The sequence below is a fragment of the Clostridium sp. AM22-11AC genome (assembly GCF_003473545.1).
In the GTDB taxonomy this organism is placed as follows: domain Bacteria; phylum Bacillota; class Clostridia; order Lachnospirales; family Lachnospiraceae; genus Enterocloster.
Genome location: NZ_QUCM01000007.1, coordinates 57241 through 113722, shown reverse-complemented (window position 1 = coordinate 113722; position 56482 = coordinate 57241). Strand labels below are relative to the sequence as shown.

The 56482-nt window shown below is 45.7% G+C and carries 70 protein-coding genes (2 of these 70 running past the window's edge); 67 read left to right on the top strand and 3 right to left on the bottom strand.

Going from position 1 to position 56482, the window contains the following annotated elements:
- The 7 genes from DW251_RS09365 to clpX all read left to right on the top strand — a co-directional run.
- Positions 1-404: the end of a glycosyltransferase family 2 protein gene (locus DW251_RS09365; RefSeq protein ID WP_021869457.1), read on the top strand. It extends 574 nt beyond the left edge of the window; only the last 404 of its 978 coding nucleotides appear in the window; the start codon falls outside the window, past its left edge; it ends in the stop codon at positions 402-404.
- Complete coding sequence (locus tag DW251_RS09360; protein ID WP_118300850.1) at positions 394-2619, top strand: glycosyltransferase family 2 protein; 2226 nt, start codon at positions 394-396, stop codon at positions 2617-2619. The genes DW251_RS09365 and DW251_RS09360 overlap by 11 nt, the downstream gene beginning before the upstream one ends.
- The gene (locus DW251_RS09355; RefSeq protein ID WP_118300848.1) at positions 2612-3598 is read left to right on the top strand and encodes a glycosyltransferase family 2 protein; all 987 of its coding nucleotides are present in this window, start codon (positions 2612-2614) and stop codon (positions 3596-3598) included. The genes DW251_RS09360 and DW251_RS09355 overlap by 8 nt, the downstream gene beginning before the upstream one ends.
- 128 nt (positions 3599-3726) lie before the next feature.
- Entirely contained in the window at positions 3727-5145 is a 1419-nt protein-coding gene (locus tag DW251_RS09350) for an undecaprenyl-phosphate glucose phosphotransferase (protein WP_118300846.1), read from the top strand.
- 47 nt (positions 5146-5192) lie between these two features.
- Positions 5193-6920 carry an LCP family protein gene (locus DW251_RS09345; protein ID WP_021869453.1) on the top strand — a complete coding sequence of 576 codons (1728 nt, stop codon included), beginning with the start codon at positions 5193-5195 and terminating at the stop codon, positions 6918-6920.
- 103 nt (positions 6921-7023) lie between these two features.
- Positions 7024-8409 (top strand): trypsin-like peptidase domain-containing protein, encoded by a 1386-nt coding sequence (locus tag DW251_RS09340; RefSeq protein WP_021869452.1) that lies wholly within the window; start codon positions 7024-7026, stop codon positions 8407-8409.
- A gap of 27 nt (positions 8410-8436) precedes the next feature.
- Positions 8437-9816, top strand: coding sequence for an ATP-dependent Clp protease ATP-binding subunit ClpX (clpX, locus tag DW251_RS09335; RefSeq protein WP_118300872.1), 1380 nt, complete (start codon positions 8437-8439; stop codon positions 9814-9816).
- A 23-nt stretch (positions 9817-9839) separates the two neighbouring features.
- Here the strand turns inward: clpX and DW251_RS09330 are convergent, their stop codons facing one another.
- Positions 9840-11627 carry a S8 family peptidase gene (locus tag DW251_RS09330; RefSeq protein ID WP_118300844.1) on the bottom strand — a complete coding sequence of 596 codons (1788 nt, stop codon included), beginning with the start codon at positions 11625-11627 and terminating at the stop codon, positions 9840-9842.
- A gap of 151 nt (positions 11628-11778) precedes the next feature.
- Here DW251_RS09330 and DW251_RS09325 point away from each other — a divergent pair, with 151 nt between their 5' ends.
- Complete coding sequence (locus DW251_RS09325; RefSeq protein ID WP_021869449.1) at positions 11779-12249, top strand: signal peptidase II; 471 nt, start codon at positions 11779-11781, stop codon at positions 12247-12249.
- On the opposite strand, the gene DW251_RS09320 is transcribed toward DW251_RS09325, so the two are convergent.
- On the bottom strand, positions 12239-12601 hold the full coding sequence (locus DW251_RS09320) for a TIGR04086 family membrane protein (protein WP_021869448.1): 363 nt from the start codon (positions 12599-12601) through the stop codon (positions 12239-12241). The genes DW251_RS09325 and DW251_RS09320 overlap by 11 nt on opposite strands.
- 131 nt (positions 12602-12732) lie before the next feature.
- Here DW251_RS09320 and scfA point away from each other — a divergent pair, with 131 nt between their 5' ends.
- The 6 genes from scfA (at position 12733) to DW251_RS09290 (ending at position 17858) form a co-directional block, all read left to right on the top strand.
- Positions 12733-12879, top strand: a complete 147-nt coding sequence (scfA, locus tag DW251_RS09315) for a six-cysteine ranthipeptide SCIFF (protein WP_021869447.1) — start codon at positions 12733-12735, stop codon at positions 12877-12879.
- Between the two features lie 124 nt (positions 12880-13003).
- Complete coding sequence (scfB, locus tag DW251_RS09310) at positions 13004-14404, top strand: thioether cross-link-forming SCIFF peptide maturase (RefSeq protein WP_118300870.1); 1401 nt, start codon at positions 13004-13006, stop codon at positions 14402-14404.
- Positions 14405-14407: 3 nt separating this feature from the next.
- Positions 14408-15538 (top strand): tRNA guanosine(34) transglycosylase Tgt, encoded by a 1131-nt coding sequence (tgt, locus tag DW251_RS09305; RefSeq protein WP_021869445.1) that lies wholly within the window; start codon positions 14408-14410, stop codon positions 15536-15538.
- Between the two features lie 73 nt (positions 15539-15611).
- The gene (gene yajC / locus DW251_RS09300) at positions 15612-15890 is read left to right on the top strand and encodes a preprotein translocase subunit YajC (RefSeq protein ID WP_021869444.1); all 279 of its coding nucleotides are present in this window, start codon (positions 15612-15614) and stop codon (positions 15888-15890) included.
- A gap of 118 nt (positions 15891-16008) precedes the next feature.
- The gene (locus tag DW251_RS09295; protein WP_021869443.1) at positions 16009-16626 is read left to right on the top strand and encodes an HAD family phosphatase; all 618 of its coding nucleotides are present in this window, start codon (positions 16009-16011) and stop codon (positions 16624-16626) included.
- Between the two features lie 332 nt (positions 16627-16958).
- The gene (locus tag DW251_RS09290) at positions 16959-17858 is read left to right on the top strand and encodes a S8 family peptidase (RefSeq protein ID WP_021869442.1); all 900 of its coding nucleotides are present in this window, start codon (positions 16959-16961) and stop codon (positions 17856-17858) included.
- Positions 17859-17897: 39 nt separating this feature from the next.
- On the opposite strand, the gene DW251_RS09285 is transcribed toward DW251_RS09290, so the two are convergent.
- Complete coding sequence (locus DW251_RS09285) at positions 17898-18758, bottom strand: class I SAM-dependent methyltransferase (RefSeq protein ID WP_021869441.1); 861 nt, start codon at positions 18756-18758, stop codon at positions 17898-17900.
- Between the two features lie 287 nt (positions 18759-19045).
- On the opposite strand from DW251_RS09285, the gene DW251_RS09280 reads away from it, so the two are divergent.
- The 53 genes from DW251_RS09280 to DW251_RS09025 form a co-directional block, all read left to right on the top strand.
- A complete protein-coding gene (locus DW251_RS09280) occupies positions 19046-20416 on the top strand; it encodes a cell wall-binding protein (protein WP_118300842.1) in 1371 nt (456 codons plus the stop codon).
- A gap of 471 nt (positions 20417-20887) precedes the next feature.
- Positions 20888-21205 (top strand): 30S ribosomal protein S10, encoded by a 318-nt coding sequence (gene rpsJ / locus DW251_RS09275; RefSeq protein ID WP_021869433.1) that lies wholly within the window; start codon positions 20888-20890, stop codon positions 21203-21205.
- A 178-nt stretch (positions 21206-21383) separates the two neighbouring features.
- Positions 21384-22019 (top strand): 50S ribosomal protein L3, encoded by a 636-nt coding sequence (gene rplC, locus DW251_RS09270; RefSeq protein WP_021869432.1) that lies wholly within the window; start codon positions 21384-21386, stop codon positions 22017-22019.
- Positions 22020-22047: 28 nt separating this feature from the next.
- Positions 22048-22668, top strand: a complete 621-nt coding sequence (rplD, locus tag DW251_RS09265; protein WP_021869431.1) for a 50S ribosomal protein L4 — start codon at positions 22048-22050, stop codon at positions 22666-22668.
- The gene (rplW, locus tag DW251_RS09260; RefSeq protein WP_021869430.1) at positions 22668-22967 is read left to right on the top strand and encodes a 50S ribosomal protein L23; all 300 of its coding nucleotides are present in this window, start codon (positions 22668-22670) and stop codon (positions 22965-22967) included. Before rplD ends, rplW begins: the two co-directional genes overlap by 1 nt.
- Before the next feature lie 95 nt (positions 22968-23062).
- Positions 23063-23908: a 50S ribosomal protein L2 gene (gene rplB / locus DW251_RS09255; protein ID WP_021869429.1), complete on the top strand. Its 846-nt coding sequence runs from the start codon at positions 23063-23065 to the stop codon at positions 23906-23908.
- Positions 23909-23927: 19 nt separating this feature from the next.
- Complete coding sequence (rpsS, locus tag DW251_RS09250; RefSeq protein WP_021869428.1) at positions 23928-24212, top strand: 30S ribosomal protein S19; 285 nt, start codon at positions 23928-23930, stop codon at positions 24210-24212.
- Positions 24213-24243: 31 nt separating this feature from the next.
- Positions 24244-24630, top strand: coding sequence for a 50S ribosomal protein L22 (gene rplV / locus DW251_RS09245; RefSeq protein WP_021869427.1), 387 nt, complete (start codon positions 24244-24246; stop codon positions 24628-24630).
- A gap of 13 nt (positions 24631-24643) precedes the next feature.
- A complete protein-coding gene (rpsC, locus tag DW251_RS09240) occupies positions 24644-25300 on the top strand; it encodes a 30S ribosomal protein S3 (RefSeq protein ID WP_021869426.1) in 657 nt (218 codons plus the stop codon).
- Positions 25300-25737: a 50S ribosomal protein L16 gene (gene rplP, locus DW251_RS09235; protein WP_021869425.1), complete on the top strand. Its 438-nt coding sequence runs from the start codon at positions 25300-25302 to the stop codon at positions 25735-25737. The genes rpsC and rplP overlap by 1 nt, the downstream gene beginning before the upstream one ends.
- Entirely contained in the window at positions 25727-25930 is a 204-nt protein-coding gene (gene rpmC, locus DW251_RS09230; protein WP_002566506.1) for a 50S ribosomal protein L29, read from the top strand. The genes rplP and rpmC overlap by 11 nt, the downstream gene beginning before the upstream one ends.
- Positions 25930-26202, top strand: a complete 273-nt coding sequence (gene rpsQ, locus DW251_RS09225; protein WP_021869424.1) for a 30S ribosomal protein S17 — start codon at positions 25930-25932, stop codon at positions 26200-26202. Before rpmC ends, rpsQ begins: the two co-directional genes overlap by 1 nt.
- A gap of 21 nt (positions 26203-26223) precedes the next feature.
- Positions 26224-26592, top strand: coding sequence for a 50S ribosomal protein L14 (gene rplN, locus DW251_RS09220; protein ID WP_118300840.1), 369 nt, complete (start codon positions 26224-26226; stop codon positions 26590-26592).
- Between the two features lie 14 nt (positions 26593-26606).
- Positions 26607-26912 (top strand): 50S ribosomal protein L24, encoded by a 306-nt coding sequence (rplX, locus tag DW251_RS09215; protein ID WP_118300838.1) that lies wholly within the window; start codon positions 26607-26609, stop codon positions 26910-26912.
- Between the two features lie 23 nt (positions 26913-26935).
- A complete protein-coding gene (gene rplE, locus DW251_RS09210) occupies positions 26936-27475 on the top strand; it encodes a 50S ribosomal protein L5 (RefSeq protein WP_118300836.1) in 540 nt (179 codons plus the stop codon).
- Positions 27476-27491: 16 nt separating this feature from the next.
- A complete protein-coding gene (locus tag DW251_RS09205; RefSeq protein ID WP_002566501.1) occupies positions 27492-27677 on the top strand; it encodes a type Z 30S ribosomal protein S14 in 186 nt (61 codons plus the stop codon).
- 90 nt (positions 27678-27767) lie between these two features.
- The gene (gene rpsH, locus DW251_RS09200) at positions 27768-28169 is read left to right on the top strand and encodes a 30S ribosomal protein S8 (protein ID WP_118300834.1); all 402 of its coding nucleotides are present in this window, start codon (positions 27768-27770) and stop codon (positions 28167-28169) included.
- Between the two features lie 255 nt (positions 28170-28424).
- Positions 28425-28967 carry a 50S ribosomal protein L6 gene (gene rplF, locus DW251_RS09195; RefSeq protein WP_021869278.1) on the top strand — a complete coding sequence of 181 codons (543 nt, stop codon included), beginning with the start codon at positions 28425-28427 and terminating at the stop codon, positions 28965-28967.
- 18 nt (positions 28968-28985) lie between these two features.
- Positions 28986-29354, top strand: a complete 369-nt coding sequence (gene rplR / locus DW251_RS09190; RefSeq protein WP_021869277.1) for a 50S ribosomal protein L18 — start codon at positions 28986-28988, stop codon at positions 29352-29354.
- A 17-nt stretch (positions 29355-29371) separates the two neighbouring features.
- Complete coding sequence (rpsE, locus tag DW251_RS09185; RefSeq protein WP_021869276.1) at positions 29372-29881, top strand: 30S ribosomal protein S5; 510 nt, start codon at positions 29372-29374, stop codon at positions 29879-29881.
- A gap of 15 nt (positions 29882-29896) precedes the next feature.
- Positions 29897-30079, top strand: coding sequence for a 50S ribosomal protein L30 (rpmD, locus tag DW251_RS09180; RefSeq protein WP_021869275.1), 183 nt, complete (start codon positions 29897-29899; stop codon positions 30077-30079).
- 26 nt (positions 30080-30105) lie between these two features.
- The gene (rplO, locus tag DW251_RS09175) at positions 30106-30546 is read left to right on the top strand and encodes a 50S ribosomal protein L15 (RefSeq protein ID WP_021869274.1); all 441 of its coding nucleotides are present in this window, start codon (positions 30106-30108) and stop codon (positions 30544-30546) included.
- Entirely contained in the window at positions 30546-31862 is a 1317-nt protein-coding gene (secY, locus tag DW251_RS09170) for a preprotein translocase subunit SecY (protein ID WP_021869273.1), read from the top strand. The genes rplO and secY overlap by 1 nt, the downstream gene beginning before the upstream one ends.
- A 94-nt stretch (positions 31863-31956) precedes the next feature.
- The gene (locus tag DW251_RS09165; protein WP_021869272.1) at positions 31957-32601 is read left to right on the top strand and encodes an adenylate kinase; all 645 of its coding nucleotides are present in this window, start codon (positions 31957-31959) and stop codon (positions 32599-32601) included.
- Positions 32602-32604: 3 nt separating this feature from the next.
- Positions 32605-33351 (top strand): type I methionyl aminopeptidase, encoded by a 747-nt coding sequence (map, locus tag DW251_RS09160; protein ID WP_118300832.1) that lies wholly within the window; start codon positions 32605-32607, stop codon positions 33349-33351.
- Positions 33352-33380: 29 nt separating this feature from the next.
- A complete protein-coding gene (gene infA, locus DW251_RS09155) occupies positions 33381-33599 on the top strand; it encodes a translation initiation factor IF-1 (RefSeq protein WP_021869270.1) in 219 nt (72 codons plus the stop codon).
- Positions 33600-33698: 99 nt separating this feature from the next.
- Positions 33699-33812, top strand: a complete 114-nt coding sequence (gene rpmJ, locus DW251_RS09150; RefSeq protein WP_003497809.1) for a 50S ribosomal protein L36 — start codon at positions 33699-33701, stop codon at positions 33810-33812.
- A 26-nt stretch (positions 33813-33838) separates the two neighbouring features.
- A complete protein-coding gene (rpsM, locus tag DW251_RS09145; protein ID WP_021869269.1) occupies positions 33839-34207 on the top strand; it encodes a 30S ribosomal protein S13 in 369 nt (122 codons plus the stop codon).
- Between the two features lie 87 nt (positions 34208-34294).
- Positions 34295-34699, top strand: coding sequence for a 30S ribosomal protein S11 (rpsK, locus tag DW251_RS09140; protein WP_002566488.1), 405 nt, complete (start codon positions 34295-34297; stop codon positions 34697-34699).
- Between the two features lie 25 nt (positions 34700-34724).
- Complete coding sequence (gene rpsD / locus DW251_RS09135; RefSeq protein ID WP_021869268.1) at positions 34725-35318, top strand: 30S ribosomal protein S4; 594 nt, start codon at positions 34725-34727, stop codon at positions 35316-35318.
- Between the two features lie 111 nt (positions 35319-35429).
- Positions 35430-36392, top strand: a complete 963-nt coding sequence (locus DW251_RS09130) for a DNA-directed RNA polymerase subunit alpha (protein ID WP_021869267.1) — start codon at positions 35430-35432, stop codon at positions 36390-36392.
- 168 nt (positions 36393-36560) lie between these two features.
- Positions 36561-37097: a L17 family ribosomal protein gene (locus tag DW251_RS09125; protein WP_021869266.1), complete on the top strand. Its 537-nt coding sequence runs from the start codon at positions 36561-36563 to the stop codon at positions 37095-37097.
- Positions 37098-37289: 192 nt separating this feature from the next.
- On the top strand, positions 37290-38558 hold the full coding sequence (locus DW251_RS09120) for an N-acetylmuramoyl-L-alanine amidase family protein (protein ID WP_021869265.1): 1269 nt from the start codon (positions 37290-37292) through the stop codon (positions 38556-38558).
- 164 nt (positions 38559-38722) lie between these two features.
- Positions 38723-39586 (top strand): energy-coupling factor transporter ATPase, encoded by an 864-nt coding sequence (locus DW251_RS18290; RefSeq protein WP_021869264.1) that lies wholly within the window; start codon positions 38723-38725, stop codon positions 39584-39586.
- Between the two features lie 9 nt (positions 39587-39595).
- Entirely contained in the window at positions 39596-40462 is an 867-nt protein-coding gene (locus tag DW251_RS18285) for an energy-coupling factor transporter ATPase (RefSeq protein WP_021869263.1), read from the top strand.
- A gap of 2 nt (positions 40463-40464) precedes the next feature.
- Positions 40465-41265 carry an energy-coupling factor transporter transmembrane component T gene (locus tag DW251_RS09105; protein ID WP_021869262.1) on the top strand — a complete coding sequence of 267 codons (801 nt, stop codon included), beginning with the start codon at positions 40465-40467 and terminating at the stop codon, positions 41263-41265.
- A gap of 85 nt (positions 41266-41350) precedes the next feature.
- The gene (gene truA, locus DW251_RS09100; protein ID WP_021869261.1) at positions 41351-42097 is read left to right on the top strand and encodes a tRNA pseudouridine(38-40) synthase TruA; all 747 of its coding nucleotides are present in this window, start codon (positions 41351-41353) and stop codon (positions 42095-42097) included.
- Between the two features lie 219 nt (positions 42098-42316).
- A complete protein-coding gene (gene rplM, locus DW251_RS09095) occupies positions 42317-42745 on the top strand; it encodes a 50S ribosomal protein L13 (protein WP_118300830.1) in 429 nt (142 codons plus the stop codon).
- A 24-nt stretch (positions 42746-42769) separates the two neighbouring features.
- Positions 42770-43162 carry a 30S ribosomal protein S9 gene (gene rpsI / locus DW251_RS09090; RefSeq protein WP_118300828.1) on the top strand — a complete coding sequence of 131 codons (393 nt, stop codon included), beginning with the start codon at positions 42770-42772 and terminating at the stop codon, positions 43160-43162.
- A 433-nt stretch (positions 43163-43595) separates the two neighbouring features.
- Positions 43596-44426 (top strand): phage antirepressor Ant, encoded by an 831-nt coding sequence (locus DW251_RS09085; protein WP_002576413.1) that lies wholly within the window; start codon positions 43596-43598, stop codon positions 44424-44426.
- Positions 44423-44590 carry a hypothetical protein gene (locus DW251_RS17935; protein WP_171032223.1) on the top strand — a complete coding sequence of 56 codons (168 nt, stop codon included), beginning with the start codon at positions 44423-44425 and terminating at the stop codon, positions 44588-44590. The genes DW251_RS09085 and DW251_RS17935 overlap by 4 nt, the downstream gene beginning before the upstream one ends.
- A complete protein-coding gene (locus DW251_RS09080) occupies positions 44571-45245 on the top strand; it encodes a helix-turn-helix domain-containing protein (protein WP_097772875.1) in 675 nt (224 codons plus the stop codon). The genes DW251_RS17935 and DW251_RS09080 overlap by 20 nt, the downstream gene beginning before the upstream one ends.
- Positions 45242-46087: an ATP-binding protein gene (locus DW251_RS09075; protein WP_005929990.1), complete on the top strand. Its 846-nt coding sequence runs from the start codon at positions 45242-45244 to the stop codon at positions 46085-46087. The genes DW251_RS09080 and DW251_RS09075 overlap by 4 nt, the downstream gene beginning before the upstream one ends.
- Positions 46088-46162: 75 nt before the next feature.
- Positions 46163-47071 (top strand): ParB/RepB/Spo0J family partition protein, encoded by a 909-nt coding sequence (locus DW251_RS09070; RefSeq protein ID WP_117963962.1) that lies wholly within the window; start codon positions 46163-46165, stop codon positions 47069-47071.
- A 13-nt stretch (positions 47072-47084) separates the two neighbouring features.
- Complete coding sequence (locus DW251_RS09065) at positions 47085-47591, top strand: hypothetical protein (RefSeq protein ID WP_005929984.1); 507 nt, start codon at positions 47085-47087, stop codon at positions 47589-47591.
- 10 nt (positions 47592-47601) lie between these two features.
- Complete coding sequence (locus DW251_RS09060; RefSeq protein WP_117963961.1) at positions 47602-48237, top strand: DUF3846 domain-containing protein; 636 nt, start codon at positions 47602-47604, stop codon at positions 48235-48237.
- A gap of 18 nt (positions 48238-48255) precedes the next feature.
- Complete coding sequence (locus tag DW251_RS09055) at positions 48256-48738, top strand: PcfB family protein (RefSeq protein ID WP_005929980.1); 483 nt, start codon at positions 48256-48258, stop codon at positions 48736-48738.
- The gene (locus DW251_RS09050; protein ID WP_005929977.1) at positions 48735-50492 is read left to right on the top strand and encodes a VirD4-like conjugal transfer protein, CD1115 family; all 1758 of its coding nucleotides are present in this window, start codon (positions 48735-48737) and stop codon (positions 50490-50492) included. The genes DW251_RS09055 and DW251_RS09050 overlap by 4 nt, the downstream gene beginning before the upstream one ends.
- A 208-nt stretch (positions 50493-50700) precedes the next feature.
- The gene (locus DW251_RS09045) at positions 50701-50916 is read left to right on the top strand and encodes a Maff2 family mobile element protein (RefSeq protein ID WP_002576404.1); all 216 of its coding nucleotides are present in this window, start codon (positions 50701-50703) and stop codon (positions 50914-50916) included.
- A 306-nt stretch (positions 50917-51222) separates the two neighbouring features.
- On the top strand, positions 51223-52089 hold the full coding sequence (locus DW251_RS09040) for a VirB6/TrbL-like conjugal transfer protein, CD1112 family (protein ID WP_117963960.1): 867 nt from the start codon (positions 51223-51225) through the stop codon (positions 52087-52089).
- Positions 52090-52106: 17 nt separating this feature from the next.
- A complete protein-coding gene (locus DW251_RS09035) occupies positions 52107-52499 on the top strand; it encodes a PrgI family protein (protein WP_002576402.1) in 393 nt (130 codons plus the stop codon).
- A 19-nt stretch (positions 52500-52518) separates the two neighbouring features.
- On the top strand, positions 52519-54906 hold the full coding sequence (locus tag DW251_RS09030; RefSeq protein ID WP_117963970.1) for a VirB4-like conjugal transfer ATPase, CD1110 family: 2388 nt from the start codon (positions 52519-52521) through the stop codon (positions 54904-54906).
- Positions 54907-54909: 3 nt separating this feature from the next.
- Positions 54910-56482 carry the 5' portion of a CD1108 family mobile element protein gene (locus DW251_RS09025; protein ID WP_117963958.1) on the top strand. It continues 197 nt past the right edge of the window, so the window shows 1573 of its 1770 coding nt (coding positions 1-1573); the start codon lies at positions 54910-54912; its stop codon lies off the right edge, out of view.

Genomic DNA, 56482 nt, shown 5'->3' with positions numbered 1-56482 from the left:
AGATCCCTTATGAGCAGCCAAAGCGCCGTGCAGGAAAGACACACAACAATTTCTACCGTCTGTATGACGCTGCCATGTTAAGCGTTACTTCTTATACAAAAGAGGGACTGCGCCTGGCAACGATCTTCGGCGGTGTCTGTGCAGCAGGAAGTATGATCATTGCCCTGATCTATCTGGTGATGAAGCTGATCTGGTGGGATCGTTTTCCTGCAGGTATGGCGCCTATGCTCATTGGAATGTTGTTTTTAGGCTCTGTACAGTTATTCTTTATCGGCTTTCTGGGAGAGTACATTATGAGTATCAATCAGCGCGTGATGAAGCGTCCTCTTGTGATCGAAGAAGAACGGCTGAACTTTGACCAGAAAGATGAAAATGCAAAGGACGGTAAGGCAAATGAAGTATAAAGTGGATGTGGTCCGTATCCGTGAAAATTCCATTACACTGAACGGATGGGCTCTGGGAAAGACCCCGGAGAGCAAGGTCACTTTCCGGGTAGAAGATGAACATCACCAGCCGGTGAAGTGCAAAATGGTTTCTACCAGAAGAGATGATGTAAGCCAGATCTATTTTAAGAAAGTGATCGATAAGGAATTTGGCTTTGATATCCAGTTTCCATATGAGAGAGGAAAAAGTTACTGGCTGCTGATCCGCTGTGATGGCAGACAGGCAAAGATCAAATATAATGAAGAACTGATCACCAAGAGAGCCAGTGTTGCCCACAAGCGCATGGAAAAGATCAAAGATCTGATGAACATGGAAACGGTCCATGTAGCTCTTGATTTCTGGAAGGAAAATGGTCTCCGTGCCCTTATTAAAAAATCCTGCCATAAGATCCAGGGACTGGATAATGATTACGATTATGGTGAGTGGTATGAGCTGACCAAGCCGACAGAGGAAGAACTGAAGGCCCAGAGGGAAACACATTTTGAAAAAGAACCTTTATTTTCCGTAGTCATACCGGTATACAAAACACCGGAGCGTTATCTGAAAGAGATGTTAGACTCCATCCTGGACCAGACTTATGGAAACTGGGAAGTATGTATTGCAGATGGAAGCCCCAGAGGCCAGGATGTGGAAAAGGTATTAAAGAAATATGCACAGAAAGACTCCCGGATCCGTTATGAGATCTTGGGGGGAAACAGGGGCATTTCCGGAAATACCAATGCAGCTCTTGCTATGGCAAAGGGGGAATATGTGATCCTGGCAGACCATGATGATACCATTCCGCCTCAGGCATTTTATGAGGTGGCAAAGGCTATCAATAAGCATCCGGACTGTGATGTGCTGTATTCAGATGAAGACAAGCTGGATATGGATGGGAAGGCTTTATTTGATCCTCATTTTAAGCCGGATTTTAACCCGGACCTGCTTACCAGTGTGAATTATATCTGCCATTTGTTCGTGGTGAAAAAAGAGTTATTAGACCAGGTAGGCGGCTTCCGCCAGGAATTTGACGGAGCCCAGGATTATGACTTTATCTTCCGCTGCACTGAGCAGGCAAAAGAGATCGTCCATATCCCACAGGTACTTTATCACTGGCGCTGCCATCAGGACTCTACTGCCAGCAATCCGGAAAGCAAGATGTATGCTTTTGAGGCTGGTTCCAGAGCGATCATGGCCCATTATGAGCGTATGGGCATTCCGGCAGAACGTGTGGAAAAGGGCGTAGATTACGGTATTTACCATACTACCTATAAGATCAAAGGAGAGCCCCTGATCTCCATTATTATTCCAAATAAGGATCACAGCAAGGATCTGGATGTGTGTGTCCGGTCTATTTTAGAGAAGTCTACTTACCGGAACCTGGAATTTATCATTGTGGAAAATAACAGTACAGAGCCGGAGACTTTTGCGTATTATAAAAAGATGAAAGAAAAACATCCGTCCTTCCATGTAGTTACCTGGAAAGAAGGCTTTAATTATTCTGCCATCAACAATTTTGGCGCATCCTTTGCAAAGGGAGAGTACCTGCTGCTTCTTAATAATGATACGGAACTGTTAGAGCCTGACAGCATTCGTGAAATGCTTGGGTTCTGCCAGAGAGAAGAGGTTGGTATTGCGGGAGCAAGGCTTCTGTATGCAGATGATACCATTCAGCATGCAGGTGTTGTTATTGGTTTCGGCGGTATTGCTGGACATACCTTTATCGGTCTTCACAAAGCGGAAAACAGCTATTTCCACCGTGCAATGTGTGCCCAGGATTACAGTGCTGTTACAGCTGCCTGCCTTATGACAAAGAAGTCTGTGTTTGAGGCTGTGGGAGGTTTAAGTACGGAACTGGCAGTTGCTTTCAATGATATTGATTACTGCATGAAAGTTCGTGCTCTGGGAAAACTGGTAGTATATGCCCCTTATGCAACTCTTTACCATTATGAGTCCAAATCCAGGGGACTGGAAGATACGCCTGAGAAGGTGGCGCGGTTTAACAGGGAAGTAGCTATTTTCATTAAGAAATGGCCGGACATCATTAAAAATGGTGATCCTTACTACAACCCGAACCTGACGTTAAGAAAGTCCAATTTTGCCCTGCGTGATCTGTTAAAAGAAAAGATCGGTGAACCTTACGACCTGTCAGTTTATGATAAGTTTGCACCTGAGGAGAAAAAGAGTGATGAGTAATAAGGCGAAAGTAACGGTGGTCATTCCCAATTATAATGGTCTTAAGTTTATGGATCCCTGTTTTAAGGCTCTGAATCTGCAGCTTTGCCGTGATTTTGACATCCTGGTAGTGGATAATGGTTCTACAGACGGAAGCGTAGAATGGCTGAAGGAACATGAGATACCAAGCATCTTCCTTGAGAAGAATACCGGTTTTTCAGGGGCTGTAAATGTGGGGATCAAAGCCTCAAAGACCCCTTATGTGATCCTTTTAAACAATGATACAGAACCGGACTGCCACTATATTGGAGAGATGATCAAGGCCATTGAACGTTCACCGGAGATCTTTTCTGTAAGCAGCAAGATGATCCAGCTGTATGACCACAGCAAAATGGATGATGCAGGAGATATGTATACACTGTTAGGCTGGGCATTCCAACGGGGCGTTGGACGTCCGGCTACAGGATACAACCGCAGCTGTTCTGTTTTTTCTGCCTGTGCAGGTGCTGCCATCTATCGCAGGGAAGTGTTTGAGACCATCGGTTATTTTGACGAGATGCATTTTGCTTATCTGGAAGATATTGATGTGGGTTACAGGGCGAAGATTTATGGTTATAAAAATGTTTACTGCCCAAGCGCCATGGTATACCACGTGGGAAGCGGTACCAGTGGATCCCGTTACAATTCATTTAAGGTCCGTCTGGCAGCAAGAAACAATATTTATCTGAACTATAAAAATATGCCATGGCCCCAGTTGCTTCTAAATGCTCTTCCGCTGGGACTGGGGATCCTGGTAAAATATGGATTTTTTAAGAAGATCGGGTTTGGAAAAGATTATCTGGACGGTCTGAAAGAGGGAGTGAAGACAGCAAAGCTGTGTAAAAAAGTAAAATATAACAGAGACCACCTGAAACATTATGCTGCCATTGAGTGGGAATTATGCACCGGAACTCTCCTCTATATCCGGGAATTTCTGGCCCGTCAGGCGGCAAAACGGTGAAGTTTATTATATTTTAAGAGAAAAGTTATGGAATAATGGGATTGTATCATGTATAATGTTTTGAATGAAGAAGCCGTTTTCTCCGGCGGGGGGAAATGAGTGAACAGCTTAACAAAAGGTGATATACAATGATAAAAGATAACCAGAAAAGCCTGAACCATGTTCAGGTTCTTCTGGATGCAGTGGTAACAGCAGTAGCCTATATACTGGCGTGGTTTATTATCGTCAGCGGAAAGGTAGTGCCTTTAAGAGGAGCAACTCTGGAGCCGGGACCTTATTTTCTGGCACTTATATTTATTGTTCCTGTTTATCTGATCTTAAATGGCTGTTTTCATCTGTATGTACCAAAGCGCATCCAGGGAAGAAGGGTTGAATTTGCCAATATCTGTAAGGCAAATGTGATCGGCCTGATGCTTTTTACGCTGATCCTTTTCGGCGGAAGAAGCTTTATTGTACATCTGGGGTATTTCTCCACCAGAATGCTCCTGGTGTTTTTTGTTTTAAATATACTTCTTCTGGCAGGAGAACGACTGGCGATCCGCCTGTTCTTACGTTCTCTTCGTACCAATGGTTACAACCAGAAGCATGTGCTCTTAATCGGTTACAGCCGTGCGGCAGAAGGTTTTATTGACCGTGTGACTTTAAATCCGGAATGGGGCTATCATATCCAGGGTATCCTGGATGACCATAAAAAAGCAGGTTATGTTTACAAGAAAGTCCAGGTTTTAGGACCGATCTCCCATTTGGAGACCTTTCTTGCAGCGAATACCTTAGACGAGATCGTTATTACTTTAAGTATCGGTGAATATGCAAATCTGGAACAGATCGTTGCGGCCTGTGAAAAGTCAGGTGTGCATACCAAATTTATTCCGGATTACAATAACATTATCCCTACGATCCCTTATATGGAAGATCTTCAGGGACTTCCGGTGATCCATATCCGCCATGTACCTCTTACCAGCGTATTTAATGCAACTATAAAGCGTATGGTAGATATCTGTGGCGCACTGTTTGGAATCATCCTGTTTTCGCCTCTTATGCTGCTGACAGCAGCATTGATCAAACTTACTTCTCCAGGTCCGATCATTTACAGCCAGGAGAGGATCGGACTGCACAACCGTCCTTTTAAAATGTTTAAATTCCGTTCCATGGAAGTACAGGATCCAAATAAAGAAAAGAACCAGTGGACAACCCCTCATGATCCCCGTGTTACTCCGGTAGGCCGTTTTATACGAAAGACCAGTATTGATGAGATGCCTCAGTTTTTTAACATTCTCATTGGAGATATGAGCCTGGTTGGTCCAAGGCCGGAGCGGCCTCTTTTTGTAGAAAAGTTTAAAGAAGAGATCCCACGTTATATGATCAAGCACCAGGTAAGACCAGGTCTTACAGGCTGGGCGCAGGTCAATGGTTACAGGGGAGATACTTCTATTACAAAGAGGATCGAGCACGACCTGTATTACATTGAAAACTGGAGCCTTGGATTTGATTTTAAGATCATGTTCCTGACGATATTCAAAGGCTTTATTAATAAAAACGCATACTAGAATGACAGCGGTCTGACTGCTGTTATCACTACAATGAGGAAACGTACATGAATCACGACTTTGATAATGAATTTGAAACGGATGACGAGTTAAAAAGAGGGCGCAGCCGCAGAAAAGACGGAAGGAAATACGCTTCTTCCGGACTTACCGGCAGAACAGGCAGTACAGGAAGAGGCAGCCGGACTGCAAGGACGGCAGCCAGGTCCGGGAAAAGCCGCTTAAGGACCATTATCATTTTTATTGTGGCAGAGATCATTGCACTGGCACTGATCGGCGCAGGCTGGTATGGAAAGCGTATGATGTCCCTGATGCAGACGGATACAGAGTTTAATAAGTCTGATATGACAAATCCTTATATCTCTGTGGAAAAAGAGCAGGCTATGAAGGGATACTGGACCGTAGCTCTTTTTGGTGTGGACAGCCGTGACAGTTCTGTGGGCAAAGGAAATATGTCCGATGTTATCATCATCTGCAATATCAATCAGGAAACAGGGGAGATCAAACTGGTCAGCCTTTTCCGTGATACGTATCTGAATGTAGATGATAAAAATGGTTACAACAAGATCAACCAGGCTTACTTCAGAGGCGGCCCGAAACAGGCAGTAGAAGCCTTAAACAGAAACCTGGATCTGGAGATCAATGATTATGCTACATTTAACTGGAAAGCAGTAGCAGATGCCATTAATATCCTGGGCGGTGTAGATGTGGAACTGAGCAAGGCGGAGTTTTATTATATCAATGCCTATATTACAGAAACAGTAGAGTCTACAGGTGTTGGCTCTTATCAGTTAAAGAGCGCAGGCCCGAACCATTTAGACGGTATCCAGGCAGTTGCCTATGCACGCTTAAGAAAGATGGATACAGACTTTGCAAGAACAGAACGTCAGAGAAAGATCATCCAGTTAAGCTTTGATAAATTAAGACAGGCAAACTTTTCTGTTGTTAATAATGTAATGGAAGTGGTATTCCCACAGATCTTAAGCAGTATCACATTAGATGATGTGATCCCGGCTGCAAAGAACCTGACCCGTTATCATATCGGTGATACCGCCGGCTTCCCTGAGGCAAGAAGTGATGCCAATATGGGTAAAAAGGGTGACTGTGTCATTCCGCAGACCTTAGAGAGCAATGTGGTTTCTCTTCACAAGTTCCTGTTTGGTGACGAAAATTACACCCCAAGTGATATGGTAAAGAAGATCAGCGCAAAGATTGCTTCTGATACAGGTCTGTATAAAGAAGGAAAGCCGGTAGGTGATGTTGGTACAGATGGCGGTTATATTCCTAAGACTACAGAGGCAAAGAAAGAAGACAAGACAACAGCGGACGGCTCAGAAAGCAGTTCTTCTTCTGAAAAGAACAATGAAAGTACTTCTTCCACAAAAGAGAGTATTATTGACGGTGAAACTGATTTTGAGTATGAAACAGATGAAGATGGAAATGTGATCGATCCTCCGGAAGATTATATACCACCAACCAGTAAACATTCTTCTGAAACGACCCAGAGTTCTCATACAGGTGAAAGCAGTCAGGCCCATCCGGGAGAGACTACAAAGGCAGCCCATCCGGGAGACTCCACAGAAAGCTTAAAGCCTACGGTTCCAAGCGGTACGCTGTCACCTTCCCGTACCACAGAAGCGGCAACTACAGAGGCTGCTACAAAACCATATGGACCGGGAAGCAGTGAAACAACAGCAGCTTCATCCTTCAATCCTGGAAACAGCATCAAAGAAGAGAATGTAGGCGGTCCGGGAGAGATGATCTCACCGGCAGCTTAATAAGCATTAAAAGATAACACCAAAGTTTAAGAAAGAGATTTCGTGAAAGCAGGGAGAATTCCTCTTTTGCGGGATCTCTTTTTGGAAGGAGAACAGATCATATATGAGGAAAAACAATTTGTTGAAAAAGACAGCCTGGATCGTTCTTTCCGCAGTCCTTTTTGGAACCGTGGCAGGAACGGTTATGACCGGGATCCAGATTGCGTCTTCCGGAATGGTTTCCCAGTTTTTTGCGATCGTTGCGTCAGATGAGGATACAGTAAAGGCGGAGGGAGAAGCACTGCCGCCTCCAGAACCATTTCCGGGAGAAAAGATACCGGAAACATTTCCACAGGCAGCAGACATTCCGGCACCGTCAACGGATGTTTCAGAGATCGTAGAAGAGGCAATGCCAACGGTTGTGGCAGTTGCCAGCACAGCCGTTTACCAGACTCCGGATTACGGATACAGCTGGTTTTTCGGAGGCGGAAGCCAGTCTTATGAGGTGCCAAGCAGTGGTTCCGGGATCATCATTGGTAAAAATGATACGGAACTGCTGATCGTGACCAATAATCATGTAGTGAAGGACACAGTATCATTAAAGATCACATTTGTAGATGATACAGCTGTGGATGCTGCGGTAAAGGGGACAGATGCAGATACAGATCTGGCAGTTATTTCCATCCCGATAGATCAGATCCCACAGGAAACCCAGGATAAGATAGCCGTTGCAAGGCTTGGGGACTCAGACAGCTTAAAAGTAGGACAGGGCGTGATCGCCATTGGAAATGCTCTTGGGTATGGCCAGTCCGTTACAGTGGGATATGTAAGCGCCTTAAACCGGGAAGTACAGACTTCCGACGGAAATACAAGAGTCCTGCTTCAGACAGATGCAGCCATCAATCCGGGAAACAGTGGTGGCGCCCTTTTGAACATGAAAGGGGAAGTGATCGGCATCAATGCGGCTAAATATTCCTCCACAGAAGTAGAAGGGATTGGCTATGCCATTCCTGTTTCAGGAGTCCAGGAGATTTTAGATGAACTGATGAACCGTAAGACCCGTTCTGAAGTAGAGGAAAGCAGACGGGGATATCTGGGGATTCAGGGAACTACAGTAGATGAAGAAACAGCGGCAACCTTTGATATGCCGAAGGGCGTTTATGTATACAAGATACTGGAAGACGGGGCTGCGGCTGGCTCTGAACTTCGTGAGAAAGATATTATCACCAAGCTGGATGGCATGACTGTAAAGAGTATGCAGGAACTGCAGAAATTCCTGAAAGGCTATGAAATGGGAGAGACCATTGAACTGCTGGTGCAGCGCCAGGAAGAAGGCCGGTATAAGGAACAGCAGATCCAGATTACGCTGGCAGGACTGCCGGAAGGTGAAGGACAACAGGAGAAACAGGATAACAGGGAGCAGCCCGGGGAAACAGCACCTTCCAGAAGAGAAGACAGTAATCCCTGGAGTTTTCCGGGAAATGGCTTCCCATGGGGAAGAATGTGGTAAGGAGAAAAGACAGTGGACGATAAGAATATGGAAAACGAGATGACAAATGGATCCCAGGATGATAATAAAAATAACGATAATTATGAGAAGATCTGCTATATGTGCCGCAGACCGGAGAGCAAGGCAGGACCAATGATCTCAATGCCGGGAGGCATGTGTCTGTGCCATGACTGTATGCAGAAGGCTTTTGATACAGTGACTAAGGGAGGCATGGATTTTTCAAAAATGCCCAATATGCCTTATATGAACATGAATTTCAGTGACTTAAGCCAGATGCCGCCAGTGAATGAGATCCCTCAGAGCCAGAAACTGAAAAAGAAAAAAGAACCGGAAAAGCAGCTGACTATGAAAGATATTCCGGCGCCTCACGTTATAAAAGGCAAGCTGGATGAATATGTGATCGGCCAGGACAAGGCAAAGAAGGTCATGGCAGTAGCTGTTTATAATCATTATAAGCGCGCCTTTTTAGGTGGTTCCGACCCAGACGGTGTTGTGATCGAAAAATCCAACATTTTAATGATCGGCCCTACAGGAAGCGGCAAGACCTATCTGGTAAAGACGCTGGCAAAGCTTCTTGATGTGCCGTTAGCTATTGCAGATGCCACATCCCTGACTGAAGCCGGTTATATTGGCGATGATATTGAAAGCGTTGTTTCCAAGCTGTTAGCAGCTGCAGGAAATGATGTAAAACGGGCAGAAAAAGGCATTATCTTTATTGATGAGATCGATAAGATCGCAAAGAAAAAACAGACCAATACAAGGGATGTAAGCGGCGAGTCCGTTCAGCAGGAACTTTTAAAGCTGTTAGAAGGCAGTACCGTAGAAGTTCCGGTGGGATCCAATCAGAAAAATGCAATGACTCCTATGGCTACTGTAAATACAGATAATATCCTGTTTATCTGTGGAGGTGCTTTCCCGGATCTGGAAAATATCATCAAGGAGCGCCTTACAAAGAAATCCTCCATGGGATTTGGAGCTGCCTTAAAAGACAGCTATGACAATGATCCGGATCTTTTAAGCCATGTGACCAATGAAGATCTGAGGGCATTTGGAATGATCCCGGAATTTTTAGGACGTCTGCCTGTAAATGTTACCTTAAAGGGACTGGATAAGGATATGATGATCCGGATCTTAAAGGAACCGAAAAATGCCATCCTGCGTCAGTATGAAAAACTTCTGGCACTGGATGAGGTAAAACTTGTATTTGAAGAAGACGCACTTTCCTGGATCGCAGAGGAAGCCTTAAAGCGTGGAACAGGCGCAAGAGCCCTCAGAGCCATTCTGGAAGAGTTTATGCTTGATATCATGTATGAGATACCAAAAGACCCGAATATCGGGTCTGTGGTGGTCACAAGGCCTTATCTGGAGAAAAAGGGAGGTCCCCTGATCCAGGTAAGAGAAGGATAAAATGAATTGGGTATGGAATTCGATCACTCCCGCAGCCGTAAAAATGTCTGCAGCAGATCCAGGGTTCCATACCCAAATTCTTTATTAGGATAGGTAAGGGACGGATTTCTGGCTGCGCCCCGGATCAGATAACTTTTAATAGAAGCCTCGCTCATAGTAGGGTAGTTTCCCATAACGATCCCCCAGCTTAAAAGATTGGCAACTGCTCCTGCAGTGATGGCGGCTGCAGCGCTGGTACCGGTGCGGCGGGAGAAGGCAGGAGCAGTACCGGCTGCTACACTGGATGAAAGCCCAGGGCGAAAAGCAGCTGAGATCCGCACCGATGGCCCCAGGATCTCCACTCCCGGAGCAGCCAGATCCGGCTTTACATAATCTCTGCTGGTGTAGCCACGGCTGGAATGGATGTAGATACTGTTGTTTCTGTGATTGTAGGCCCCTGTTGTAATAGGCAGGCGGGAATTGCCGGGAACCGTGATCGTGTTTGAAGGATCCGGTTTTAAAAATACAGTTTCATCGGAGATAAAACCCTGAACCGGCAGCCACATGTGGTATTCTCCCGTAAGAAACTGTGTATTGTATACACGAATGGTCCAGATCCCCGGGGAAGGACGCTCAAAGCGCATGGATACAAGCTGGCTTCCGCTTCCAGCCTCGATCAGCTGATAACTTACCGTGATGACCGTAGACTCTAAAAGAAAAGGGATACGGGTCTCGTTGTTGGATAAAATGGGGATCCGGCTGATCCGCTCTCCACCGGGAGATACAAAGCCTACTGTATACAGATCGGCAGCAGAAGACCAAAGTTCCAGGATAAAGCCACGTTTCCCTTCTTCTTCTCCTACCCGAAGTTCCACATCTTCAAAAGAAGTGTCAGCGGAAAACCTTCCTGCGTAATGGTGGGCGAGTCCTGTTTCATTTCCTGCTGCGATTACAGTGGCGATTCCGAAAAAGCCGCCATAATTCTGCGTTACCTGGCTTAAGGGGGAGGTACCGGTATGGCTGCCGTAATTGGTTCCAAGTCCTAAAAGGATCACTAAGGGGCGCCGGAAACGGTCAGCAGTGACTCTCAGGTATTTAATTCCCATCATAATATCATTTTCCTGGAAAGCAACAGTCTCTTCCGGGATCAGGTAATAGTCCCGCAGATATTTCTTTGCAGGCTTTAATTTTACAATGGCAAGATCTGCCATGGGAGCGGCGCCTGTGAAGTTTTGAAGGGGGAAAGCAGATCCGGCTGCAAGGCCTGCCAGGAAAGTGCCGTGGCCATCTGTATCTTTGGAAGGTACCAGGGAAAAAGGATCCTCTAAGGTTAAAGCTTCGTTGATCTCTTCATGAGTGAATTCCGTTCCATAGGAGGCACCGCCCATGGGATAATATTCCGGTACGCCAGGAGAAAAAACAGAAGGATCCTCAGGAAGGGTCTGATCCCACAGACCAAGGATCCGGGTCGTTCCGTCACTTTTACGAAAAACAGGACTTGTATAGTCGATCCCTGTATCTACAATACCAACGATCACCCCGCTTCCCATATTGCTCAGTGCAGGTGTCTGAAGGGCAGGAAGGATCCTGGCAGCTTCCATAGCGGAGTCATCCAACAGGGTAAAAAGAGAGGGAATGCTGTAGTAGGGCTGACGTTCCAGGGAAAGGGGAAGTGCATTTTCAAGTTCTGTATAAAAAACAGCATAATCATTGCTTACATAATCCACACAGGGAAACTGCTCCGGGTCCCGGAGATTATTCTGCAGGGATCCAAAACGGTAAATGAAATCAGCGACATCCTGGGAAGCAGGATTTAAGATACATTCAGCCATAAAAACCACCGGTAAAATGCTTGTTATCAGTATATGGGAAAATCACCGGAAGTTACCTGCATATCTGGACGGAAACGGGATAATATTGTAAAATGGACTCATGAAAAAAGTACGAACCTGTTCCATGTACCAGAAAGGATGGATGTATAATATGATCTTACCGTGGCTTACTGGCGGCATTGCTGCCCTGGATCTGTTTATAAAAGACGAAATAGAGCGGGAAGGGGAAGAAGAATTTCCAAGGGACCTTCCCGGCACAAAGGGGCTGATCCGCCTTCATAAAAGTTATAATTCCGGATTTCCTTTTGGCTTTTTAAAAGAACGCCCGGAACTGGTAAAAGGGATCCCCCTGGCAGTTACATCTGCTGCAGCAGGCGCATTAGGCGCGTTTATGACAAAAAAGGGCTGCCTGGCCCAGAAGATCGGCCTTTCCATGGTCCTTGGAGGTGCTATCAGCAATCTTTATGACCGTCTGGTAAAAGGCTATGTAGTGGATTATTTCTCCATTGAATTTAAAAGGCTGAAAAAGGTGATCTTTAATCTGGGAGATATTTTTGTATTTTTAGGCAGCCTGGTATTTCTGATCGGGGAACTGTTGGAGGATATAGACCTTAAAAACTGAGCATTCCCCCAAGGGTTCCGCCAAAGGCACACACGCCTAATACCATGAGAGATCTGGCAGCCTGGATAGAGGCCCGGGGATCCATAGCCCAGGAAGCAGCAAAAAGGATGAGAAAATAAAACATTCCTGACAGCAGTCCCCAGAAAAAACGCCGGTTTCTGACTTTTCTTCCTGTGAAAAATCCACCTGCGAAACAGGCTGCAAAATACACAGCAAAGATCAGCAGGTTTACCAGACTTTCTCCCAGGCGCAGTTTGTAAAGGGCAAAAGCCAGTGCCCCTAAAAAGAGGGCAGAAAGGGCATAGGAGATAAAAAGAGAGCGCAGCAGCGGTTTTATCACTTTAGTTTCCATAGACATCTCCCTAAAATATGTTTACAGTCAAGTATATTCACCATTGCAAGCCAACATAACCTATGTTATAATTTTATGGAGTTTATTCATATGTGCCTTTTGAGGCATATAAAAAAAGGAGGTACTGTACAATGAAGCATGTAAAGACTTTAAATGCCAATACCTTAAAGGATACCATGAAGAAGGGCGGATGTGGCGAGTGCCAGACTTCCTGCCAGTCTGCATGTAAGACTTCCTGTACCGTTGGTAACCAGAGCTGCGAAAACTCTGCCCGCTAATGGTATAGGTCGGTAACGGATTAAGTGTGCAAAGCCCCTATGGTCACAGAGATTATAGGGGCTTTCCCATGTGATTTGGATTGGCCTGAAAGGCCTATTACGTTTAGAAAGAGAGATTTTAATTTTGATTCATCAGTATATTAATAATGGTTATCATATTGTTCTGGATGTGAACAGCGGTTCCGTCCATGTAGTAGATCCGGTGGTTTATGACGCCATCGCAGCAGTTTCAGAACAGGTTCCGGAAATGGACAAGCCTGAGAAGCTTTCTGAAGAAGTAACTGCAAATGTTCATAAAAAATTAGACGAGACCTATGGAAGTGAAATGGTCTGTGAAGCACTGGAAGATATTCAGGAGCTGATCGATACAGAACAGCTTCTTACCCGTGACATTTATCGTGACTTTGTTTTAGATTTTAAGAAGCGCAAGACCGTTGTAAAAGCGCTCTGTCTGCATATTGCACACGACTGCAACCTTGCCTGTCGTTACTGCTTTGCGGAAGAAGGAGAGTATCATGGCCGCCGTGCTTTAATGAGCTATGAAGTTGGTAAGAAAGCACTGGATTTCCTGGTAGCTAATTCCGGAAACAGAGAGCATCTGGAAGTGGATTTCTTCGGCGGAGAGCCTCTTTTAAACTGGAAGGTAGTAAAACAGCTGGTTGAATACGGCCGCTCCTTAGAAGAGGCAAACCACAAGAAGTTTCGTTTTACATTAACCACCAACGGCGTTCTCTTAAACGATGAGATCATGGAATTCTGCAACCATGAGATGAGCAATGTAGTATTAAGCCTGGATGGCCGCCGTGAGATCAATGACAAGATGCGTCCGTTCAGAAACGGCAGCGGCAGCTATGATATGATCGTTCCGAAGTTCCAGAAGTTTGCTGAGAGCAGAGGACAGAAGAATTACTATGTAAGAGGTACTTTCACAAGAAATAACCTGGATTTTGCAGATGATGTGATCCATTATGCAGATCTGGGATTCCAGCAGATGTCCATGGAGCCGGTAGTAGCTGATCCTGCAGAGGATTATGCCATCCGTGAAGAGGACATTCCTCAGATCTTAAAAGAATATGACAAACTGGCATTAGAATACATCAAGCGTAAAAAAGAGGGCAGAGGTTTTAACTTCTTCCACTTTATGCTGGATTTAACAGCAGGTCCATGTGTTGCAAAACGTCTGGCTGGCTGCGGTTCCGGTACGGAGTATCTGGCAGTTACCCCATGGGGCGATCTGTATCCATGCCACCAGTTTGTAGGCAATGAGAAATTCCTTCTTGGAAATGTAGACACAGGTATTGTAAATACAGAGACCCGTGATGAGTTTAAGCTTTGCAATGTATATGCAAAAGAAACATGCAAGGACTGCTTTGCAAGATTTTACTGCAGCGGTGGATGTAGTGCAAATGCCTATAATTTCAGTGGTTCTATTAACGGCGCATATGAGATCGGCTGCGAGATGCAGAAAAAGAGGATCGAATGTGCCATCATGATCAAGGCTGCTTTGGCAGACGAAGAGGCATAATATATGAAATATCAGGTAATAACCAAAGATGGACGGGCGAAACGTGCCCAGATGGAAACCGTACATGGAACCATCCAGACACCGGTTTTCATGAATGTAGGAACTGTAGGCGCTATTAAAGGCGCTGTATCTACCGATGACCTGCGCCAGATCGGCACCCAGGTAGAGCTTTCCAATACCTACCACCTTCATGTGCGTACCGGCGACAAGCTGATCAAGGAGTATGGCGGACTGCATCAGTTTATGAACTGGGATAAGCCGATCCTTACAGACTCCGGCGGTTTCCAGGTATTCTCCCTTACAGATCTGCGCAAGATCAAGGAAGAAGGCGTATACTTCCGCTCCCACATTGACGGACATAAGATCTTCATGGGACCGGAAGAAAGTATGCAGATCCAGTCAAATCTTGGTTCCACCATTGCCATGGCTTTTGACGAGTGCCCACCAAGCCATGCAGATTATGATTATATCCGCAATTCCGTAGACCGCACTACACGCTGGTTAAAGCGCTGTAAGACAGAAATGGATCGTTTGAATTCCCTTCCGGACACCATTAACAAAGAACAGCTGTTGTTTGGCATCAACCAGGGCGGTGTTGTAGATGAGATCCGTATCCAGCATGCAGAAACCATTAAAGAGCTGGACCTGGACGGCTATGCTATCGGTGGTCTGGCTGTAGGTGAGACACATGAGGAAATGTATCACATCCTGGATGTGACGGTACCTCATCTGCCGGAAGATAAGCCTGTATATCTTATGGGGGTAGGAACACCTGCCAATATCTTAGAGGCAGTAGAGCGTGGGGTAGATTTCTTTGACTGTGTTTACCCATCCAGAAACGGCCGTCATGGTCATGTATACACCAACCATGGCAAATTAAATCTGTTTAACCAGAAATATGAACTGGACCACAGCCCGATTGAAGAAGGCTGCCAGTGTCCGGCCTGCCGTTCCTACAGCAGAGCCTATATCCGTCATCTGTTAAAGGCAAAAGAAATGCTGGGAATGCGGTTATGTACCTTGCATAATTTGTATTTTTATAATAAAATGATGGAGGAGATCCGCGACGCCATCGAAGAACACCGTTTCGCAGAATACAAGGCAGCTAAACTTGCCGGTATGGAAGGCAAATAGCAGGTAGAAGCGGGTAAACAAAAAACTATAACTGCTGCGGCGAGGCGGCAGCAGATGTGAAGGAGGAAAAACCATGCAGGGAATGGGCTTTATAGTTATCTATATCGTATTTTTTGCAGCTCTGATCTATTTTACTTCAATCCGTCCACAGAAGAAGGAAAGACAGAAACAGCAGGAGATGTTAAGCAGCGTTGCTGTAGGAGATACCATTCTTACTACCAGCGGTTTTTACGGTGTGATCATTGATATGACCGATGATACCGTGATCGTTGAGTTCGGCAGCAACAAAAACTGCCGTATCCCAATGCAGAAAGCTGCGATCGTTCAGGTAGAGAAGCCAGAGACAAAATAAGACTGGTTTTTTACAAAGAAAATGAACATTAAAAATGTCGGAGGTTTGGAGCTTGGCAGCCGGTCTGCACAGGTGAGAACGTCCGGCATTTTTGCATAATAAGAAAGGCGGGGTTATTTTGATCAGGAATATTGTATTTGATATGGGAAAAGTTCTAATGGATTATTCTGGTATGCCGGTATGCCGTCATTTTACAGACAATGAGGTACTGGCAAAGAGAGTCTGCACGGCTGTGTTTGATTCACCGGAATGGGTTCTTTTGGATATGGGAGTGATCACGGAGGAAGATGGTATTAAGAAGATGATCAGCCGTCTGGATACAGAAGAAGAAAAAGAACTGGCTGTGAAGTCTTTCGACCATTGGCATGAGTATAATCTGGTCCAGAAGCCGGAGATGGGAGATCTGGTCCGGGATCTGAAAGCAAAAGGCTACGGCATCTATTTATGCTCCAATGCATCTGTACGTATGCTTACCTGCTACAAAGAGGTGCTGCCGGCAGTAGAATGCTTTGACGGGATCCTGTTTTCCGCAGAAGTTCTGTGCATGAAACCACAGAAAGAAATGTATGGTCATTTCTTTGAACGGTTCGGTCTGAAACCGGAAGAGTGCTATTTTATTGATGACCTGCCAAATAATATTGCAGGAGCGAAAGCCTGCGGTATGGACGGTTACTGCTTTGCAGACGGGGATGTGGAAAAGTTAAAACGCACACTTTACGAATCTGTCCTTTCGTAATTCATAGTAAGAGTGGATTGCTACGCACGTGCTCATTTCGCCTCAGCCCGTCCAATGACTGTGTATCCATGCAAGTAAGCTTGCCTGTATCCTCAGTCGCTGTACGGGACTCTTACTGCAATCTTAAGACTTTCTTAATAATCTATTCAAAGAACATTCAAACATTTCCGGCGATTGCATGATATACTTTAGTTACATAAGAAATGCACGAAAGTTTAAGAACTATCCTTCAACCCTTTTTGAAAATCCGAAATCCTTAGAAGAAAGCTCCGTACTGACAGGTACGGAGCTTTTTTCTGCGCATACAGTATAAGAAAAGGGATTTTTTAATTGTGAATCGGGCAAGAATGGAAATTCACTGTGATGAGGCGGCTTTAAAGGGAATTACCGGAAAGGGCGTCGGTGTTGCAGTTTTAGATACAGGCATCTACCTTCATGAAGACCTGAAAGGAAAGATACAGGGATTTAAGGACTTTGTCCATGGAAAAAAGCTTCCTTATGATGATAATGGTCATGGAACCCATATTGCAGCTATGATCGCAGGCAGCGGTCTTGCCTCAGGCGGCCTTTTAAAGGGGATCGCACCGGGAAGCAGTATTACAGCGATCAAGGTTTTAGATCACAGAGGAAATGGATATGCGGCAGATGTTTTAATGGGACTTAGGTGGATCCGGGAACACAGGAAAGAATATGGCATACGGATCATAAATATTTCTGTAGGATCCCTTACCAGACGGGAAATGACGGAAAATTCCGCCTTGGTAAAAGGGGTAAATGCTGCCTGGGATGACGGCTTGGTAGTGGTGGTGGCTGCAGGAAATCATGGTCCTGCTCCGGGAACTGTGACTACGCCGGGGATCAGCCGGAAAGTGATCACAGTAGGCTGTTCTGATGATGACCGGGAGGTAGAGGTGATGGGAAGCAGAATGGTGGATTATTCCGGCAGAGGTCCTACCAATGCCTGTGTGTGCAAGCCAGATCTGGTAGCACCGGGCTGCGGGATCATCAGCTGCTGTAATGAACCGGGCCGGTATTTTATAAAATCAGGTACAAGCATGTCTACGCCTCTTGTATCCGGTGCTATTGCCCTGCTTTTGGAAAAATATCCGTCTATGAGTAATAAAGACGTTAAACTGCGGATCAGGGAGCGGGCAGTCGATCTGGGACTTCCCCATAACCAGCAGGGCTGGGGAAAACTGGACGTAAAAAGACTGCTGGCAGATGAAATATGATCTTATCATCTGTCAGCAGCCTGCAAAGAATATCGTATTTTATTTCTCCCAACGTCCGGAAGCGCCACACGGAAGCACCAGACCGTTCTGGGAAACAGGAAGACCTACTTCCTCCGCTTTTACAGTTCCGCCGAATTTTGGTACGATCTCAACGCCCATCATATAGGAAAGAACAGATGGCGCAAGACCGGTGGTATAAGAGTTGATCAAGAAGAACAGCGGATCATCAGAAAGCAGCTGTACACACAGCTTTACTAATGGGTGAATGGCATCTTCGATCTTCCAGATCTCGCCCTTTGGTCCGCGGCCATAAGATGGAGGATCCATGATAATGGCATCGTAGTGATTTCCACGGCGGATCTCGCGCTCTACGAATTTGACACAGTCATCTACGATCCAGCGGATCGGAGCATCAGACAGGCCGGAAGAATGGGCATTTTCCTTTGCCCAGGTAACCATACCCTTAGAAGCATCTACGTGGGTCACGCTGGCTCCTGCTTCGGCAGCTGCCAGTGTAGCACCTCCGGTATAGGCAAACAGGTTTAATACCTTTACAGGGCGTCCTGCTTTGCGAATCTTATCACCAAACCAGTCCCAGTTTGCAGCCTGTTCCGGGAAAAGACCGGTATGCTTAAAACTGAAAGGCTTTAAATTAAAGGTAAGTTCTTTATAATTGATCGTCCACTGCTCCGGCAGATCAAAAAATTCCCACTCACCGCCGCCTTTGCTGCTGCGATGATAATGTCCGTTCATTTTCTTCCAGCCTTTGTGTTTCTTTGGGGTATCCCAGATCACCTGAGGATCCGGACGCACCAGAAGATAATCTCCCCAGCGCTCTAATTTTTCACCTTTGGAACAGTCAATTACTTCATAATCTTTCCAACCGTCGGCAAGCCACATAAATTTGATAACCTCGTTTCTTCTATTTATAATATATATGATATCCTGTATTCCGCCCAGGGCGGATGTTATAGTACGGTTTTGTATCATAGGACTCCAATTGAGTATAGTCTATTTTAATAGGGTCCGTCAAGAGATTTGAGTACCAGTGACATATTCTTGTAATAGAATTGAAAGATTAATCTGGTTGAACTATAAGAAAACTCTTGGTACAATAGTTATAAAGCGCAAACTGTATATTTACAGCAGTTTCGGGGTGAAAGCAGAAGAAGAGAGGAACAGGGCATATGAGGAAAAAAATGAAAGCAGCCTGGTTTCTGGCAGCGTTACTATCAGCAGGGCTGGCAGCGTTCCCGGCTATGGCAGCACAGGGATGGGCACAGGAAAACAGCAGCTGGGTCTACTATGACAGCAATGGAAATAAAGTATATAATGAATGGAAAAAGGGAGCTGACGGCCAGTGGAGATATCTGAACGGAGAAGGATATATGGCTGTAAATGCATGGGCAGACTCTGATTATTATGTAGACAGCAATGGCATTATGGTTACGGACAAATGGTTAAAGACTACTTCTGACGGCGGAGAAGAAGAGTGGTACTATTTTGGAAGCAGCGGAAAGACCATAGATGACACCTGGAAGAAGATCAATGATAAGTGGTATCATTTTGACGGAAACGGCCGTATGGAAACAGGCTGGATCTTAGACGATATGTATTATACCGGAGATGACGGTGTGATGCGTACCGGCTGGCAAAAACTGTATCCGCCGGATAATTACGAGGAAGACTCCAACAAAGTGATCCCGGGAGCTGAGGGCGGTACATTAGATTACGGCGAAGATGGCCAGTATTGGTACTATTTTGGAACAAACGGCAAGAAATATGTTCCAAGTGACGGCAACGACAACGGAGATTATGGCACCAGAAAGATCGATGGCATTTACTATTGCTTTGATGATGACGGCATTTTACAGATGGGCTGGAAGAATGTAAGAGGAAGTTCTGACTCGATCAAAGACTATATGTACTTTGGCTCTGACGGAAAGGCAAAGATCGGTTGGTATTCCATAGAACCGCCGGAAGACTTAGAAGGTTATGATGGAGATGTAGAATGGTTCTACTTTGCAAATAATGGAAGGCCAAAAGCTGCAGACTCAGATCACCTTACCACACAGGATCTGACCAAGATCAGTGGAAAGACCTACTTATTTAATAAGCGTGGCAATCCGGTCTATGGACTTAAGAAGGTCTATATCGGATCCGGTGACAGCAACTGGACCGCGTTCTATTTTGGAACCAAGACACAGAGCTGTGTACAGCGTGGAAAGATGAAAGTAGAAGAAGATGATGGAAACAAGACAGATTTCTACTTCAGTGAAAACGGCCGCGGCTATACCGGTGTAAAAGATAATTACCTCTATTATAAAGGAAAGCTTCAGAAAGCTACAGATGGTCAGAAGTATGTATGCTATAAGATCGACAGCAGCAACTATGTAGTAAATTCTTCCGGAAAGGTTATGAAAAACTCTACTGTAAAGACCAGTGACGGAGTGAAGTTTAAAACAAGCTCCAGCGGCTCTTTAAGTACAGCAGATGATGATAACGATGTAAGCTCTTATTTCACAGAGCCGGAAGAACCGATCTGTACAGAGGACTGATAAAATGATATCTGTTTCTTCTATAATAAATAGGATCAGATCAGGATGTGCTGATGCAGGGATTAACAGTACCGGTATTAATGTATTACTGATGTATTAATTATAGAAAGAACAGGGCAGAATAAAGGGAAACAGGTGGTAAAAAGCCTGTTTCCTTTTTTAATAAAACCCCTTATAAAAATTATTTAGAAAAATACAAAAAAATGCTTGCATTTCTCTGGAATATATGTTATCTTAGAACAGCTGTGACATGATAGCAAAGAAACGTGAGGTTGCTGCCTTACAAAAGGCAGGTTTTCCGTGGAGCGAATGTCAAGTTAGGAAACTGGCGACAAGTCACTGTACCAATTAAAGAAACTGCAATTTAGGGCAGAATCAGTGTGTAGTTCTGTGAGGACACACACGGAAACGTGTACAGTCACCGCTTGTCGTACTTGGTTTATAAAGTGCGAAAAGGAGGCGACTTTTTTTATGGCAAGTCAAGTAATGAGAATCACATTAAAAGCTTATGATCATCAGTTAGTAGATCAGTCCGCTGGAAAGATCATCGAGACAGTAAAAAAGACAGGATCTCAGGTGAGCGGACCAGTGCCGTTACCAACTAAGAAAGAGGTTGTAACAATTCTGCGTGCGGTTCATAAGTACAAAGATTCCAGAGAGCAGTTCGAGCAGAGAACTCACAAGAGACTGATCGATATCACTGCACCAAGCCAGAAGACAGTAGATGCACTGTCCAGACTGGAAATGCCAGCTGGTGTGTCCATCGACATCAAGATGAAGACCAAATAATCCCAGTAAGCATTAATGATTATGTTTATATCCTGAAGGGTTTAGATATAGAAGCAACACTACATTCCTGTAGGAATCAACATACCGGCAACGGTTCATAGTGTTCCACGTATATTAGGCTGTTCTAGGATGAATGCGAAAGCATTCCGCTGTAGATCATGAAACAGGAGGTAAGACAATGAAGAAAGCGATTTTAGCAACAAAAGTCGGAATGACCCAGATCTTCAATGAGAATGGTGCGTTAGTTCCGGTAACCGTACTTCAGGCAGGACCTTGTGTAGTAACTCAGGTTAAGACCGAAGAGAACGACGGTTACAAAGCAGTACAGGTTGGTTTCGTTGATAAGAGAGAAAAACTTGTTAACAAACCACAGAAAGGCCACTTTGATAAGGCTGGCGTATCTTACAAGAGATATGTGAGAGAATTCAGATTTGAGAATGCGGAAGAGTATTCTGTAAAGGATGAGATCAAGGCTGAGATCTTCGCAGCAGGCGATAAGATCGATGCAACCGCTATTTCCAAAGGTAAAGGCTTCCAGGGCGCAATCAAGAGACACGGACAGCACAGAGGACCTATGGCTCATGGTTCCAAGTTCCATCGCCATCAGGGTTCCAACGGTTCCGCAACTACCCCAGGCCGCGTATTCAAGGGCAAGGGAATGCCTGGACAGATGGGTCACAAGCAGATCACTGTTCAGAATCTTGAAGTAGTTAAGGTTGATGCCGAGAACAACCTGATTCTGGTTAAGGGTGCAGTTCCAGGACCTAAGAAATGCCTGGTTACTGTAAAGGAAACCGTTAAGGTTGAGAAGTAAGCTTTTATAGGAAAGGAGGAATACACAGATGGCAAACGTATCTGTTTACAATATGGAAGGTAATGAAGTTGGCACATTAGAACTGAACGATGCCGTGTTCGGTGTAGAAGTAAACGAGCACCTGGTACATCTTGCAGTTGTTGCACAGCTTGCTAATAAGCGTCAGGGAACACAGAAAGCTAAAACACGTTCTGAGGTTTCTGGCGGTGGCAGAAAGCCATGGAGACAGAAGGGAACCGGTCATGCAAGACAGGGTTCAACAAGAGCTCCACAGTGGAAAGGCGGCGGTGTTGTATTTGCACCAACTCCTAGAGACTACACAATCAGACTGAACAAGAAGGAAAAGAGAGCAGCTCTTAAGTCCGCTCTGACAAGCCGTGTTCAGGAGAACAAGTTCATCGTTGTTGAAGAACTTAAGTTTAACGAGATCAAGACAAAGAACTTTAAGAATGTTCTGAACAATCTGAAGGTTAACAAAGCTCTGGTTGTTTTAAGCGAGAGCGATGAGAACGCAGTATTATCCGCAAGAAACATTGCTGATGTTAAGACTGCTCAGGTTGGAACCATCAATGTATACGACATTCTGAAGTACAACACAGTTGTTGCTAGTAAGGCAGCTGTTGCATCCATCGAGGAGGTATACGCATAATGGCAGATATCAAATACTATGACGTCATCTTAAAACCAGTTATCACTGAGAAGAGCATGAACGCTATGGGTGATAAGAAGTATACTTTCATGGTACATGTAGACGCTAACAAGTCTATGATCAAAGAAGCAGTTGAGAAGATGTTCCCAGGAACCAAGGTTGCTTCCGTAAACACCATGAACTGCGATGGCAAGACAAAGAGAAGAGGAATGACTTTCGGAAAGACCGCTGCTTCCAAGAAGGCTATTGTTAAGCTGACCGAGGATAGCAAGGAGATCGAAATCTTCCAGGGCTTATAATTTAAGACCCATCACCCCGCCGGGTATGTGCCCGGCCGGAGAACTTATACGGCTCTTATGACAGCCGTGAAAAGAAAAGAAAAGGAGTAAATGTCATGGGAATTAAGAAGTATAATGCTTATACACCTTCCAGAAGACATATGACCGGTTCTGATTTCAAGGAAATCACCAAGACAACTCCAGAGAAGTCTCTGGTAGTATCTCTGGCTAAGAACGCTGGTCGTAACAATCAGGGTAAGATCACTGTTCGTCACAGAGGCGGCGGCAGCAGAAGAAAATATAGAATTATCGATTTCAAGAGAAACAGCAAGGATGGTATCCCGGCAACCGTTATCGGTATCGAGTACGATCCAAACAGAAGTGCAAACATCGCACTGATCTGCTATGCAGATGGTACCAAGTCTTATATCTTAGCTCCTCAGGGCTTAACTGATGGAATGAAGGTTATGAGCGGTGACACTGCAGAAGCAAAAGTTGGTAACTGCATGCCACTGTATCATGTTCCAGTAGGTACTCAGGTACACAACATTGAGCTGTATCCTGGCAAGGGTGGTCAGCTGGTTCGTTCCGCTGGTAACTCTGCTCAGCTTATGGCTAAGGAAGGCAAGTATGCAACCTTACGTTTACCTTCAGGTGAAATGAGAATGGTTCCGATCATCTGCCGCGCAACAATCGGTGTTGTTGGCAATGGCGAACACTCCCTGATCAACATTGGTAAAGCTGGTAGAACCCGTCACATGGGCATCAGACCTACAGTTCGCGGTTCCGTTATGAACCCGAATGATCATCCACACGGTGGTGGTGAAGGAAAGACCGGTATCGGCCGTCCAGGTCCATGCACACCTTGGGGCAAGCCTGCTCTGGGTCTGAAGACCAGAAAGAAAAACAAGCAGTCTAATAAGTTGATCGTAAGAAGACGTGATGGCAAAACCATCAAATAATTAAGGAGGTTAAGAACACATGGCTCGTTCACTGAAAAAAGGACCATTTGCAGATGCACATCTGTTAAAGAAAGTAGACGCTATGAATGCAGCAGGACAGAAGCAGGTAATCAAGACCTGGTCCCGTCGTTCAACAATCTTCCCTCAGATGGTTGGTCACACAATCGCTGTACATGACGGAAGAAAACACGTTCCGGTATACGTTACTGAGGATATGGTAGGACACAAACTGGGTGAGTTCGTAGCAACCAGAACCTACAGAGGCCACGGTAAAGACGAGAAGAAGTCCGCTGTTAGAAAGTAATCCACAGGTAAATTGAAAGGAGGTTTTACAAATGGCAAGAGGACATAGATCCCAAATTAAGAGAGAAAGAAATGCCCAGAAGGACACCAGACCAAGCGCAACACTGTCTTACGCTAGAGTGTCTGTCCAGAAGGCTTGCTTTGTATTAGATGCCATCAGAGGCAAAGATTTACAGACCGCACTTGGTATTGTAACTTACAATCCTAGATATGCTTCCAGCTTAGTAAAGAAGTTACTGGAATCAGCAGCAGCAAACGCTGAGAACAATAACAACATGGACCCTGCAAAACTGTACGTAGAAGAGTGCTACGCAAACCAGGGACCGATCATGAAGAGGGTTAGACCGAGAGCTCAGGGCCGTGCTTACAGAATCGAGAAGAGAATGAGCCACATCACTGTAGTTCTGAATGAGAAATAAATAGGAGGCAAATATGGGACAGAAAGTTAATCCACACGGCATTAGAGTCGGTGTTATTAAAGACTGGGATTCCAGATGGTATGCAGAAGCTGATTTTGCAGACAACCTGGTTGAAGACTATAATATTAGAAAGTTCCTTAAGAACAAATTAAAGAGCTCCAGCGTTTCCAAGATCGAGATCGAGCGCGCATCTGACAGAGTGAAAGTTATCATCTACACTGCTAAGCCAGGCGTTGTTATCGGTAAGGGCGGCGCAGAGATCGAAAAGCTGAAAGCAGAAGTTCAGAAGATGACTGCTAAGAAGCTGTTCGTAGACATCAAAGAAATCAAGAGACCAGACAGAGATGCTCAGCTGGTTGCTGAATCTATCGCACAGCAGCTTGAGAACCGTGTATCCTTCCGCCGTGCTATGAAGTCTACCATGAGCAGAACCATGAAGGCTGGCGTTAAGGGTATCAAGACTGCAGTTGCAGGTCGTTTAGGCGGTGCTGATATGGCTCGTACAGAGTTCTACAGCGAAGGTACTATTCCGCTTCAGACATTAAGAGCAGATATTGACTATGGTTTCGCAGAAGCAGATACAACCTACGGCAAGATTGGCGTTAAGGTATGGATCTACAAAGGCGAGGTACTTCCTACTAAAGGAAATAAGGAAGGGAGCGATAAATAATGTTAATGCCTAAGAGAGTTAAGCGTCGTAAACAGTTCCGTGGATCTATGGCCGGCAAGGCATTAAGAGGCAATACGATCTCTAACGGTGAGTACGGTTTAGTCGCTACTGAACCATGTTGGATCAAATCAAACCAGATTGAAGCAGCCCGTGTTGCTATGACCCGTTACATTAAGCGTGGTGGTAAAGTCTGGATCAAGATTTTCCCGGATAAACCTGTAACAGCAAAGCCAGCAGAAACCCGTATGGGTTCCGGTAAGGGCGCTCTGGAGTACTGGGTAGCAGTTGTAAAGCCAGGCCGCGTATTATTCGAGATCGCTGGTGTACCAGAGGAAACAGCTAAGGAAGCACTTCGTCTTGCTATGCACAAACTGCCATGCAAGTGCAAAATTGTTTCTAAAGCAGATTTAGAAGGCGGTGATAACAGTGAAAACTAATAAGTTTGTAGAAGAGTTAAAGAATAAGTCAGCAAATGAGCTGAATGAAGAGTTAGTAGCTGCGAAGAAGGAACTGTTTAATTTAAGATTCCAGAATGCAACCAATCAGTTAGACAACACATCCCGGATCAAAGAAGTTCGCAAGAACATCGCTCGTATCCAGACTGTTATCACTGAGAAGGCTAATGCTTAATGAAAGGAGAACTTACCGTGGAAAGAAATTTAAGAAAAACCCGTATCGGTAAAGTGGTAAGCAACAAGATGGATAAGACCATCGTTGTAGCAATCGAGGACCACGTAAAGCACCCAATGATCGGTAAGATCGTTAAGAAAACCGTTAAGCTGAAAGCTCATGATGAGAACAATGAGTGCGGCATCGGTGATACTGTAAAAGTAATGGAAACAAGACCACTGTCCAAGGATAAGAGATGGAGACTTGTTGAGATTATCGAGAAAGCAAGATAATTAGGGAAGGAGTTAACAGGTATGGTTCAGCAGGAAACAAGACTTAAGGTTGCCGACAATACCGGTGCAAAAGAACTTCTCTGCATCCGTGTATTAGGTGGTTCAACCAGAAGATATGCAAATATCGGCGATGTCATCGTTGCTTCTGTTAAAGATGCAACACCAGGCGGTGTTGTAAAGAAGGGCGATGTTGTAAAGGCTGTAGTAGTTCGTACCGTTAGAGGCGCTCGCCGTAAAGACGGTTCTTACATCAAGTTCGATGAGAACGCAGCAGTTATTATTAAGGATGACAAGACTCCAAGAGGAACTCGTATCTTTGGGCCTGTAGCTAGAGAATTAAGAGACAAGCAGTTCATGAAGATTGTCTCCTTAGCTCCAGAAGTATTATAAGGAGGGTGTCCACTGTGCAGAAAATCAAGAAAGACGATTTAGTAGTAGTAATCGCAGGAAAAGATAAAGACAAACAGGGAAAGGTACTCTCTGTTGACGTAAAGAAGAACAAAGTTCTGGTTCAGGGCTGCAACATGGTTACAAAGCACACCAAGCAGTCTCCAGCTAACCCACAGGGCGGCATCGTGAATCAGGAGGCTCCAATTGATATCTCCAATGTAATGCTGGTAGTAGACGGCAAGGCAACCAGAGTTGGCTTTGAAGTAAGAGACGGAAAGAAAGTCCGCGTTGCTAAGAAGACCGGTAAGGTTGTTGAATAATTCAGGAGAGGAGGAAAAAAACGTTGGCTAGATTAAAAGAACAGTATCAGAACGAATTCGTAGACGCTCTGATTAAGAAATTTGGATATAAGAACGTTATGCAGGTGCCGAAGCTTGATAAGATCGTTATCAACATGGGCGTAGGCGAAGCTAAGGAAAATGCCAAGGTTCTGGATTCCGCAGTTAGAGATCTGGAGATCATCTCCGGTCAGAAGGCTGTAACAACCAAGGCTAAAAAGTCTGTTGCAAACTTCAAGATCCGTGAAGGCATGGCAATCGGTTGCAAGGTAACCCTTCGTGGTGAGAGAATGTACGAATTCCTTGATCGTCTGATCAACCTGGCACTGCCACGTGTACGTGACTTTAGAGGTGTTAACCCTAACGCATTTGATGGCAGAGGAAACTATGCTCTTGGTATCAAAGAGCAGCTGATTTTCCCTGAAATTGAGTACGATAAAGTTGACAAGGTAAGAGGTATGGATATCATCTTCGTTACCACCGCTAATACTGACGAAGAAGCGCGTGAACTTTTGACATTATTCAATATGCCTTTTGCAAAATAGTTAGGAGGAAACATTCATGGCTAAGACTTCAATGAAGATCAAACAGCAGCGTCCTGCTAAATTCTCTACCAGAGAGTACAATCGCTGCAGAATCTGTGGCCGTCCACATGCTTACCTGAGAAAATATGGTATCTGCCGTATTTGTTTCCGTGAGTTAGCATACAAGGGTCAGATTCCTGGCGTTAAGAAAGCAAGCTGGTAGGCTGAAGGCTCGTTACAGCGTCTGACAGCATAGGTTGTCAGACCTGGCGGGTGAAGATAGATAGAATTTAGAAAAGGAGGCATTTTCAAAATGACAATGAGCGATCCAATTGCAGATATGCTTACAAGAATCCGTAATGCAAACACTGCAAAGCATGATACAGTAGATGTACCTTCTTCCAAGATGAAATTAGCTATCGCTGATATCCTGGTAAATGAAGGTTATATTGCAAAGTACGATCTGGTAGAGGATGGCGCTTTCCAGAACATCCACATTACCTTAAAGTACGGCAAAGATAAGAACGAAAAGATTATTTCCGGTATCAAGAGAATTTCCAAACCTGGTCTGCGTGTATACGCTGACAAGGAGAACCTGCCGAAGGTTCTTGGCGGTCTCGGTACTGCAATCCTCTCCACCAATCAGGGCGTGATCACCGATAAGGAAGCACGTAAGCTTGGTGTAGGCGGCGAAGTTCTGGCTTTCGTTTGGTAGGCTTTGAATACTTGGCGAGGTCTTTTCGAGCCTAGTATGAAAGCCCGTCCTGAGACTTAGCGAGGTTTTTTCGAGCTTAGTCGAATGGACGATAGTAACTTCGATTGCACTAAGTTCGTGAGAGACCTCACTAAGTGCAACGAAGTACTTTCGCACGTAAACGTTCTGGAAGACGAACGTTAAGTGCGAAATGTAACTGAAAACAGAGAGGACGCATATGTCCTCTCCGAGAATTTAAGTAGGAGGTAAAAAGGCATGTCACGTATCGGTAGAATGCCAGTTGCGATTCCAGCAGGTGTAACTGTTACAATCGCAGAAGGAAATAAGGTGACTGTAAAAGGTCCAAAGGGAACATTAGAGAGAGAGCTCCCGGTTGAGCTGACCATTGAAGAGAAGGACGGTCACGTTATCGTAAGCAGACCAAACGATTTAAAGAGAATGAAATCTTTACATGGTCTGACCAGAACCCTGATCAACAACATGATCCATGGTGTTACTGAGGGTTATGAGAAGGTTCTTGAAGTAAACGGTGTTGGTTACAGAGCTGCTAAGCAGGGAAAGAAACTGACTTTAAACCTTGGATATTCTCATCCAGTAGAGATGGAAGATCCAGAAGGTATCGAAACTGTTTGCGACGGACAGAACAAGATCATCGTTAAAGGTATCAGTAAAGAAAAAGTTGGCCAGTACGCTGCTGAGATCAGAGACAAGAGAAGACCTGAGCCTTACAAGGGCAAAGGTATCAAGTATGCTGATGAAGTTATCAGACGTAAAGTTGGTAAGACTGGTAAGAAATAATTTAAGGAGAGTGTAAAAATGGTTAACAAACAGTCAAGAAGCGAAATTCGCGTAAAGAAGCACAACAGAATGCGTAACCGTTTTGCTGGCACAGCAGAGAGACCGCGTCTGGCAGTGTTTAGAAGTAATAATCATATGTATGCTCAAATTATCGACGATACGGTTGGTAACACACTGGTTGCTGCTTCCACAGTTGAGAAAGAGATCAAGGCTGAACTGGAGAAGACAAATGACAAGGCAGCTGCAGCATACGTTGGTACAGTAATTGCAAAGAGAGCCCTTGAAAAAGGTATCAAGGAAGTTGTTTTCGATAGAGGCGGCTTTATTTATCAGGGTAAGATTCAGGCATTAGCAGATGCAGCTCGTGAAGCTGGTCTGGATTTCTAATAGAGAGGAGAACAAACATGAAGCGTACAATTATTGATGCCAGTCAGTTGGAGCTGAATGATAGAGTAGTGGCAATCAAGAGAGTATCCAAGACTGTTAAAGGTGGACGTACCATGAGATTTTCCGCTCTGGTAGTAGTTGGTGACGGAAACGGCCATGTGGGCGTAGGCTTAGGCAAGGCCGGAGAAGTTCCGGAAGCAATCCGCAAAGGTAAAGAGGCTGCTGTAAAGAGCCTTGTAGAGATCCCGATCGATGAGAACAAGAGTATTCCTCATGACTTTATCGGAAAATTCGGCAGTGCAAGCGTTCTGTTAAAGAGAGCTCCAGAAGGTACCGGTATCATCGCTGGTGGCCCTGCTCGTGCCGTTGTTGAGTTAGCTGGAATTAAGAACATCCGTACAAAGTCCTTAGGTTCCAATAACAAGACCAATGTAGTTCTTGCAACTGTTGCAGGTTTAACTGCATTAAAGACACCAGAAGAGTTCGCAAGACTTCGCGGTAAATCTGTTGAAGAAATCGTAGGCTAATAGGAGGAAATAGACATGGCAGAGAAGTTAAGAATCACATTAGTCAAGTCCCCTATCGGTGCTATTCCAAAGCAGAGAGCAACTGTTGAGGCACTTGGACTTGGAAAAATGCACAAAACAGTTGAAATGCCAGATAATGGCGCTGTTAGAGGCATGATTCAGAGAGTAAGACATTTAGTTAAGGTTGAAGAAATCTAATTCAGATAAAGTAAGGAGGTGCAGTCATGGAGTTATCTAATTTACAGCCTGCTGCAGGTTCAAAGCATAGCGATAATTTTAGAAGAGGCCGCGGCCATGGTTCAGGCAATGGTAAGACCGCTGGTAAGGGCCATAAGGGTCAGAAGGCTCGTTCTGGAGCACCAAGACCAGGCTTTGAAGGTGGACAGATGCCATTATACAGACGTCTGCCAAAGCGTGGATTCACCAATATGAATTCTAAGCACATTGTTGGCATTAACGTAAGCGCACTGGAAAGATTCGACAACGATACAGTTGTTACTGTAGAGACTCTGCTTGAGTCCGGTATCGTTAAGAACCCAAGAGATGGTGTTAAGATTCTTGGAAACGGAGAATTAACCAAAAAGCTGACTGTTAAGGTAAATGCATTCAGTGAAAGTGCAAAATCTAAGATTGAGGCTTTAGGTGGAACCTGCGAGGTGATCTAATGTTCAAAACGATTAGAAACGCTTTTAAGGTAAAAGAGCTTCGTGGGAAGATCCTTTATACCTTTATGATGCTGGTAGTCATTCGATTTGGCTGCCAGCTGCCTATTCCGGGAATTGAGACATCATTCTTTGCGAATTGGTTTGCGAAACAGACAACCGATGTGTTCGGTTTCTTTAATGCGATGACCGGTGGATCATTTTCATCCATGTCTATCTTCGCATTAAGCATCACACCGTACATCACTTCTTCCATTATCATCCAGCTGCTGACAATTGCTATTCCTAAACTGGAAGAGATGCAGAAGGATGGAGAAGAAGGAAGAAAGAAAATTCAGGAATACACCCGATATACCACTGTAGGACTTGCGCTGCTGGAATCAAGTGCCATGGCAATTGGTTTTGGACGTCAGGGACTTCTTCTGGATTACAATGCATGGAACGTGATCGTAGCGATCATCACTATGACAACAGGAAGTGCACTGTTAATGTGGATCGGTGAGCAGATCACTGACAAGGGTGTAGGAAATGGTATTTCCATCGTGCTTCTGTTTAACATCCTGTCAAGTGTTCCCGATGATATGAGAAGCCTTTACTATCGTTTTATATTTGGTCAGTCCTTCGCAACAATGGCTGTAGCAGTATTACTGATCGCAGTAGTTCTCTTAGCTATGGTAGTCTTTGTAGTCGTTTTAAACGATGCAGAGAGAAGGATTCCAGTTCAGTATTCCAAAAAGATGGTAGGACGCAAGATGGTTGGTGGTCAGGCTACCAACATTCCGTTAAAGGTCAACACCGCAGGTGTTATGCCGGTTATCTTCGCATCTTCCATTATGTCTTTCCCTGTTGTAATTGCTCAGTTCTTTACTGTTGATTACAGCTCTATCGGTGGAAAGATCTTAACAATGCTGAATTCCGGCTCATGGTGCAAACCATCCCAGCCAATCTATTCTATCGGTTTGATAATTTATATCGTACTGTTGTTCGTGTTTGCATACTTCTATACATCGATTACCTTTAATCCGTTGGAAGTTGCTAACAATATGAAGAAGCAGGGAGGCTTCATTCCCGGCATTCGTCCCGGCAAGCCCACCAGCGATTATTTAAATAAGATTTTGAATTATATTGTTTTCATTGGTGCAGTTGGCCTTACAGTAGTAGCGATCGTCCCGATCCTTGCATCCGGACTTTTAGATGTGAGCCGTATCTCATTTTCAGGTACCTCACTGATCATTATTGTAGGCGTAGTACTGGAGACAATTAAAGCAGTAGAATCTCAGATGCTTGTGCGTTATTATAAGGGATTTTTGAACGATTAACACAACAGTTGGATCAGTCAATCTGCCTTTGTGGTATTCCACAAGGGCGGATTTATTGCGTTATAGGACTTTTTTGAGAGGAGAAAAACTTTTCATGAAGATCATCATGTTAGGAGCTCCGGGCGCAGGAAAAGGCACCCAGGCAAAGAAAATTGCAGCTAAGTACAGTATTCCACACGTTTCCACAGGAGACATTTTCAGAGCGAATATTAAAAACGGAACAGAACTGGGCATGAAGGCTAAGTCTTTCATGGACGCAGGCGGTCTTGTACCGGATGAGATCACGATTGGAATGCTGTTAGACCGTATCCATGAAGCAGACTGCGTAAACGGATATGTACTGGATGGTTTCCCAAGAACGATCCCTCAGGCAGAAAGTCTTACAAAAGCGTTAAGCGAAAGAGGCGAAGCAGTTGATTATGCAGTAAACGTAGATGTACCAGATGAGAACATCATCAACCGTATGTCCGGACGTCGTGCATGCTTAAACTGTGGCGCTACCTATCATATTGTTTACAATCCTTCCAAGAAAGAAGGAATCTGTGATACCTGCGGACAGCAGCTGGTATTAAGAGACGATGACAAGCCTGAAACTGTAAAGAAGAGACTGTCTGTATATCATGATCAGACACAGCCTCTGATCGACTATTATAAGAATGAAGGCATTCTGGCAGAAGTAGACGGAACAAAAGACATGGAAGAAGTATTCCAGGATATTGTTAATATTTTAGGAGCATAAAAAATGGTAACGATCAAATCAGAACGGGAAATTGAATTAATGCGGGAAGCCGGAAAGATCCTGGCAAAAGTTCATGAGGAACTGGGCAAGGTAGTAAGACCGGGAATTTCCACCAAGGAAATCGACCGCATCTGTGAAGAGATGATCCGCAGCTATGGCTGCATCCCATCTTTCCTCGGTTATGAAGGATATCCTGCTTCTGTATGTATCTCTATTAATGATGAAGTCGTTCACGGCATTCCAAATAAGCACCGTTACTTAAATGAAGGTGACATTGTAAGCCTTGACACCGGAGTCATCTGGAAGGGATATCAGTCAGACGCAGCAAGAACTCACATGATCGGAGAGGTAACTCCTCAGGCCAGAAAGCTGGTTGAAGTAACTCAGCAGAGCTTCTTTGAAGGAATAAAGTTTGCAAAAGCTGGCAATCATCTCTATGATATCTCAGCAGCAATCCAGAAATATGCAGAAAGCTTCGGTTTCGGAGTTGTAAGAGATCTGGTTGGACATGGTATTGGAACCGATATGCATGAAGAACCGGAGATCCCCAACTTCGCACAGAAGAGAAAAGGCATCAAGCTGGCAGCCGGTATGACACTGGCAATTGAACCAATGATCACTGCAGGACGTTACGATGTAGCCTGGATGGACGACGGCTGGACCGTTGTAACAGAAGATGGTTCACTTGCTTCCCATTATGAAAACACCATCCTGATCACGGATGGAGAACCTGAGATCTTATCTTTGTAACACCCCATAAGCATTAGGAGGGAAAGAATATGTCCAAAGCAGACGTAATTGAAATTGAAGGAACCGTAGTAGAGAAGCTGCCAAACGCAATGTTCCAGGTTGAACTGGAAAATGGCCATCAGGTTCTGGCACATATCAGCGGAAAACTCCGTATGAATTACATTCGCATTCTTCCAGGCGATAAAGTAACTTTGGAAATGTCTCCATACGACCTTTCCAAGGGCAGAATCATCTGGAGAGATAAATAAAAATAATTTAAAAATAGATCAAAAAAAGACTTGCATTACCAAAAAATATTTGATATAATGCTTTAGCAACTTTGTTGGTCTATAGAAAGGAGAATTACTGTGAAGGTTAGATCATCCGTTAAGCCGATCTGCGAAAAGTGCAAGATCATTAAAAGAAAAGGCAGTATCAGAGTAATTTGCGAAAATCCAAAGCATAAACAGAGACAAGGTTAATTATTTTTAGGAGGTGTACTACACACATGGCTCGTATTTCAGGTGTTGACTTACCAAGAGAAAAACGTGTTGAGATCGGTCTTACTTACATCTACGGAATTGGTAGAGCAAGCTCCAACCGCATCTTAGCAGAAGCTGGCGTAAACCCAGACACTCGCGTTAAGGATTTAACCGATGATGAGGTTAAAAAGCTGGCTAGCATCATCGCTGACACTCAGACTGTAGAAGGTGATCTTCGTAGAGAGATCGCAATGAACATCAAGAGACTTCAGGAAATTGGATGCTACAGAGGAATCCGTCATAGAAAGAGCCTGCCGGTTCGCGGACAGAAAACAAAGACCAACGCGAGAACCTGCAAGGGTCCAAGAAAAACGGTAGCAAATAAGAAGAAGTAATTTAGTAACATGGTAACCGAATTCGATTTGTATGTTTTAAAAACAGGAGAGCGAATTCAAGTAAATGAGAAAGTAGGTTAGTTTAAAATGGCTAAAAAAGTGTCCACTACAGCAAAAAAAGTGACAAAAAAGCGTGTAAAGAAAAACGTTGAACGCGGACAGGCACATATCCAGTCATCTTTTAATAACACAATCGTTACATTAACTGATGCGCAGGGTAACGCTTTATCATGGGCAAGTGCCGGTGGTCTGGGATTTAGAGGTTCAAGGAAATCTACTCCTTATGCAGCTCAGATGGCAGCAGAAACTGCTACAAAGGCAGCTCTTGTACATGGCTTAAAGTCAGTAGACGTTATGGTTAAAGGACCTGGTTCAGGTCGTGAAGCAGCAATCCGTGCCCTTCAGGCATGTGGTCTGGAAGTAACCAGCATCAAGGATGTAACCCCAGTTCCACACAACGGATGCCGTCCACCAAAGCGTAGAAGAGTCTGATTGATTTAATTAGGAGGTAATTAAAGTGGCAGTAGATAGAGTTCCTGTTCTTAAAAGATGCAGATCCCTCGGTATGGATCCAATCTATTTAGGAATTGATAAAAAATCTAACAGAGAATCTAAAAGAGCAAACAAGAAGTTAAGTGAATATGGCATGCAGTTAAGAGAAAAGCAGAAAGCTAAATTCATTTACGGCGTATTAGAGAAACCTTTCCGTAACTACTACGCAAAGGCTTCCAAGATGAACGGTATGGTTGGTACCAACCTGATGATCCTTCTTGAGTGCCGTCTGGACAACGTTCTGTTCCGTATGGGATTTGGACGTACACGTAAAGAAACCAGACAGATCGTTGATCACAAGCACGTTCTGGTTAATGGCAAGCAGGTAAACATCCCATCTTACCAGGTTAAGGCTGGCGATGTAATCGAGATCAAAGAGAAGTTCAAATCTGCTCAGAGATACAAAGACATTCTGGAAGTAACCGCTGGTCGTATGGTTCCTGCATGGCTGGAGTCTGATCAGGAAAATCTGCGCGGTACCGTTAAGGAACTGCCAACCAGAGATGAAATTGATGTTCCAGTAAATGAGATGCTTATCGTCGAGTTGTACTCCAAATAATCCATCAATATATGAAAGATTGAAAAGTATGCCTGTCTTATTTTGGACAGGTATACTTTGCTGGATTTAACCCTCGATATTTGATAGAAACCCAAAAAGGAGGGGCTATTAGTGTTCGATTTTGAAAAACCAAACATTGAAATCGCAGAGATTTCAGAAGACAAGAGATACGGCAAGTTTGTAGTTGAACCACTTGAAAGAGGTTACGGTACTACACTGGGCAATTCCCTGAGAAGAATTATGCTTTCTTCTTTACCCGGAGCCGCAGTGAGTCAGGTAAAAATCGATGGCGTTTTGCATGAGTTCAGTTCTATTCCAGGTGTTAAGGAAGATGTAACTGAGATCATTATGAACATCAAAAGCTTAGCGATCAAGAACAACAGCGATACCGATGAACCGAAGGTTGCATACATTGAGTTTGAAGGCGAAGGCGTGATTACAGCTGCTGATATTCAGGCAGATGCTGATATCGAGATCATGAATCCGGATCAGGTAATCGCAACTTTAAGCGGCGGCGCTGACAGCAAGTTCTATATGGAACTGACTATCACCAAGGGCCGTGGATATGTAAGCGCTGACAAGAACAAGAATGCAGATCTTCCAATTGGTGTGATCGCAGTTGATTCTATCTATACTCCAGTTGAGCGTGTTAATATGGCTGTTGCCAACACCCGTGTTGGACAGCAGACAGACTATGACAAGCTGACTCTGGAAATTTATACTAACGGCACCCTGGCTCCTGATGAAGCAGTCAGCCTTGCTGCAAAGGTATTAAGCGAGCATCTGAATCTTTTCATTGACCTTTCTGAAAATGCCAAGACCGCTGAGATCATGGTAGAGAAAGAAGACAATGAGAAAGAAAAAGTACTTGAGATGAACATCGACGAACTGGAACTTTCTGTTCGTTCTTACAATTGTCTGAAGAGAGCCGGAATCAATACGGTAGAAGAACTGTGCAACAGAACTTCTGAGGATATGATGAAGGTTCGTAACCTTGGCCGTAAGTCCTTAGAGGAAGTACTTGCCAAGTTAAAAGAATTAGGCTTACAGCTGAATCCTAGTGACGAAGCATAAGTTATGATTGAAAGCTGTGGGAAGTCCCCACATAACCTTAGCCAGTAAGTCCAATGAAGCATGGCGCGGGTTGCCACTATAAAAAATAAACAGGTGGGTAAGATGCGCCTCTACCAGTAAGTCCGATGATGCATGGAAAGGTGTTCCACCGATCAGGAGGAAAGAATAATGGCAGGATATAGAAAATTAGGAAGAACATCCAATCAGAGAAAGGCTATGATCAGAAGCCAGGTAACTGCACTGTTATATCATGGTCACATCAAAACAACTGAAACCAGAGCAAAAGAGATCCGCAAAGTTGCTGAGGGTCTGATCGCACTGGCTGTTAAGGAAAAAGATAACTTCGAGACTGTAAAGGTTACTGCTAAGGTTGCTCGTAAAGATGCAAACGGCAAGCGCGTTAAAGAAGTAGTAGACGGCAAGAAAGTAACTGTTTACGATGAAGTTGAGAAGGAAATCAAGAAGGACAGCGCTTCCAGACTTCACGCTAGAAGACAGATGTTAAAGGTTCTTTACGGTGTAACTGAGGTTCCTACCCAGGCAGCTGGAAAGAAGAACGGCACCAAGTCTGTTGATCTGGTAGCTAAGTTATTTGATGAAGTTGCTCCTAAGTACGTTAGCCGCAATGGTGGTTACACCAGAATCGTTAAGATCGGCCAGCGTAAGGGCGATGCAGCTATGGAAGTTCTGCTTGAGTTAGTTTAATCATTAACTTATATTGATCTGAATATAGTTATGCAGGCGACTGCAGGTACTGTCAAAGGTATCTGCAGTCTTTTTTTTGCGGATTTTGTGAGCGATGCTGTATTCCGTCAGAGGTTTGAAAGAATATCGTAAGTTGATAAAACCCATATCCTGCTTTATAATGAAAGTACAAAATGGAGGAGGGTATGGCTTATGTTGAATTTAAAAAGAATGGTATGTATGCTGCTGACAGCAGGGATGTTTACTACCGCACTTCCTGTTCAGGCACTGGCAGCATCTGACTATCAGTATATTACGAATATTTCCCTGAAAGTAGAAGTTGACCTGGATGCAGGAGATGAGGTCAACAGCGGTGACAGTGTAGGAACATCCAAAGATGATTCCGGAACAAAGGTTTATACTACATCAGACAAATACAGTGTAGAGTCTGCTGAATGGACCAATAATAAAGATGTGTCTATCGGAGATACTCCAAAGATCACTGTATGGCTGGAACCAGACTCTTCATCCAGCTCAAAGTATGAATACAGATTTCGCAGTAGCTATGGCTCAAGCAAGGTAAGCATCAGCGGCGGTGAATTTGTATCCTGCAGTAAGAGCGGCAGCAGTTTAAAAGTGGTTCTTCGTGTCAATGGGGTAAAGGGCACTTATGAAGCACCAAAGGAAGCTGAATGGGGAAGCGGAAAAGGAAAAGCAACCTGGAAAGCACCAGATGATAAGACCGGTTATTATGATGTGATCTTATATAAGGGTTCCACAGTTATGAAGAAACTGGAAGATTACAATGGTACTTCTTACAATTTCTATCCTTATATGACAAAAGAAGGAGATTATACCTTTAAAGTACGTACTGTTCCTCATACAGATGAGCAGAAGCGCTATGGTAAGAAGAGTGAATGGACCGAGTCAGACAGCAAGTATATTGATGAAGATGATGTATCAGATGGCTCTGGACAGGACAACAGTTCCAATGGAAGTAACAGCGGTGGTATCACCCCTGGAGGCGGTACTACGGATGCTGGCTGGAAACAGGATAACAACGACTGGTATTTTAAATACCCGGATGGCAATTATGTAAAGAATAACTGGCTGCAGTGGAATAATAAATGGTATCTCTTTGATAACAGCGGAAAGATGCTGAAAGGCTGGCAGCAGAAAGATAATCACTGGTATTATTTTGACACCACTAATGGCGGTATGAGAACTGGCTGGGTAAAAGAAGGTGACAAGTGGTACTACTTAAATCCAAACCAGGGTGGTCCGGAAGGTGCCATGATCTCCAACTGCTGGCTGACCATCAGCGGAAAGACTTATTTCATCAACCAGTCCGGTGTGATGATGGAAGGCTGGTATCAGATTTCCGGTAAATGGTATTACTTCTATCCGGGAGATGGCTCCAAGGCTGTAAGTACTTCTATTGGAGGCTTTCAGGTAGATGCAGATGGTGTATGGAACCATTAAAATATAAAAAATAAATCATACGTATATACGAAAAAGCTGCCTGAAAAGGTGGCTTTTTCTTGACTTATACTATGATATCATCTACAATTGTGACAGCTGTGGGAGTGCCAAAGGCACGTAGCAGCTGACTTTTTTATCAACAACATCACTTTGAAAGGAACGTCATGGGAATTATAAAAACAGCCAGACTGATCTACGAATATATCAGAAGAGATGAAGAAGAGAAAATAGAAGAAGTAAAGCGTGCCATAGACGGTGTTGACCTGGATATAGAAAAGGGAAGTTTTGTGGCAGTTTTAGGACATAATGGTTCCGGAAAATCTACTTTTGCAAAGCACATCAATGGTCTTCTCCTTCCAACAGAAGGTACTGTATGGGTGGGTGAGATGGATACCAAAGATGAAGAACACATCTGGGATGTGCGCAAAACAGCAGGAATGGTGTTCCAGAACCCGGATAACCAGATCATTGGAAATATTGTAGAAGAAGATGTAGGTTTCGGACCGGAAAATATTGGTGTGGAAACAAAAGAGATCTGGAAGCGGGTAGATGAAAGCCTGAAAGCAGTAGGGATGACGGCATACAGAAAACAGTCTCCCAACAAGCTGTCCGGCGGTCAGAAACAGAGAGTTGCCATTGCCGGTGTTATGGCCATGCGTCCTCAGTGTATTATTTTAGATGAACCTACTGCCATGTTGGACCCAAATGGACGAAAAGATGTAATACGCACGGTTCATGAACTGAATAAAAAAGAAGGAATTACAGTCCTTCTTATTACTCATTATATGGAAGAAGCCATTGATGCAGACCGTGTGATCGTTATGGACGACGGAAAAGTGATCATGGATGGAATACCAAAAGAAATCTTTTCCCGTGTGAAGGAATTAAAGGAACATGGACTGGATGTACCTCAGGCAACAGAACTGGCATTTGAGTTAAAAGAAGCAGGAATGCCTTTGACAGAGGGGATCTTAAGCAGACAGGAGCTGGTAGAACAGCTTACAGCGTTGCTTTCAGATGAAAAATAGGAGAATAACATGTCGATAAAAGCAGTTGATCTGAATTATGTATACGGAAATGGTACGGCCTTTGAGCAGCATGCCCTTTTTGATGTGAATTTCGAGATCCAGGACGGGGAGTTTGTAGGCATTATCGGACATACCGGTTCCGGAAAATCCACATTGATCCAGCATTTAAACGGACTGATCAAGGCCAGCTCCGGCGCTTTGTATTATAATGGAGAAAATATTTACGAAGATAAATATGATATGAAAAAGCTTCGTTCCAAGGTAGGACTGGTATTTCAGTACCCGGAACACCAGCTTTTTGAGATCGATGTACTGACAGATGTATGTTTCGGACCGAAAAACCAGGGATTTTCTGAAGAAGAAGCAAAGGAAAAGGCGAAAAAAGCTTTAAGTCTGGTAGGCCTGGGTGAGTCTTATTACAGCCAGTCACCATTTGAACTGTCCGGTGGTCAGAAGCGAAGAGTTGCCATAGCAGGTGTGCTTGCAATGGAGCCGGAAGTCCTGATCTTAGATGAACCAACAGCAGGTCTTGACCCGCGAGGAAGGGATGAGATCTTAGACCAGATCTCAAAGCTGCATACAGAGCGGAAGATGACTATTATCCTGGTATCCCACAGTATGGAAGATGTTGCCAGATATGCAGGCAGACTGATCGTTATGAACCATGGACAGAAAGTGTTTGACGGAACTCCAAGAGAAGTATTCCGCCATTATAAAGAACTGGAAGCCATTGGTCTGGCAGCGCCTCAGGTAACTTATCTGGTCCATGATCTGAAAGAAAAAGGACTGGATATTGACAGTGATATTACTACAGTGGCAGAAGCAAAAGAGGCGATCCTGGCATTGTGGGATAAAAAGAGAAAGCGGCAGGTATAAAAATGCTGAGAGATATAACATTAGGACAATATTATCCGGTGGATTCCCTGATCCATCGTCTGGATCCAAGAACCAAACTTTTTGGGACAATGGTGTTTATCCTGTCCCTTTTTGTGGCAAATAATATATGGGGATATTTATTAGGGACCATAGCACTGGCTGCTGTGATCGTACTGACAAAAGTTCCGGTGCGTTTTATCTTAAAGGGATTAAAAGCCATTGTGATCTTATTACTGATCAGTGTCAGTTTTAATCTGTTCCTTACACCGGGACGCGAACTGGTACGTTTCTGGATCTTTAAGATCACCTGGGAAGGAATCCGCCTTGCAGGTTTTATGGCAGTGCGCCTGATCTACCTGGTAGTAGGTTCTTCCCTTATGACATTGACTACCACTCCGAACCAGCTGACAGATGGTCTGGAAAAGGGATTGGGATTTTTAAAGCGGTTCCATGTACCGGTACATGAGATCTCTATGATGATGTCTATTGCACTGCGTTTTATTCCTATTTTAGTAGAGGAAACAGACAAGATCATGAAGGCCCAGATGGCAAGGGGCGCTGATTTTGAGTCTGGAAATCTGGTACAGAAAGCAAAAGCCATGATCCCGCTGTTAGTACCGTTATTTATCTCTGCTTTCCGCAGAGCAACAGACCTGGCAATGGCAATGGAGGCAAGATGTTACCGCGGCGGCGAAGGAAGGACCAAGATGAAACCGTTGCAGTACAGCCAGAAAGACCATGAGGCATATATGGTCTTTGCACTGTATTTTGTGCTGATCATTGCTTCCAGGGTTTATCTGTAAATGTATCCTGTATACAATAAAAGATAAGAAACAGTATAAGCAGTAAAATATATGGGACGCAGGAAAGTATAAGGAGAAAAGAAACATGAAAAAAAGGGTCCTTCTGAGAGTGGCCTATGACGGGACCAACTATCACGGCTGGCAGGTACAGCCGGGAGCAGTGACCATTGAGCAGGTGTTAAATGAAAAACTGACAGAACTTTTAGGGGAACCTATTGAAGTGATCGGAGCCAGCCGCACAGACTCCGGCGTTCATGCTATGGGAAATGTGGCAGTATTTGACACAGAACATCGTATGCCTGCGGACAAGATCTGTTTCGCTTTAAACCAGCGGCTCCCGGAAGACATCCGCATTCAGTCATCTATGGAAGTGGAGCCGGACTGGCATCCGAGAAAACATCACTGCACCAAAACGTATGAATATAAAATATTAAACCGCAAGATGGAAGTACCGTCCCTGCGTCTGTACACCCATTTCTGCCATTTTGACTTAGACCTGGATCAGATGCGCCAGGCTGCCAAACTGCTGACAGGAGAACATGATTATAAAAGTTTCTGCAATGTTCGTACCCAGGTATTAGATACTGTGCGTACTGTATACAGTATTGATATAGAAAAAGACAGTAATGATGTGATCACCATACGGGTACGGGGAAACGGCTTCCTTTATAATATGGTCCGCATCCTTGCAGGAACCCTTATGGCAGTGGGAATGGGCCAGAGAAAACCGGAGGAAATGCCGGATATCCTTGCAGCCTGTGACCGGGCGGCGGCAGGTCCAACAGCGCCTGCAAAAGGTCTGATGTTAGTGGGAATGGAATATCAGGATTAAAAATGGAAAAATCCTTGAAAATATAAGGATTTAGCCAAGAAAATGGCTTGACATGGCAAAACAGATATTATATAATAAGAAACTGTGACGTTGAGAGTAAATGCTCATCCAAAGCCCCGGAGCGGAGCATTTCATTGATAAATACTTCCCAATATTTATCACATATAGCGATCATCTGAAAAGATGTAATTTAGGTTGAAATTAACAGGAGGTTAACCAATGAAGAGTTTTATGGCTAGTCCAGCGACAATTGAGAGAAAATGGTACGTAGTTGATGCTACAGGTTATACATTAGGACGTTTATCATCTGAGGTAGCTAAAGTTTTAAGAGGAAAGAATAAGCCAATCTTTACCCCACACATTGACTGTGGTGATTATGTAATCGTAGTTAATGCTGATAAGGTAAAAGTTACCGGCAAGAAGTTAGATCAGAAAGTATATTACAACCACTCTGATTACGTAGGTGGCATGAGAGAAACCACTCTGCGTGAAATGATGGCTAAGAAGCCTGAGAAGGTTGTTGAGTTAGCAGTTAAGGGTATGCTTCCAAAGGGACCTCTGGGAAGAAGCATGTTTACAAAGCTTCATGTATATGCAGGCCCAGAGCATGAGCAGGCAGCACAGAAACCAGAAGTTTTAACATTTTAATGAGGATCGGAGGAAGAAAGTATCATGGCTAGCGCAAAATTTTACGGAACAGGCAGAAGAAAAAAATCTATCGCCAGAGTATATTTAGTACCAGGTACAGGTAATATCACCATCAACAAGAGAGACATCGATGAATATCTTGGTCTTGAAACTTTAAAGCTGATCGTTCGTCAGCCATTAGTTGCAACTGAGACAGTTGACAAGTTCGATGTATTAGTAAACGTTCGCGGCGGCGGCACAACAGGACAGGCTGGTGCAATCCGTCACGGTATCTCCAGAGCACTTCTTCAGGCAGACGCTGATTACAGACCAGTTCTGAAGAAAGCAGGTTTCTTAACCAGAGACCCAAGAATGAAGGAAAGAAAGAAGTACGGCCTCAAAGCCGCTCGTCGCGCTCCGCAGTTCAGCAAGCGATAATCTACAGCTTAATAATGCTAAAAAAGCCCGGAAATACGCCATTTTCCGGGCTTTTTCTATGCCTGAAATCGCCTGATTCCGATGGTGAAATTTGAGGAAATTTGACTTCAAATTAACCCATTTTGATGGGTTTACCATGGGTTTACGGCCTATTTTTGAGCCTAATGGGTGGGAAAATGGGTTTACAGAAGGCCATTTTGGAGGGGAAATTAGCCCCATATCCTTGACAGATTTTCGGCAAAAATCCGGCTGAAACGGAATGAAAAACAGTGTCAGGTTCGTTTGGCGAGTTCTGACAAATTCTGCAAAAATTTAATATCAGGTATCCTGTTACATAGAGCCTTGGCTCATTCTTTGAAAACGAGAATGGGTCGAGGCTCTATTTTTTTCGCCCGAAATCCGGCGAGACAAATTTGAGCAGGAGGTAACAGGTATGACGGATTTCAATCAGAAGACCCATGACACCGATGTGGGCAGTCATGGCGGACAGTCAAGGCAGATGATGGAGGTGTTTGAGAACCAGGAGTTTGGTTCGATCCGCGTGTTGCAAGAGGCGGGCAAGACCTTCTTCTGTGCAAGCGATGTGGCGAAAGCGTTGGGGTATGTGAATCCCTACGCCGCAGTGAAACGCCATTGCAGAGGCCCCCTAACGAAACGCGAGGGGGTCGTTCAGAAGGTGAATCAGTATGGAGATGCTGGAGAGCAGGTCGTTGAAATCTCCTTTATCACAGAAGGCGATGTTTACCGGCTGATCGTTCACAGCAAGCTGCCATCGGCAGAACGATTTGAACACTGGGTGTTTGATGAAGTTCTCCCGTCCATTCGCAAGCATGGTGTGTATATGAGCGATTCCATTTTGGATCAGGTGATTCAGCATCCGGAGGTCATCTACACACTGGCACAGGAGCTTGTAGCCGAGAGAGAGCAGCTTGAGGGTATCCGCAAACAGCTGGATGCGGCACAGCCCAAGGCAGACTACTTCGACACCTTTGTAAATTCGGAAGATTGCACCTGCATCCGGAATTTCTGTAAGGAAATCGGAATCCCAGAGAAGACGGCAGTAGCTCTCTTACTGGATCACCGCTATCTGTACCGCAGTCCAAGCGGCTGGCTGATGCCTTTTGCAGACAAATCTGCAAGGGGCTATTTTATTGTCCGGGATTGCTACGGCAGAAGCGGAAAACTGGTGCAGCAGACGAGAGTGACCTGCAAGGGAAAGAATCATCTCTTCAAGTTGTTTAAGAAATGGGGTGTGATCGAATGACGCTTTTTACAGAGGGACGCCTTCAGGCGTTTGAACGCATGATGCAGGATACCGGCAAATACCATCGACGGGAGGACAGCGAAGATCGTTCGCGCAAATGTCCGAAGAAAAAAACGGAGCCTGCGAAAAAGGATGGTGAGCACCATGCCGGTATTCAGGGTTGAGAAAAACAGCAATTACACAACGATGTGCAATTACCACCTGCGGGATCAGGGTCTCAGCCTGAAAGGAAAAGGACTTCTCTCTATGCTGCTTAGTTTACCGGACACATGGAACTATTCGGTACGGGGATTATCTTCGATTACACCGGATGGCGTAGATGGGGTGCTTACAGCTCTGAAAGAACTGGAACGTCTTGGATATCTGGAAAGGAACCAGCAGCGTGAGAGTAACGGTCGGATGGGCAGAGCGGAGTATGTGATCTATGAGATGCCAAGGAAAAAGCCGTGTTCGGAATCACCGTGTACGGAAAAGCCGTATACGGTAAATCCGGATACGGACACACCGGTTACGGAAAATCCCGCGCAATTAAGTACTAATAGAACAAGTACTGAAACAATCAATAAAAGAGAGAAGAAGGAAATCCAGCACCGGTATGGCTCATACGAAAATGTCCTTCTCTCTGACACGGAATACGGCAAGCTCCGGCAGGAGTTCCCAGGAGATTATCAGATGCGGGTGGAACGGCTCTCTGAGTATATGGCTTCCACCGGCAGGAGCTACAAAAATCACCTTGCCACAATCCGGAGCTGGGCAAAGAGAGAAAAGCCGAAGTATAACCCGGCAGACTACACATTTGAGGAAGGAGACAGCCTATGAGCGACATGGTGCCTGAAGTATTGAATGCGGCGTTGGATTCGCTCTTTACGCCGAAAGAACCCGGAGAGCAGGAATACCAGGGCGTGGACGGACTGCTGTATTGCCGGAACTGTCATACTCCGGTGCAGTGCAGGGTAAAGCTCTGGGGCAGAGACAAGATTGTTCCCTGCCTTTGCAGATGCCAGCAGGAAGCGATGGCGGAAAAGAAACGCCAGGATGAACTGGTGGAGCGGCAGCGTAAAATCAGGCAGCTGAAAGCAACTGGGATTCAGGAAAAGCATCTTCTGGAATGGAATTTTGGCGTTGCAGAAGACAACAAGGACATCCAGATGGCAAAACGTTATGTGGAGCAGTGGAAAAAGGTCAAGGCTGAAAACCTTGGCCTTTTGTTATGGGGAGATGTCGGAACCGGAAAGTCCTTTGTGGCGGCATGTATAGCAAATGCGCTGCTGGATCAGGGCATTCCGGTTTTGATGACGAACTTCTCCAAAATCCTGAACCAGATGGGTGCCATGTATTCGGAAGAACGATACCGGTATATCGCTTCGTTTTCCAACTATTCTTTGCTGATTCTGGATGATCTGGGAATTGAGCGCAGCACCGAATATGCGCTGGAGCAGGTCTACGCTGTCATTGATGAGCGGTATAAGTCCGGGCTTCCGGTCATTATCACAACCAATCTGAAAATTGCAGAAATCCGCAATCCGCAGGATGTGGCATACGCCCGGATTTACAGCAGGATTCTGGAAATGTGTACGCCGGTGCGAATCAGCGGAGAGGACCGCAGAAAGAGCATTGGAAAAGAAAAACAGCAGGTCGTTAAGGAGGTACTTGATCTATGAAGTGCAAGGCAAAAAAGGCGTTTTTCGCAGGTAAGAATGACATCTATCACCGCTGGAAGGAGGTTAAGAAGCTGAATGGCAAAAGCAAAAACCAGTATTACAACAGAAAACCGCAGTGGCTCAGCTGCCGACGCTGCGGCTAAGGAGAAGCGGACGGAGATGCCGTTTTCTGACCTGCATCCTTTTGAAGGGCATCCCTTTAAGGTGCTGGATGACGAGCTGATGGAACAGACCGTAGAGAGCATCAAGCAGATCGGTGTGGTATCACCACTGATTGTCCGACCTGACCCGGAAGGCGGATTTGAAATTCTTTCAGGACACCGCAGACTTCATGCGGCGCAGCTGGCAGGTTTGGAGACTGTGCCGGTCATCGTCAAGGAAATGGACGATGATGCAGCAATCATCTTTATGGTGGACAGCAACTTGCAGCGGGAGAATATTCTTCCCAGCGAGAGAGCGTTTTCCTACAAGATGAAGTTGGAGGCGATGAAACATCAGGGTCAGAGAAAAGATTTGACTTCGGAGCAATTTGCACCGAAGTTGTCTACGGAGATTATTGGTGAAGCTGTTGGAATGAGTAAGGATACGGTTAAACGCTATATCCGCCTTACCAACCTGATTCCTGAAATTTTGGATATGGTGGATGAGAAGAAAATCGCCTTTAATCCGGCGGTGGAGTTGTCTTACCTGAAACCGTCTGAACAGAAGGAATTTCTGGAGGCAATGGACTATGCACAGGCATCTCCATCCCTGTCGCAGGCACAGCGGCTGAAGAAGCTCTCACAGGAGGGCGGCTGCACGTTGGATGCCATGTGTGAAGTGATGAATGAAGTCAAAAAGGATGAGCTTGACCATGTGACGATTAAAAACGAGGTTCTTCGGAAGTATTTCCCAAAATCCTATACGCCGAAGCAGATGCAGGACACGATTATCCGGCTGCTGGAAAAATGGCAGCGAAGTAAACAACGAGATATGGAACGATGAGAAGGAGATTTTTATGATGATGAACTTTAAGAAGAATCAGAACAACGCAGTGTGCAGCATGGATTGCAAGAACTGCCCGCACGGTGCATCGCAGCCCAATCCGATGGATGATCCCATGTTTGAGAAGTCCATTGCGATGCTTCATAACTGGCTGATGCTGGAGGCAATCCGTGAAGATCACCCGAAGGAGCGCATTGTGATGGTGATCCTGCCGGGGGCTGGCGGCGAACTCCTGACCGAGGATGGCAGTCGAGACATCTTTGAGGATGTTTACGATGAGATGGAGGCTGATCTGGTGGCAGATGGGGAACTGCTTCTCCATTATGATAAGAGCGATGTGATCGAGACTGACAGAACCCGCTATCTGTTGGGAGCTGCGGAGGTTTCGGAAATCGACCAGAACGGCAACGAATGCAGCATCAATCTGTTTACGCTGGAACGCACCATCGACTATGTGAACGAGAACCTGACGGTGGTTTCCATTGGCGGCGAGTTGGTTCCGGCACTGCGCCTGATCTAAGGAGGTGCCTATGAAGAAATTTGATGTGGAGATTACAGAGACTCTCCAGAGAAAGGTTTCCGTGGAAGCTGCCTCACAGGAAGATGCGGAACGCATGGTGACGCAGGCGTGGAACAATCAGGACTATGTTCTGGATTCCGGCGATTTCACCGGTGTGGATTTCAAGACCGTGGGAGAACATGAATTGGCAGAGGCCAGGACAATGGATGTGCTGCTGGTACAGCCCAATGCCTATCCGAAGAAAATCAGTGTTGGCACGGAGCTGGAAGATTTGCAGGCCATGGTCGGCGGCGATATTGAAGTCACCTATCCATTTGAGGATGAAGTGGCCATTATTCTGAATGAATCCGGCAAAATCAATGGTCTGCCGCTGAACCGTGCGATTTACACCGAAGACGGGGATATGCAGGACATTTATGCCGGTGATTTTCTGGTGGTAGGGCTGACAGAGGATGACTTTGGTTCTCTGACTTCGGAGCAGATGCAGAAATTTGAGGAGCAGTTCCATCAGCCCCAGATGTTCGTTCGTATGGGGCGCAGCATCATGGCGATTCCGGTTCCGGATGACATGGTGAAGAAGATGGAGGAAAAGGCTGCAAAGCCCCAAGAAAAGAGTAAACCGGCACCGGACCGGGACAGTTTGTAAGGAAGGAGGCGGAGATTCATGCAGGAAGAAGTTGAAAATCGTACCGTCAATCTGGCAATCAGTACCACGAAACTGACATTTCGCACTATCGTGAATGGCTATAATGCGTGGAAACGGCACCATCAGGCAAAGGCGGCTCAGAAATCAGCGCAGATGCCGCTTGGAAAGCAGAGCATCAAAGAACTGATCGGTCAGAATCAGGGAGTCAGCAGTATCCCCATTGAGAAAACGGATTTGAAAGGCTTTGAACAGGTGGCGCGGAAATACGGTGTGGATTATGCCATTACGAAAGACCAAAATGTGATTCCACCCAAGTACACGGTGTTCTTTAAGGCGAAGGATGCGGATGCACTGACTTCCGCTTTTGAGGAATTCACCAACCGCAAGCTGAAAGCAAAGGAAAAACCGAGTGTTCTGGAGCAGCTTAACAAGCTCAAAGAACTGGTGGCTGCAATTCTGCCGGATAAGGTTCGTCACAAAAGTCAGGAGCGTGATCTATGAGTAATAAGACCAAGAAGCTGCTGATCCTGAACCTGCCGTACTTCATTGCCGGTCTTGTATGTACCAATCTGGGAGAAGCGTGGAGAATTGCCGAGGGCGCAGACATGTCTGAAAAGCTCCTCGGCTTTCTTTCTGCCCTGGGTGCAGCATTTTCCAACCCGATGCCAAGTCTGCATCCGCTGGATTTGCTGATTGGTGTGTGCTGCGGAGCGGGTCTGCGGCTTGCTGTGTATCTGAAAGGCAAAAATGCCAAGAAATATCGTCATGGTATGGAGTATGGCTCTGCCCGGTGGGGTACGCAGAAAGACATCGAACCGTTTGAAGATCCAGTGTTTGCAAACAATGTGATTCTGACCCGGACGGAGCGGCTGATGATGGGCAATCGCCCGAAGAATCCGGCAAATGCCAGAAACAAAAATGTGCTTGTGGTCGGCGGTTCCGGCAGCGGTAAGACGAGATTTTGGCTTAAACCCAACCTTTTACAATGTCACAGTTCCTACGTGGTCACTGACCCGAAAGGTGATATCGTAATCGACTGCGGCCAAGCCCTTTTGAAGAACGGATACAGTATCCGGATTTTCAATACTATCAATTTCAGAAAGTCGATGCATTATAATCCCTTCGCGTATATTCACAGCGAAAAGGATATTTTGAAGCTGACCACAACCCTCATTGCCAACACTAAAGGGGACGGCAAGGCCGGTGACGAATTCTGGACGAAGGCAGAGACCTTGCTGTATTGTGCTTTGATTGGTTATATCCATTATGAGGCACCGCTGGAAGAGCAGAACTTTGCAACGCTGATTGAATTTCTGAACGCGATGGAAGTGCGCGAGGATGATGAAACCTTTCAGAATCCAGTGGATCAGATGTTTGAAGCTCTGAAAAAGAAAAAACCGAACCACTTTGCTGTCCGCCAATATGCCAAGTTCAAGCTGGCGGCGGGCAAGACCTTAAAGTCGATTCTGGTGAGCTGCGGTGCACGTCTGGCTCCCTTCGATATTGAGGAAGTCCGCGATATCACCATGTACGATGAGCTGTCGCTGGATACGGTGGGAGATAAGAAAACGGCTCTGTTCCTCATTATGAGCGATACAGACCCGACTTTTAATTTCCTGATTTCGATGATCTATACACAGCTGTTTAACCTGCTGTGCGAGAAAGCGGATGATATTTACGGCGGCAGATTGCCGGTGCATGTGCGCTGCCTGATTGATGAGTGTGCGAACATTGGTCAGATTCCAAATCTGGAAAAGCTGGTAGCCACCATCCGATCAAGAGAAATCTCGGCATGTCTGGTACTTCAGGCACAGAGCCAGTTGAAGGCAATCTACAAGGACAATGCCGATACCATCATCGGCAATATGGATTCTCGTATTTTCCTTGGCGGTTCGGAGCCGACTACGCTGAAAGAGCTGAATCAGGCATTGGGAAAAGAAACGATTGATCTGTACAACACTTCCGATACCAGAGGCAACAGCCCATCTTACGGCACCAATTACCAAAAGGTTGGGCATGACCTGGCTTCGGTGGATGAACTGGCTGTGCTGGATGGCGGAAAGTGCATTTTGCAGCTGCGCGGTGTCAGACCGTTCAAGTCAGATAAATACGATCTGACCCAGCATCCGAACTACAAGCTCACTGCCGGTGCTGATAAGAAAAACACGTTCAGCATCGAGACGTTTCTCGATCATCGGCTGAAGCTCAAGCCCGGTGATAAGTACGAAGTAGTTGATGCAGATCATGCCAAATAAGTTTGTTCCGGTGACGAAGATGTCATGGGTACGCTGCTGGTAACAGAATAAGATAAGGGGCGGCGAGCTGCCGCCTCTTTACATAGCCAGGTTTCTGATTGGGATTGGAGACCTGGCTATATGTTTGCCCATTTGCAGGTGCACATGCAGATGGAAAATCACTATTCATTAGCCCGCAAGGGCGCATCGTACAAGGAGGTACACATTTATGGCATTTTTCAACAGCGCAGTAACCGTTCTTCAGACTCTTGTCATCGCACTGGGTGCCGGTCTCGGCATCTGGGGAGCCATCAACCTGCTGGAGGGCTACGGCAACGACAACCCCGGTGCCAAATCCCAGGGTATGAAACAGCTGATGGCTGGCGGCGGCGTGGCACTGATCGGTACGACTCTGGTGCCGCTGCTTTCCGGTCTGTTCGGTTAAGCAAAAGCTGTCGGAGCGAAGATTCCGGCCGGGCGGCGAAAGCTGCCTGTTACATAGTCAGGTGCAGGCAATCTCCGCAGCTGGCTATTTTCTGCGCTCTCTGGCAGGTGCACATGTTGGAAGTATGGCGCAGAACCGCAGTTTAGAATCGCACCGGCGGATAGGCCGGACAAGTTACAGGAGGACAAATCTATGGCGTTTCTTACTACAACTGCATCGGCACTGTCTCTTTTCTCTCAGCTGTTCATGCTTCTGTCCCGGATGGCGAAGCTGTTCGGCGTGTTTGCGTAAGGAAGGAGGCGGCTCATGCAGAGTATCCTTGAACAGATCACAGATTGGCTCAAGAGCATGATCATCAGCGGTATCATGGGAAATCTTTCAGGGATGTTCGATTCGGTCAACCAGCAGGTTGGACAGATCGCAGGCGATGTGGGAACCACACCGGCGAACTTTTCACCTGCTGTTTTTTCTATGATCCGCAACATCTCGGAATCCGTGATCCTGCCCATTGCCGGAATGGTGCTGACTTTCATCGCCTGTTATGAGCTGATCCAGATGCTCATTGAGCATAACAATCTGGCAAATTTCGAGACATGGACATTTTTCAAATGGGTCTTTAAGACCTTTCTGGCAGTGACCCTGATCTCGAACACATTCAATATCACGATGGCTGTCTTTGATGCGGCGCAGCAAGTGATCTCCCGAAGCGGCGGGCTGATTTCCGGCAGTACGTCCGTCAGCGATGCGACCCTGACAGCAATGCAGGCCACGCTGGAAGGCATGGACTTAGGACCGCTGCTGGGACTGTATTTGCAGACCTTTGTGGTTCAGGTCACGATGCTGGCGTTGTCGGCTATCATCTTTGTCATCGTGTATGGCCGAATGGTGGAAATATATCTCATGGTGAGCCTTGCGCCGATTCCGTTCGCAACCTTTGGAAACCATGAGCAGAGCCATACCGGTCAAAACTATCTGCGCTCCCTGTTTGCACTGGGATTCCAGGGCTTTCTTATCATGATCTGTGTAGGCATCTATGCAGTTCTGATTCAGAACCTGTCCTTTTCGGATAACATCATCAGCAGCATTTGGGGCGTTTTGGGCTATACGGTTTTGCTGGCATTTACGCTGTTTAAGACGGGAAGCCTCGCGAAATCCGTGTTTGCAGCGCACTAAGAGAGGAGGAATGATTCATGGCATCTTATATTTCTGTGCCGCGAGACCTTTCAAAGGTCAAGACCAAGGTCTTTATGAACCTGACCAAACGGCAGATTCTCTGCTTCGGAGCCGGTGCGCTGATTGGCGTTCCGGTTTTCTTTTTGCTCAAATCCAGCGGAAATCTGAGCCTTGCTGCACTTGGCATGATGGCAGTGATGCTGCCGCTCTTCTTTCTTGCCATGTACGAGAAAGACGGTCAGCCGCTGGAAGTGGTGGCAAAGCATTTCTATGAGGCGAAGTTCAAGAGGCCGAAAACGCGGCCTTACAAAACGAAAAATTACTATGCACTGCTGGTTCAGCAGGCAGACGTGGAAATGGAGGTAAATCGCATTGTTCAAAATTCTCGAAAAGCTGACAGCGAAGAATAAAAAGCAGGATGACATCCGAATGCCGTCTCATCTGTCAGCCGCAGAGCAAAAACAGGTGCAGACGGTGATTGATCGTGCAAGGGGTGACCGCACGGTTCCGCATTCGGCACAGGAGAGCATTCCTTTTCAGCGGATGTTCCCGGACGGTATTTGCCGTGTGACGGACAATTACTACACCAAAACCATTCAGTTTCAGGACATCAATTACCAGCTGGCGCAGCAGGAAGATCAGACGGCTATCTTTGAGGAATGGTGCAGCTTCCTGAACTTCTTTGATTCCAGCATCCGCTTTGAGCTTTCTTTTATGAATATGGCTACGGATGCCTCGAATTTTGAGAAGATGGTGCGCATCCCGTACCAGAAGGATCATTTCAATCCGGTGCGCACGGAGTACAGCACCATGCTGCGCCGCCAGCTTGCCCAAGGTAACAACGGCCTGACCAAGACGAAGTATCTGACGTTTGGCATTGAGGCGGAATCCATGAAACAGGCAAAGCCGAGGCTTATCCACATCGAGATCGACCTGATGAACAACTTCAAACGCTTGGGTGTCCGGGCAAAATTGCTGAACGGCAAGGAACGGCTTCATCTGATGCACGATATGTTCCACATGGGTGACCATGACCGATTCAATTTCGATTGGAAGTGGTTGCCGGAGAGCGGACTGTCGGTAAAGGACTTTATTGCACCGACCGGGTTTGCCTTTCCGAAGAACCGCATTTTTCAGATGGGCGGGATGTATGGCTCCATGTCCTATCTCCAGATCACGGCTTCCGACCTGTCGGACCAGCTGCTGAAAGATTTTCTGGATATGGAATCCAGCCAGATTGTGACCATGCACATTCAGTCGGTAGACCAGAACAAAGCAATCAAGTCCATTAAGCACACCATTACGGAGCTGGATCGTTCCAAGATTGAGGAACAGAAGAAAGCTGTCCGTTCCGGATACGATATGGACATCATTCCGTCAGATTTGGCAACTTACGGCAAGGACGCAAAGGCACTGCTGAAGGAATTGCAGAGCCAGAATGAGCGTATGTTCCTGCTGACCTTTCTGGTGATGAACACCGGCGAGACGGAGCAGGAGCTGGAAACCAATGTGTTTCAAGCTTCCAGTATCGCGCAGAAGTACAACTGCAACCTGCGCCGTCTGGATTTTCAGCAGGAGCAGGGGCTGATGAGCTGCCTGCCGCTGGCACAGAACCTGATTGAGATTCAGCGCAGCATGACTACCAGCAGCACGGCAATTTTCGTGCCGTTTACCACCCAGGAGCTGTTTCAGACCGGGAAAGAGGCTCTGTACTATGGGCTGAATGCTTTGTCCAACAACCTGATTATGGTTGACCGGAAAAAGCTCAAAAACCCCAACGGGCTGATTCTGGGTACTCCCGGTTCCGGTAAATCCTTCTCTGCCAAGCGAGAAATCGCCAATGCGTTTTTGGTGACGGATGACGATGTAATTGTGTGCGATCCGGAAGCCGAGTACACGGCACTGGTGCAGAAATTTGAGGGGCAGGTCATTAAGATCAGCCCTTCCAGCACGCAGTATATCAATCCGATGGACATCAACGCGAATTATTCGGAAGAAGATAATCCGATTGCCCTGAAAGCAGATTTCATCTTGTCCCTGTGCGAGCTGATCGTGGGCGGCAAAGAAGGCTTGCAGCCGGTAGAAAAGACGGTTATCGATCGTTGCGTTCATCAGATTTACCAGACCTATTTTGAGAATCCGGTGCCGGAGAACATGCCGGTGTTGCAGGACTTGTATGAGGCACTGCTCAGGCAGGATGAAAAGGAAGCACACCATGTGGCAACAGCACTGGAAATCTATGTAACCGGTTCTCTGAACCTGTTTAACCACCGCACCAACGTAGATATCAATAACCGGCTGGTCTGCTATGACATCAAGGAACTGGGCAAGCAGCTGAAAAAGATCGGGATGCTGGTGGTGCAGGATCAGGTCTGGGGGCGTGTGACCGCCAACCGCAACGCAGGTAAAGCCACCCGCTACTATATGGACGAGTTCCATCTGCTTTTGAAAGAAGAGCAGACAGCGGCTTACAGCGTGGAAATCTGGAAGCGATTCCGTAAATGGGGCGGTATTCCAACCGGCATTACCCAGAACGTAAAAGATCTGCTTTCTTCCCGCGAAGTGACAAACATTTTTGAGAACAGCGACTTCATTTATATGCTGAATCAGGCAGCCGGTGACCGTCAGATTCTGGCGGATCAGCTGAATATCAGTCCGCACCAGCTGTCCTATGTGACCCACTCCGGTGAAGGCGAAGGATTGCTGTTCTACGGAAATGTGATTTTGCCGTTCGTTGATCGTTTCCCGACCGATTTGGAACTGTACCGGATCATGACGACCAAATTAACCGAAGTGCAGGAAGCAAAGGAGGCATAAGTGATGGCGGGCAAGAAAAATCCGAATCTCGGAGACAAGCTGCGGCAGGAGCGCGAGGGTGCGAAGAACACCCTTCGCAATTCCAGAAACAAAACCGCCGATAGCAGTACGGGAGACAGCAGCAAGAAAAAAGCGGAACACCGAAGGCAGATTCGTCACGAGGCCGATCTTGCTAAGATGGGCAGTAAGAAACTGAAATCAGAGCAGGAAGTAAAAGCGAAAAAGAATGCAGCAGCTTCCGGGAAAAAAGGCGGAAAGCCAAAGAAGCCGGGAAATCTTGCGGCAGATGCACTTTCAGCCAAGGCACATCAGAGCGTGCGCAATGCCGACCAGGATAATAATTCTGGTGTGGAGGCAGCGCATTTTACCGAAGGCTCAGCGGAAGGTGCAGCCCGTGCTGGTTACCGGTTCCAATATGGTCGAAAGCTGCGGCAGTACAAAAAGCTGGAGCGGTTGGAGAAAAAGGCAGATAAAGATGCCGTGGATTCCATCTTTGCGGAACGCATGAAGTCTGATCCGCAGGCTGGTTCCAATCTCTTTTCCCGATGGAGGCAGAAGCAGGCTATCAAAAAAGAGTATGCCGCTGCGAAGGCAGGTGCGGCTGCTGCGGAGAACACAGTAGCTGGCACAGCCAAAGCTGCGCAGGGTACTGCCAGCATGACGGAAAAGGCATTTCAGTTTGTGCAGAGCCACTCGCATATCATCATCGGCATTGCAGCCGTGGGACTGCTTGTTTTGGTGATTGCCGGGTCGGTATCGTCCTGCTCCGTCTTGATCAATGGCGGCGGCAATGTAGTGCTGGGAACTTCCTACACAGCGGAAGATGAAGATTTGAAAGGCGTGGAGACGGATTATACCAAGCTGGAAGATAAACTTCGCAAACAAATCGACCGTATTGAAACCGACCATCCGGGCTATGACGAGTATCGCTACAATCTGGCGGAAATCGGTCACAATCCCTATGAGCTTGCATCTCTGCTGACCGTAGAATTTGAAAACTATACGAGAAGCCAGGTGCAGGCTCGGCTCCAGAGTATTTTTGAAGCGCAGTATGAGTTGAAGCTGGTGGAAAAGGTGGAAATCCGGACAAGGAAAGAAACCCGTGTGGGTTATAGTTACAATCCGATCACCGGAACCGGACACACCTACACCTATCAGGTAACGGTACAGTATGAGTATAAAATCCTCAATGTGACGCTGCTCAATCGGGGCGTGGACTATGTTGCCAGAAATTCCGGCCTTACAGATGACCAGCTGCAACGCTACGAAGTCACATTGGATTGCCGTGGCAATCGGGATGACCTGTTTGCAGGCATCGCCTTTGCAACGCCGGATGGCGCGGGTTCCAGCGGAGAATATCAGGATTACGACATTCCGGGCGAAGCTCTGACGGATGAAAAATTCCGGAAGATGATTACCGAAGCAGAGAAATATCTCGGTTATCCCTATGTTTGGGGCGGCAGCTCGCCGAGTACCAGTTTTGACTGCTCCGGTTTTGTAAGCTGGGTCATCAACCACTGCGGCAATGGCTGGAATGTAGGCAGGCAGACGGCCAACGGTCTGATGGGAAAATGCG

Bases quoted from the DNA above. Each gene is read 5' to 3' on its own strand.
- DW251_RS09360 (WP_118300850.1), top strand. From the start codon at position 394: ATGAAGTATAAAGTGGATGTGGTCCGTATCCGTGAAAATTCCATTACA.
- DW251_RS09355 (WP_118300848.1), top strand. From the start codon at position 2,612: ATGAGTAATAAGGCGAAAGTAACGGTGGTCATTCCCAATTATAATGGT.
- DW251_RS09350 (WP_118300846.1), top strand. From the start codon at position 3,727: ATGATAAAAGATAACCAGAAAAGCCTGAACCATGTTCAGGTTCTTCTG.
- DW251_RS09345 (WP_021869453.1), top strand. From the start codon at position 5,193: ATGAATCACGACTTTGATAATGAATTTGAAACGGATGACGAGTTAAAA.
- DW251_RS09340 (WP_021869452.1), top strand. From the start codon at position 7,024: ATGAGGAAAAACAATTTGTTGAAAAAGACAGCCTGGATCGTTCTTTCC.
- clpX (WP_118300872.1), top strand. From the start codon at position 8,437: ATGGAAAACGAGATGACAAATGGATCCCAGGATGATAATAAAAATAAC.
- DW251_RS09330 (WP_118300844.1), bottom strand. From the start codon at position 11,627: ATGGCTGAATGTATCTTAAATCCTGCTTCCCAGGATGTCGCTGATTTC.
- DW251_RS09325 (WP_021869449.1), top strand. From the start codon at position 11,779: ATGATCTTACCGTGGCTTACTGGCGGCATTGCTGCCCTGGATCTGTTT.
- DW251_RS09320 (WP_021869448.1), bottom strand. From the start codon at position 12,601: ATGGAAACTAAAGTGATAAAACCGCTGCTGCGCTCTCTTTTTATCTCC.
- scfA (WP_021869447.1), top strand. From the start codon at position 12,733: ATGAAGCATGTAAAGACTTTAAATGCCAATACCTTAAAGGATACCATG.
- tgt (WP_021869445.1), top strand. From the start codon at position 14,408: ATGAAATATCAGGTAATAACCAAAGATGGACGGGCGAAACGTGCCCAG.
- yajC (WP_021869444.1), top strand. From the start codon at position 15,612: ATGCAGGGAATGGGCTTTATAGTTATCTATATCGTATTTTTTGCAGCT.
- DW251_RS09285 (WP_021869441.1), bottom strand. From the start codon at position 18,758: ATGTGGCTTGCCGACGGTTGGAAAGATTATGAAGTAATTGACTGTTCC.
- DW251_RS09280 (WP_118300842.1), top strand. From the start codon at position 19,046: ATGAGGAAAAAAATGAAAGCAGCCTGGTTTCTGGCAGCGTTACTATCA.
- rpsJ (WP_021869433.1), top strand. From the start codon at position 20,888: ATGGCAAGTCAAGTAATGAGAATCACATTAAAAGCTTATGATCATCAG.
- rplC (WP_021869432.1), top strand. From the start codon at position 21,384: ATGAAGAAAGCGATTTTAGCAACAAAAGTCGGAATGACCCAGATCTTC.
- rplD (WP_021869431.1), top strand. From the start codon at position 22,048: ATGGCAAACGTATCTGTTTACAATATGGAAGGTAATGAAGTTGGCACA.
- rplW (WP_021869430.1), top strand. From the start codon at position 22,668: ATGGCAGATATCAAATACTATGACGTCATCTTAAAACCAGTTATCACT.
- rplB (WP_021869429.1), top strand. From the start codon at position 23,063: ATGGGAATTAAGAAGTATAATGCTTATACACCTTCCAGAAGACATATG.
- rpsS (WP_021869428.1), top strand. From the start codon at position 23,928: ATGGCTCGTTCACTGAAAAAAGGACCATTTGCAGATGCACATCTGTTA.
- rplV (WP_021869427.1), top strand. From the start codon at position 24,244: ATGGCAAGAGGACATAGATCCCAAATTAAGAGAGAAAGAAATGCCCAG.
- rpsC (WP_021869426.1), top strand. From the start codon at position 24,644: ATGGGACAGAAAGTTAATCCACACGGCATTAGAGTCGGTGTTATTAAA.
- rplP (WP_021869425.1), top strand. From the start codon at position 25,300: ATGTTAATGCCTAAGAGAGTTAAGCGTCGTAAACAGTTCCGTGGATCT.
- rpsQ (WP_021869424.1), top strand. From the start codon at position 25,930: ATGAAAGGAGAACTTACCGTGGAAAGAAATTTAAGAAAAACCCGTATC.
- rplN (WP_118300840.1), top strand. From the start codon at position 26,224: ATGGTTCAGCAGGAAACAAGACTTAAGGTTGCCGACAATACCGGTGCA.
- DW251_RS09205 (WP_002566501.1), top strand. From the start codon at position 27,492: ATGGCTAAGACTTCAATGAAGATCAAACAGCAGCGTCCTGCTAAATTC.
- rpsH (WP_118300834.1), top strand. From the start codon at position 27,768: ATGACAATGAGCGATCCAATTGCAGATATGCTTACAAGAATCCGTAAT.
- rplF (WP_021869278.1), top strand. From the start codon at position 28,425: ATGTCACGTATCGGTAGAATGCCAGTTGCGATTCCAGCAGGTGTAACT.
- rplR (WP_021869277.1), top strand. From the start codon at position 28,986: ATGGTTAACAAACAGTCAAGAAGCGAAATTCGCGTAAAGAAGCACAAC.
- rpsE (WP_021869276.1), top strand. From the start codon at position 29,372: ATGAAGCGTACAATTATTGATGCCAGTCAGTTGGAGCTGAATGATAGA.
- rpmD (WP_021869275.1), top strand. From the start codon at position 29,897: ATGGCAGAGAAGTTAAGAATCACATTAGTCAAGTCCCCTATCGGTGCT.
- rplO (WP_021869274.1), top strand. From the start codon at position 30,106: ATGGAGTTATCTAATTTACAGCCTGCTGCAGGTTCAAAGCATAGCGAT.
- secY (WP_021869273.1), top strand. From the start codon at position 30,546: ATGTTCAAAACGATTAGAAACGCTTTTAAGGTAAAAGAGCTTCGTGGG.
- DW251_RS09165 (WP_021869272.1), top strand. From the start codon at position 31,957: ATGAAGATCATCATGTTAGGAGCTCCGGGCGCAGGAAAAGGCACCCAG.
- map (WP_118300832.1), top strand. From the start codon at position 32,605: ATGGTAACGATCAAATCAGAACGGGAAATTGAATTAATGCGGGAAGCC.
- infA (WP_021869270.1), top strand. From the start codon at position 33,381: ATGTCCAAAGCAGACGTAATTGAAATTGAAGGAACCGTAGTAGAGAAG.
- rpsM (WP_021869269.1), top strand. From the start codon at position 33,839: ATGGCTCGTATTTCAGGTGTTGACTTACCAAGAGAAAAACGTGTTGAG.
- rpsK (WP_002566488.1), top strand. From the start codon at position 34,295: ATGGCTAAAAAAGTGTCCACTACAGCAAAAAAAGTGACAAAAAAGCGT.
- DW251_RS09125 (WP_021869266.1), top strand. From the start codon at position 36,561: ATGGCAGGATATAGAAAATTAGGAAGAACATCCAATCAGAGAAAGGCT.
- DW251_RS09120 (WP_021869265.1), top strand. From the start codon at position 37,290: ATGTTGAATTTAAAAAGAATGGTATGTATGCTGCTGACAGCAGGGATG.
- DW251_RS18290 (WP_021869264.1), top strand. From the start codon at position 38,723: ATGGGAATTATAAAAACAGCCAGACTGATCTACGAATATATCAGAAGA.
- DW251_RS18285 (WP_021869263.1), top strand. From the start codon at position 39,596: ATGTCGATAAAAGCAGTTGATCTGAATTATGTATACGGAAATGGTACG.
- DW251_RS09105 (WP_021869262.1), top strand. From the start codon at position 40,465: ATGCTGAGAGATATAACATTAGGACAATATTATCCGGTGGATTCCCTG.
- truA (WP_021869261.1), top strand. From the start codon at position 41,351: ATGAAAAAAAGGGTCCTTCTGAGAGTGGCCTATGACGGGACCAACTAT.
- rplM (WP_118300830.1), top strand. From the start codon at position 42,317: ATGAAGAGTTTTATGGCTAGTCCAGCGACAATTGAGAGAAAATGGTAC.
- rpsI (WP_118300828.1), top strand. From the start codon at position 42,770: ATGGCTAGCGCAAAATTTTACGGAACAGGCAGAAGAAAAAAATCTATC.
- DW251_RS09085 (WP_002576413.1), top strand. From the start codon at position 43,596: ATGACGGATTTCAATCAGAAGACCCATGACACCGATGTGGGCAGTCAT.
- DW251_RS17935 (WP_171032223.1), top strand. From the start codon at position 44,423: ATGACGCTTTTTACAGAGGGACGCCTTCAGGCGTTTGAACGCATGATG.
- DW251_RS09080 (WP_097772875.1), top strand. From the start codon at position 44,571: ATGCCGGTATTCAGGGTTGAGAAAAACAGCAATTACACAACGATGTGC.
- DW251_RS09075 (WP_005929990.1), top strand. From the start codon at position 45,242: ATGAGCGACATGGTGCCTGAAGTATTGAATGCGGCGTTGGATTCGCTC.
- DW251_RS09070 (WP_117963962.1), top strand. From the start codon at position 46,163: ATGGCAAAAGCAAAAACCAGTATTACAACAGAAAACCGCAGTGGCTCA.
- DW251_RS09065 (WP_005929984.1), top strand. From the start codon at position 47,085: ATGATGATGAACTTTAAGAAGAATCAGAACAACGCAGTGTGCAGCATG.
- DW251_RS09060 (WP_117963961.1), top strand. From the start codon at position 47,602: ATGAAGAAATTTGATGTGGAGATTACAGAGACTCTCCAGAGAAAGGTT.
- DW251_RS09055 (WP_005929980.1), top strand. From the start codon at position 48,256: ATGCAGGAAGAAGTTGAAAATCGTACCGTCAATCTGGCAATCAGTACC.
- DW251_RS09050 (WP_005929977.1), top strand. From the start codon at position 48,735: ATGAGTAATAAGACCAAGAAGCTGCTGATCCTGAACCTGCCGTACTTC.
- DW251_RS09045 (WP_002576404.1), top strand. From the start codon at position 50,701: ATGGCATTTTTCAACAGCGCAGTAACCGTTCTTCAGACTCTTGTCATC.
- DW251_RS09040 (WP_117963960.1), top strand. From the start codon at position 51,223: ATGCAGAGTATCCTTGAACAGATCACAGATTGGCTCAAGAGCATGATC.
- DW251_RS09035 (WP_002576402.1), top strand. From the start codon at position 52,107: ATGGCATCTTATATTTCTGTGCCGCGAGACCTTTCAAAGGTCAAGACC.
- DW251_RS09030 (WP_117963970.1), top strand. From the start codon at position 52,519: ATGCCGTCTCATCTGTCAGCCGCAGAGCAAAAACAGGTGCAGACGGTG.